The following is a 57,671-nucleotide window of genomic DNA, read 5'->3' on the forward strand; positions in this document are numbered from 1 at the left end:
GCAAGATGTGGGTGGCTACCCGAGCTATAAGCAAACAAATAAAAAATTTGATATACCAGACGACAAAATTGCCGAATGGTTACTGGGTTACCTGTAATTAAGACTATATTGAATGTATTAGTTGCGTGCAGAGGATAGTAAATACGCCAAAATATACATTGCGAGCCTTTGCCACAACTGCTGGACTTTATCGACCCCTAGGAATATTCTTGCGCCATACTAAATAAAGCAATATGGCGCCATACCGCTTCTCGTCTATGGTTAGTCTGCAAATATTACGACATGAGGAAACTCTGAACGACTCCAAATAATTAACTTGTGACTAGTTGGGCGCGCTCATATTGATTATATGTTGCTAGCGTAAGTGGTTAATGCATGTGGTGGCCGTATGCCGTTAACGTATATTCGCTGGTGATAAGCTTGGCTCGCACAATTTAGCAAGCTCGTATTTGGAGTGGTTAAGGGTTCTAAACATATAAGGGCAATGTTATGTCAAAAATGGCAGTTATCGTCGATTCGGCCTGTAACTTACCGGATTCCGTACTTACTAAATACAATATTACCCGTGTACCGCTTAGCTACACTATTGATGGCGATACGGCAGACGACCCGTGTTCCGATAAAGCCAGCTTGTCGCTGTTTCAATCTGGACGCTTGGCGCGCAAGCATGCGGTATCTACCAGCCCTCCTAGCGTAGAAGATTTTCAGCGCTATATAGTGGCTAAAATCAAAGAGGGTTATACCACTATATTGGTGCAAACGGTAAACCGTGTGCAGGGTGAAACCTACAATAATGCCAATGCTGCAGCGTCGGCGGTAAAGCGTAAGCTCGGTGACAGGCAAGATGTTTCTATACGAGTAATGGATAGCCGCACCGTGTTTGCCGGGCAGGCGTTAATGGTTGCCGAAACCGTACGCCAAACCCTAAGCAAAAAAGATGCGGTGCAAGTAAGGCGCGATTTAGACACGCTTTCTACAAAAATTCACACGTTTATTATTCCCAAATCGCCACTGGTAGCACTGGAGCGCTCCAAAAAGCGCAATGAAAAAGCTGTGGGTTGGGGGCAGGCATTTTTGGCTAATACGCTCGGTATTCACCCTGTTTTGTGCGTTGTTAACGACTCTTCCTACGTGGCGGCTAAAGTGCGTGGCTTTGAAAAAGCCGCTAGCCAGTTGTTTAACCATGTAGCAGAGCGCATAAATGGCGGCCATGTTTTAAGCCCAATAATCACAGTTAACTACGGCGGATCTGTTGATGAATTGAAAGCACTGCCTGGGTATGCGGAGTTAAAAGCCGTTGCAGACAGCAAAAAAATGATGCTTATGCCATCGGTGATGAGTATTGCCGGTGGTATTTACACCAGTGTTGGTTCGCTTTCGTTGGGCATAGCAACCGAGCCCCACGAGTGGAGCTAAGCTGCATTTATAAAATATTGTAGTAATTTGCCGCGCGATACTGTTGTTTAGAATGCTATTGTTTAAGTAGCGCGCGGTGCTCTTCTAAAAACACTTCTTTTGGTATTACACCACCACGGTGACGAATAACAATGTTTGCACAGCGGTTCGCCTCTTGCGCTGCTTTTACTGGGGGTTCCCCTTTTAAGCGGGCAGATAAATAACCTGCGTTAAAGGTGTCGCCGGCGGCAGTTGTATCAATAATGTTTTCTACTTTGGGTACGCTAACTCGCTGCTCGCTGTCACCTTGCACAATAATCACATCGTCTGCGCCACGCTTAAACACAAGTTCACTAATTTCTAAACTTTGGTAGCGCTTTTGAGCATCGGCGAGCAAGTCGTCGCTATCCCCCCAAAGTAAGGCTTCATCATCTAGGGTTAATAGCGCTAAATCGGTTTGCGCCAATGCTGCAATGGTAGCTTGTTGCGCGAGCTCTGGGTTTGCCCATAGGCGAGGGCGGTAGTTGCTGTCGAAAGCAACCTTGCCGCCGTTGGCTCTATAGCTGGCTAAAAAGCCGAACAGTGTAATTCGCGCCTGCTCACTAATAATGGCTAGGGTAATGCCCGAAAAATATAGCCATGGGTGCGCGCTGAGAGAGTCGAGTAGAGCAGGCGTATTGGCCGACGTAAACATTTGTTTGGCTGGGGCTTGGCCGCGCCAATAGAAAAACTCGCGTTCGCCATCTGGGGTGTTTTGAATCATATACAGCCCCGGCACCTCTCCTTTTGCTCGCTCTATGGTGTTGGTTGCCACATTCTCGTCAGAAAGGTTGGCAATAATGTTATCGCTAAAGCGATCGTCGCCTAGGCGGCTTACATATGAGGCGTCTATGCCTAAGCGCGCCAGAGTTACAACGGTATTGTAGGTGTCGCCAGCAAAGGAAAGGGTATTCATGGCTTTGCCGCTGGTGGCATCTGTTCCTGCGGGGGCTAGTTCTATCATTACTTCGCCAATGGCTGCTATTTGAGGCATAACACTATCTCGAATTGTTTGATTTGTTGTTATTGGGCTTGAGGTGCATTTTATGATTGGTCAGACCGGTTTTCAAGCGCGCAACATAAAATAACGTAAACGGTTGAAAGACTGCATAATGGCGGCTTTCAAAAGCCAAGCGGTGCAGATTGAGGGATGTTTTGCCTCTCTAGTCACAAATAGATTGACATATTTACAGGCTTTTGCAACCATAAATTGGCCTTACCTAACTGGCGTAATATATGCGTCTTGGTCAGACTGGTTTAAATGCATCTAGCTTTGTTAAAAACTGGCGTACACCTTAGGTATATACCAATATGTGTAAACAGCACATGTTGGCTAATAAATTTGTTTGCCACACTGATTGGCGGCATGCTGAAAATTACACATTTGAACGTAGTAGATTGATTATGAGCGAACTGATTTTGCACCCCGACCGCCTCTTTCCTGCCGAGGAATCTGTACGTGGCATTGCCCGCAGGTTGTACGCAGAGGTTAAAGATCTTCCTATTGTTAGCCCGCACGGTCATACCGACCCAAGTTGGTTTGCAGATAACCAGCCCTTCGATAGCGCAGCGGATTTGCTAATTAAGCCAGATCACTATGTATTCCGCATGCTGTATAGCTTGGGTGTTCCTTTGGAATCCTTAGGTGTGCCCACCGTTGATGGCACTGAAGTTGAAACCGATGGCCGCAAAATTTGGCAAACCTTTGCCAAGCATTACACCGCCTTCCGCGGCACGCCTTCGCGCATGTGGCTAGATCACGTATTTAAAGATGTGTTCGGTTTTGAAAAAGCGTTAAGCGCAGCAACGGCAGATGATTATTACGACGGCATTAACGCTGCGCTGCAAACACCAGAGTTCTTGCCGCGCGCGTTGTTTGATCGGTTTAAAATTGAATGGTTGGCCACCACCGAGTCGCCACTTAACGACTTGCGCCACCACCAAAAAATCCGTGAAAGCGGCTGGAAGGGCAACGTTATTACCGCTTACCGCCCAGACCCAGTGGTAGACCCCGACTTCGAAGGCTTTGCTTCTAACGTGGCTTACTTAGGTAAGATTACTGGCGAAGACACGTCCAACTGGGAAGGCTACCTAGCGGCTTTGCGCAACCGTCGCGAGTACTTTAAGGCGCACGGTGCAACATCCACCGACCACGGCCACCCAACAGCTGTAACCGCAGATTTGTCGCGCCCAGAAATAGAAACCTTATTCGCGAAAGCGTTAGCAGGTAAATGCAGCGCAGCGGAAGCTGAATTGTTCCGCGGTCAAATACTTACCGAAATGGCTGGCATGAGTTTAGAAGACGGCTTGGTGATGCAGATTCACCCCGGCTCATTCCGCAACCATAACCCTAAATTGTTCGCGCGCTACGGCCGTGATAAAGGGGCAGATATCCCATCTCAAACTGAGTATGTGAACGCGCTTAAGCCGTTGCTAGACAAATACGGCAACGAGCCTAACCTTACTATTATTCTGTTCACTCTGGATGAGACGGTATACAGCCGCGAGTTGGCGCCTCTTGCGGGTCATTACCCTGCATTAAAGTTGGGGCCATCTTGGTGGTTCCACGATAGCCCAGAAGGTATGCGCCGCTTCCGTGAACAGGTAACCGAAACAGCGGGTTTCTATAACACTGTAGGCTTTAACGACGATACACGCGCATTCCTGTCTATTCCAGCACGCCATGATGTGGCGCGTCGAATGGATTGCGGCTTCTTGGCCAAGCTTGTTAGCGAGCACCGTTTGCAGGAAGACGAAGCACGCGAAGTGGCTATCGACTTAACTTATAACTTGGTTAAGCAGGCCTATAAATTAGATTAATGTAAGTACTTACTATTGTTTTTTCTCTTTAAAACGGCCCTCTCTGCCCGAGCATGGGCCGTTTTTACATAGGTTAATAATTATGAAAAGAATCAATAATGACTTGCTGGCAAGTGTAGATAGCTCTGCAATTCAATTGCCGCAATACGATCGCGCAGGGGTAAAGCCTGGCATTGTTCATTTGGGTATCGGGGCTTTCCACAGAGCTCATCAGGCGTTTTACACCGAAGCTGTGTTAAACCAGTTTGGTGGCGACTGGGGCATTATTGGCTGCAGTCTTCGCTCTGCATCGGTAAAAACCCAGCTGGCAGAGCAGGATGGCTTGTACACCCTGGTAGAGCGTGGCCCAGAAGGTGAAAAGTTTCAAATAATGGGTGCAGTACAGCAGGTGGTTGTAGGGCCAGAAGACCCAGCAGCGTTAGTGGCTATTATGGCTAACCCGCAAACTCAAATTGTGTCGTTAACCGTTACTGAAAAAGGCTATTGTCACGACCCTGCTACCGGTAATTTAAACCTTAGCCACCCCGATATTCAGCACGACCTAGGCAACCTTAATGCGCCTAAATCGGCCATCGGCTACATTGTTGCTGCATTGCTTGCACGTAAAGAATCGGGCCAGTCCAGCTTTACCGTATTAAGTTGCGACAATTTACCAAACAATGGTGAGGTGTTAGAAAAAGTTGTTTTACAGTTCGCCAAGCAGGTTAGTGCGGAGCTTTGCGAGTGGGTGAGTGCTCACACTAAGTTCCCTTCTACTATGATCGACCGCATAGTGCCGGCCACTACAGATAGTGATCGCGCAGACCTCGAGGCGAAAGTGGGCTACCGCGATGAAGGCATGGTGGTGGCAGAGCCGTTTACCCAGTGGGTAATTGAAGATAAATTCTGCTCGGCGCGCCCGCAGTGGGAGCAAGTGGGTGCATTGCTGGTAGAAGATGTTACAGCGTTCGAAAAAATGAAGTTGCGTTTGCTAAACGGCAGCCACTCTATGTTGGCTTATGCCGGCTATTTGGCGGGCTTTGAAACCATTAGCGATGTAATGACAGAGCCTGCTTTTGTCGCGCTATGTAAAAAGTTTATGGATACCGAAGCTGGTCCTACAGTAAAAACGCCAGACGGTTTTGATATTGAAGATTACAAAAAGCAACTGCGCGACCGCTTTGCCAACCCTGGTTTGAAGCATCGCACTTGGCAGATTGCGATGGATGGCTCGCAGAAGATTCCTCAGCGCCTATTGGAAACCTTGCGTGAGCAGTTGGCCAGTGGCGGTAGCATAGAGGTGATAAGCCTAGCGATTGCCGCGTGGTTTAAATACGTTTCGGCTGTAGATGATGCCGGCAATGCCATAGATGTGCAGGACCCGCTGGCAGCGCGTTTAAAATCGCTGTGTGACAGTCACCCCAATACCTCCGAGCGAGTAGCAGCATTGCTGGGCGTAAAAGAAGTGTTTGGTGAAGACTTGGTAGGCTGCTCGGCTTTTGCTGCCGCTATTAGCGCATGGTTAGATGCATTTGCTAAACAGGGTGTGCTGGCAACCATCAAGCAATCCTTCTCTGCATAGTTTTTATCCTTTTGTGCACGGCTCTATGGGCCGTGCCCCCCTTCTGTTTGTGCTTCGTTGCGTTGATAAATCTCTCATTTTCTCTGTTTTAACTCCCTCAATCCCTTTTTTTCGGCGATCTGTGACATTCACGGCATAGTGACGTGGTTGGCTTATGTCTAACCATTATTAAAAATCGGCTTTACAAAATTTGTTTTCGCAAATAGACTGGTAATACCAAATTGGTAGGGCCAGAATGGTTTGTTGGTAGTACCATGTGGTGTTGGTCATTCCGTATTAACTACTGCGGTATAACTCTGGTTTAGGTTCTGGGTTAAATAAGCATAAAAAGCGGCCCAGAGTTAAAAGTACGTAAAGCAGGTAATGCACAGGCTTCGTTGTATGCGCATTCACTTGGTTCAAGTCTTAAGGCGATAAATTAAATCGGTCGGTGCGCTAACTCCTCACCACGTTGTGGCTGATTCACAGTAGCTGGAATATTCAGGCACTTGATGAATCCGTTTAGATTCCTTAGCCAATAAAACATGTTTGCGAAGCCTCCATGCGCGCTATAGCGCAGGCGGATAACAATTCGAATATTTCGGTTCTGAAAAATCAATAACAAAAGGATATTCAGAATGAGAAACACTAAACACCTACTCAATAGCGGTGCCGTATTGCTAGCTAGCAGTATTGCAACAGCTGCGATGGCGGGGCCTGTGGGCTTTGCATCGCTTAATGGTGGCACAACGGGCGGTCAAGGCGGTCAAGTTGTATACGCCAACACCGGTACACAAATTAACGAAGCCATGTGTAACCGCCCATCTCACGATACGCCGTTAATTATTTATGTATCCGGTACCATTAACCACGGCAACACCGAAAAGGTGTCGGGTAATTGCGATACAACCGGCGACGAGATTCAGTTTAAAAAAGTTAAAAACCTATCGTTAATTGGTACTGGTAACGGTGCGGTGTTTGATCAAATAGGTATTCATTTACGCGAAACCTCCAATATTATTCTGCAAAACCTTCATATTAAAAATGTTAAAAAATCGGGTTCTCCAACCTCCAATGGCGGCGATGCAATTGGAATGGAGTCTGGCGTATACAATGTGTGGGTGGATCACTGTGAGCTAGAAGCATCCGGTGGTGAAAAAGATGGTTACGATTCATTGCTAGATATGAAAGCAACCACGCAGTATGTAACCGTTTCTTACACCTATTACCACGATTCAGGCCGCGGTGGTTTAATGGGGTCGAGCGATAGTGACGATACCAACACCTACGTGACTTTCCACCACAATTACTACAAAAATATGGATTCACGCTTACCGCTTTTACGCCACGGTACTGCGCATGCCTTTAACAACTATTACGATGGCATTACCAAATCTGGTATGAACCCCCGTATAGGCGGTCAAATAAAAGCAGAAAATAACTATTTCGAAAACGCACACAACCCAATAGGTACGTTTTACACAAACGATATGGGTTACTGGGACTTAAGCGGCAATATATTTGGCAACAACGTAACGTGGGCGTCTGCGGATGATGAAACCCCTGCAGGGCCGAATCCACAATCCACAACGTCCATTCATATTTCTTACCCCTACAGCTTGGATGACGCAACGTGCGTGCCGAAGATTGTAAAAGCTACTGCGGGTGTGGGTAACGGTTTGGCTGTGTCTACCGGTGGTAGCAATTGCGGTACTTCTAGCTCTTCGTCTAGCAGCTCTTCGTCCAGCTCTACCTCGTCTACCAGTTCTACATCTAGCAGTTCTTCATCATCCAATAGTTCTTCTGGTGGCTCAGGTGTAAACCTTTCAATTGGCGCAGGTTCTGATGGTAGCAGTAAAGGTGCGGGCTCTTATGGCGATGTGCGCGATGGCAATATGAGCACCTACTGGGCACCGAGTGGCAGCACTGGTCGCGTATCTATTAAGTGGAGTTCGGCAACGACGGTAAGTAGCATTGTTATTAAAGAAGCGGCTGGCTTTGAAGGTAACATTACTGGCTGGCAAGTTGTAAACAACGAGAATGGCGCAGTATTAAAAAGCGGCTCTAACGCTGGCGTAATTTCTTTTTCTCCGGTTTCTACTACGAAGTTAAATTTCGAAATTACCTCTTCGAACGGCATGCCCACGGTTGCAGAATTTGAAACCTATAGCGGCACGGTTGGTGGTACTTCGTCATCCAGTTCTTCAAGTAGTTCGTCAAGCAGTTCTTCAAGCAGCTCAAGTTCAACGAGCAGCTCTGGTGGTTCCGCGAATCTAGGTACCTCGGTAAGTGGCGATCAGGTTTCACTTAATTGGTCTACCTCAAACATTGATGTGGGTTCGCAGCAAGTTTATCGCGATACCGATTCAAACCCATCTGGTCGTGTGCGTATCTCTGCAGGCGTTTCTGGTAATTCGTATACCGATTACGGCTTAGCTAGCGGTACTTATTACTACTGGATAAAAATTACCGATCAAAACGGTGTTGTTTACAACACAAATGCCGCAGAAGCGGTTGTAGGCAGCCAAGCGCCAACGACGTTTACTGCGCAAGAGTCTGCGGGTTTCTGCTCTGTTAACGGTTCTGTTGATTCCAATAACGCTGGCTACACTGGCGATGGTTTTGTAAATACCGATAACGCCAGTGGCAATGCAGCAGTTTATGCCTTCAATGCACCTAGTGCGGGTATGTATAGCTTGCAGGTTCGCTACGCAAACGGTTCTAGTGCACGCCCAGGTGATGTGCTGGTCAACGCTGGCAATATTGGAACATTTGATTTTTCCAGTACCGGTTCTTGGACATCTTGGGCAAACAGTAATGAGTTAAGTGCGTACTTCTCTGCGGGTAACAATACTGTTCGTATTCAAGCTACTAACTCTGGCGGCTTACCTAACTTAGATAGTGTTTCTGTAACGGGTAATGCACCAGCGGCAGGCAACTGTAATTAAGTGAATTGTAAAAATATGCACAAATAAAACATTGTTTGTAGCAGTAAAAATCCAAGGATGGGTGGAGATAAATTAGGCTCCGCCCATTTTTTTGAGTATCGCATTCATCGGGTTATGTATTACTGGAGGGTGTGAGTTGTTAGAAAGTGGAATTGTTTACCCATGATTAACCTATACACGGCGCCTATTTAAAGTAAGCAGTAATGGCGTTAGGAGATGGGATTTAAACTGCAGTCATTCCAACAATAAACTATAAAAACGGGAAGCTAATAATGAGAAATAAATTAGGCTCAATGTTAAAAATGAGCGCAGCCATTGGCGGTTTAGTTGCAGCGGGTTCCGCTGTTGCAGGCCCAGTTGGTTTCGCAAGTTTAAACGGCGGCACTACCGGCGGCGCGGGCGGGCAAGTTGTATATGCTAGCACCGGTGCTGAAATTAACCAGGCTATGTGTAATCGCGCAAGCGACGATACACCGCTAATTATTTATGTGACGGGTACCATTAACCACGGTAACACCGCCAAGTATTCTGGTAGCTGCGATACCACTGCAGATGAAATTCAGTTTAAAGGTGTAAAAAATATATCGTTGATAGGAACGGGCAGCGGTGCTGTGTTCGATCAAATCGGTATTCACCTACGCGATACCTCGAATATTATTTTGCAAAATTTGCATATTAAAAACGTTAAGAAGTCTGGTTCGCCTACTTCGAATGGCGGTGACGCTATTGGTATGGAATCTGGCGTATACAATGTGTGGGTAGACCACTGTGAGCTAGAAGCTTCAGGCGGTGAAAGTGATGGATATGATTCATTGCTAGATATGAAAGCCACCACGCAGTATGTAACGGTTTCTTACACTTACTATCACGATTCTGGTCGCGGTGGTTTAATGGGGTCTAGTGATAGCGACGATACCAATACCTTCGTCACCTTCCACCACAACTACTACGAAAATATGGATTCGCGCTTGCCGTTACTGCGTCACGGTACAGCTCATGCATTTAACAACTACTATAATGGTATTGCTAAATCTGGCATGAACCCACGTATAGGTGGGCAAATAAAAGCGGAAAACAATTACTTCGAAAATGCGCACAACCCAATTGGTACTTTTTATACAGACGATATGGGTTACTGGGACTTACGCGGCAATATATTTGGCAGTAACGTAACGTGGGCGTCTGCGGATGATGAAACCCCTGCAGGCCCGAACCCAACATCCACTACGTCTATTCATATTTCTTACCCCTATGATCTAGATGACGCTGCTTGTGTGCCTGATATTGTAAAATCCACAGCAGGTGTGGGTACTGGCCTAGCGGTTTCAGACGGAAGCTGCACCATAACAACGCCACCTTCAACGAGTTCGTCTAGCTCCAGTTCTAGCTCAACCTCGTCGACTGGTTCGAGTTCGTCTTCAAGCTCTTCCTCTTCAAGCAGCTCTAGCTCCAATGGCGGCAGCTTAGTATTAGGTAACAACCTTTCAATTGGTGCTGGCTCTGATGGTAGTAGCAAGGGAGCAGGTTCGTACGGCAATGTGCGCGATGGCGATGTAAGTAGCTATTGGGCGCCGAGTGGCAGTACTGGTCGTGTTTCAATTAAATGGAGCGGCAGCCAAACTGTTAACGCTATTGTTATTAAAGAAGCGGCAGGCTATGAAGGTAATATTAGTGGTTGGCAAGTAACTGATAACGATACCGGTGCAGTATTGGCTGCTGGCTCAAGCGTAGGCACAATTACGTTTGATGCGGTAACGACTAGCAAGATCAATTTCGAAATTACTTCTTCTAACGGTACACCAACGGTAGCGGAATTCGAAACATATAATGCTACAGGTTCTAGCTCTTCAAGCAGCTCGAGTTCTTCTAGCTCTTCATCAAGTAGCTCGTCTAGTTCTTCATCGAGCAGTTCGTCTAGTAGTTCTACAGGCGGCACCGCTACTTTAAGTACAACGGTTTCTGGCGATCAAGTAACGTTGAATTGGAGCGTAAATAATGCAACCGTAACTGGTCAGCAAATTTATCGCGATGTGGATTCAGACCCAGCTGGCCGTGTGCGCATTGCATCCGGTGTAACTGGAAATACTTACACAGATACCGGTTTGGCTAACGGAACTTATTACTACTGGGTAAAAGTAACCGATTCAAACTCAGCTACAATTAATTCCAACTACTCAGAAGCGCAAGTGAATGTTTATACAACATCTACTACAACGTTTGAAGAGGATGCGGGTTATTGCTCGGTAGACGGTTCAGTAGATAGCAATAACAGTGGCTTTGCTGGCAGTGGTTTTGCTAATACCGATAATGCTTCGGGTAATGGCGTAAACTACGCGGTAAGCGTACCCGTTGCTGGTGTGTACACGCTGCAAGTGCGTTTTGCTAATGGCTCAAGTGCACGTCCTGCTGATGTGTTAGTGAACTATGGTAACGCCGGTGTATTTGATCTGCCTAGCACAGGTTCTTGGACCAGCTGGAGCAACTCAAACGAAATTAGCGTTAACTTAGTTGCTGGCAATAATATTATTCGTTTAGAGGCTACCACGTCTGGCGGCTTGGCGAATATTGATAGCCTATCTGTAACGGGTGTAGAGCCTTCTGCAGGTGACTGTAACGGTAGTGTTGGTTCTAGCAGTTCTAGTTCTTCCAGCTCTTCTACTTCTAGCACCAGTTCATCTAGCACTAGCTCTGGTGGCAGCTCTACTAGCTCAAGCTCAACGTCTAGCTCATCTACAAGCTCTACATCTAGTAGTTCAACCAGCTCTAGCAGCACGTCTTCTACCTCAAGCTCTTCGGGCGGTGGTACGGCAAGTTGTGAGCAGTTGATTAACGATCCAAGTGTTAACTGGGATGAGTCTGCACTGGCTTCAGAGCAAGAAATTGTAGCCTGTTTGGCTCAGTCTCTAGGTAGCCCTGTTGGCTTTGGGGAAGGTACTACCGGTGGTTACGATCCAAGTGGCGGCAGCAACCTTGTTGTTATTAAAAAGAACATAGGTATTTCTGTTGAGCAACAAATTTTGGATGCTATAAGCACCGAAAACCACAACTGGATTGTGTTCGACAAAGATGATTTTGCTGCGCGCACTGCGGTAGCGATGTATCGCTTAGATTGTGACAATGCCGATGTGCGTTCAGCATTGGGTGGCGCAAGTGCTGCACAATGTCGCGATCATATAGCTTGGTGTTCTGCTAATGGTATTTCTGACGAGCATGACTGTGAAAATGAATTCTTTAACAACCGTTTAAATGATTCAGATTTGCCAATCCGCAATCAAATGATTCAGTCAAACACTACCATTGATGGTCGTGGTGCAAACGCATACTTCTTCTTTAATGGTTTCTCCATTGGTAAAGATAGCAGTGGTGCAAGCTTGTACGCAGCGCAAAATGTGATTGTAACGAATAACGAGTTTATTGGTGCCGGTCACACTGAAGATCACGATCTAGACCCAGATATGATTCGATCTACTGGCGAATCGAACAAAATTTGGATTCACCAAAACACGTTCGACCATACTGGTGATTCTGCGTTTGACGTAAAGGTGGGTGCTTACGATATAACAATATCATTCAATAAGTTGGTGAACGTGAAGCGTGCTGCGCTACATGGTTCAAGTGATAGCCGAGCAATTAACTCGCAAATCACAACCACTATGCACAACAACCTGTTCTATACTTCAGATGATCAATACGCGCTAAGTACCTACGACACTTTGCGTCGTGTACCGCTAATGCGTCGCGGTCAATCACACATGTTTAACAACGTTTTCTACGGTTACCGTAAAGATATTCTAAGCGTGCGTGTTGGCGGTCGTATCGCCTTTGAAGATAACATTATTTTGAATAAAGAAAGCAGCTCTACCCCAGGTGATGGCCTGAAGAAAGGCGACGACATGGAATACTATGTTGAAACCTTGTTGCGCGACTTCCGTGAGGGTGGGTTAGAAATTAGCGGTAGCTATGTATCGTTTGCAGATAGCGCTTGTAATTCCTATGGCGCATCGGGTGACTTAACCGCATCGCATGGTGCTACGCCAGATATGTTTGATGATTACAGCTCTGCATCTAAAAATACTATATCAGCCAATCGCTTTGTTGCTGGCGATGACTTAACTGACTATGTATTTGCTACTGCAGGTAAGGGCGGTAAAGCGCCTTATGTTTCCACCTTTACTGCTGGGCAAAATAGCCTTATTTCACAGGCTAACCCAGTTTGTCAGTAGTGGTAGTTACTAGTAGCGCGCTCTCTATAGAGGGCGTTCAATTGAAGGTTGCTCTTAGGGTTTTAATCTAAGGGTGATTAAATGAAGGGGCTGAAGTTTTCTTTAGCCCCTTTTTTCGTTTATAACATTGTGTATAAAAAGTAGGTGGGTATGGGTACAAAAATTAATTTTTTGCTATTAGGTTTTATTTTGTCTGCATGTTCATTAAGTGGCTGCGCCGACAAAATAAAGCGCAATACGCCTTTAACCGAAACGGCATTGCCGAGTAAAAAAATACTCTATGTACAAACCGAAGTATGTGACCCGCCTTCGCAATTAACGGGTAGTTGCTACAACAGCTTGCAGCGAGCTATTGACGTGGCGCACACAGTGCCGTCTGCTACCCATGTAACCATTGAAATGGCTGCGGGGCATTACCACGAACGCATTGTGCTTAGCCGTGGCAATATCGATATTGTTGGTGCAGGTAAAAATAAAACCTATGTTCAATACAACCTGAATGCCGAGCAGGGTAAAGCTTATCACCGCGACGGTTGGGGTACTCCTGGCTCAGCTACATTTACCATTAATGCCAGTGAAGTAAATGTTAGCGATTTAACTATCGAAAATACTTTCGACTTTTTAAGAAATGATTCAAAAGATAAAACCGACCCTTCAAAAGTGAGGGCATCGCAAGGCGTTGCATTATTATTGGATGAACACAGCGATAAGGTTGCGCTGTATCGAGTAGGCCTATACGGATACCAAGACACCCTATTTGCAAATGGAAAGCGTGCATTTATCTACCAATCAGATATTGCAGGCAATGTTGATTTTATTTTTGGCGCTGGCCAAGTGGTTATAGAAAATAGTCGTGTTATTTCTAGGCCGCGCGGCAAAGCCATTGCTTCCAATGAAATTGCCGGCTATATCACAGCGCCATCCACCAATATTACGGACGCCTTTGGTCTGGTTTTTATTAATAGTCGATTAGAACGTGAGCAAGGCGTGGCAGATGCGTCGGTCACCTTGGGTCGCCCTTGGCACCCTACAACCAATTTCAGCGATGGCCGATATGCCGACCCAAACGCGATTGGCCATGCGCTATTTTTTAACTGCTTTATGGATGCGCATATTCACCCCGCGAGATGGTCTAGCATGAAAGGCACCGCTAAAGACGGCAGTAAAACGCTAGTGTTTACGCCCGAGCAATCGCGTTTTTTTGAAGTTCAGTCCTTTGGCCCCAGCGGCAACGATGAAGTAACCACCTCGTATCATTCGTTAAGCGCCGACTCATTACGCGAACAAGCGCTCGGCGATTGGAATGTATCAATTAACTAACATGAAATACGTAATTAGCATTAGCGCAGTATGGAGTTCTAATGATTAAAATTTCGAAGGTAATGATATTTGCATTGGGTTGCTTGCTATCTGCGGTGCCTGTTTTTTCAGATGTGATTCGCGTGCCCGGTGATGAAAACGCAGATGAGCTGCCCGTGCAGCTACTTAAAGAAGTCGTAAGGCGTGAGCCTTCTTTGTCGTTAGCGTTCCCTTACGATGGAGCAAAGGAACGTATCGCAAAATCTCGTTTAATGGCAGATATTGAAAATAATCAATTAGATGTGTTTTGGAGTTCTACCAATATAGAGTTCGAAGACAAATATTTACCAGTACGAATTCCCATTTATCGGGGATTATTGGGCTACCGAATAGCCATTGTTAGTGCGCAAAATGAAAATATATTTGCCGGTGTAAAAAGTTTAGGTGACCTTAAAAAGTTTAAGGCCGGTCAAGGTTTGCATTGGGCCGATACTAAAATTTTGCGTCACAACGGTATAGAAGTAGTGACATCTAATAAAAGTGTTAATTTGTTTGCAATGCTGGATGGCGGGCGTTTTGACTATTTTCCGCGAGGTATTCACCAGCCTTGGCGTGAGATAAGAGCAAATAGTCAATACGATTTAGTTGTAGAGCCTCATGTGTTAATTCGTTATCCAGTGCCCAATTATCTGTTTGTAAACAAAAATAACAAAGATTTATGGCGGTTATTAACCGACGAGCTAAATAAGATGTATCAGGATGGAACCTACGTAGCGCTTTTTAAAAACAATCAAGCAATGAAAGATGCCGTCGCTATGGCAAATATTAGCCGACGGTTAGTATTGGAAATTGATAACCCCACTCTACCGCCGAATACGCCCCTGCACGTTAAACATTATTGGTTTGATCCGCTAGTAGACACGTTTTAGCCTACACAACCCCTAAAAATATTAATTGTATAAAAGAAATATAAAGACAAAGTTAGAGAGTCCCGAAATGTACACATATGTATCCGCCATAGCACTATTTATATTTTCAATTGCCTCGTCGTGTTGTGTTGCCCAAAACCCGCTCGACTTTGGCAGTAATATTAAAACCGCAGATCCGTCTGGCCATATATGGGCTGATGGCAGAATGTACCTTTACACCTCGCACGACCAAGAATGCCAAGAAGATTTTTATATGAAGGATTGGCATACCTTTTCGTCCAGCGACTTAATAAATTGGACTGCCCACGGCCCAAGTTTATCTGTAGCGGATATTACGTGGGCAGATAACTACGCATGGGCGCCCGACGCGGCCTATAAAAATGGGAAGTACTATTTGTTCTTTCCGGCGGGAACCGGTGTTAAAGATAGAGTAAACCCCGAAAAAAGCACTAAGTGGATGGGCATTGGTGTTGCAGTAAGCGATAGCCCTACAGGCCCCTTTAAAGATGCGATTGGCGCCCCCTTGTGGACCGACCCCTATGCCAACGACCCAAGTATTTTTATAGATGATGACGGCAAGGGCTACTTATATTTTCACGGTAAAGGTGCAGACTACCTAGTAGCCGAAATGGCAGACGATTTACTGAGTGTAAAAGGTGAGTTTCACAAAATGGATATGGGCGGTTACGAGCCAAAAATGGAGGGCCCTTGGGTTTTTAAGCGCGAGGGAATGTATTACTTTACCATGCCAGAAAACAATCGTTCACTTGCTTACTATATGGCGAAATCTCCCTTTGGGCCGTGGGAATACAAGGGCATTTTTATGCAAGAAGAAGGCGGTAACAACCACCATTCTATTGTGCAATTTAAAGGCAAGTGGATATTGTTTTATCACCGCTGGTTAATGGGCGAAGGCGAGTGTAAAAAGAAGCAACGCCACACCGCAGCGGAATACCTTCACTTTAATGCCGACGGCACAATTAAAGAAGTAAAAAGAACGCGCGAGGGGTTAACTAAGTAGCAAGGACTATTTAAGAAGGACTATTTAAGAAGGACTATTTAATAAGGACTATGTAGGAAGGGGAATAACCGCTCGGGAGAGCCCCGAGCGGAACATTTTATTTGGCTAATTTGCGGAACAGGCCCAAAGCAATAAAGCCAATAGCAAACAACAGTACGCTGCCAGGCTCTGGCACGTTAGCTACAGACGCTAGGTTTGCAGCGTATTTAAAGTTGTCTAGCATAATTACGTCGGCTGTTGTGGCGGTAAACACGGCCGAAGTAATGCGGTATTCACTCTCTGAAACACCAAAAAAGTCGGTATATACTCGGCGCACATGGTTAGCATTAACACTACCCAGTGAATTGTTGTTTTCGCCAAATAATTCTACAACCCATTGTGTATCTCTTGCGGCCCAAGTAAAGCCGAAGGTATCGATCGCAACATTAAAATCTACCCTAAAACTTGTTGTAGTGCTTGGGCTATTTAAGTATTCGCTTTGCAAATTAAAAGCAAAACCAGAGGCAGAGAATTGATCGTTAATGCTTAAGGACGTGCCGGTTAAAACACTAAACGTAATATCGCCATTATTGAACGAGCGCGAGCTGAATGAGCCTTTGCTTTCGCCGTCAAAGCTTAAGGTGGTGGCGCCGTTAAATAGTGAGCTGTTTGCATCTAATACAGTAGTGGGAATTGCCAAAGCTTGGCTGGCTACTGCAAGTAGCAAACAAGTGGTAAGTGCTTTAGTAAATCGAGTAAACATGCTGTTTCCTTTAATCACAGGGTAATTCCATGTACAAAAGTGTTGTATCCGATGAATTAATAGCGAATAGCGTGCCAAAGTTTAAAAAAGCAATAAAAACAATGGGTTAGATTTATAGTGTGGCGCTTAAAGCTGCTTGTTTGTAAGCTTTTTCGACAAGAGGGATGTCAAAGCTTTGGCGGGAAAGAGCGGTTGGCTCGTGTAGGGTGTTGTCAGCCAGCAAAGTGGTAATTAGCTGGCTGACAGGGCACAGAGAGGGCAGGGTAGAATGTTTAGGGCCGATTAAAATTGCCCAAGGCTGTTTAAGTACACTTCGATGTTTGTGTAGTTAGGGTCTAACTCGTGCCCGACTGGGTTTGATATTTTTTGTGCGTTTTCCCATGCGTCAGGCATACCGTCTAAGTCTTTATCCGCGAGAGTATTCGCTTGCGCCGCAGCGAATTCTGCACTGTAGGCATCCCAGCTTTCAATAATTTCAAGCTCGTTATTAATTATGCCTTTATTGCCAAATTTGGCGGTGCGGTTTTCTATGTCGTTTAGTATGCCTGTATCTACGCTGTCCAGCGCGCTAGCGTTTGGTTGGCTGGCGGCTCGGTTGGCGCCTACTTCTCGTTTTTCTATTAATAGTTTGTAGCTGTCTTCGGCTGTGTGAATGTTTGCGTAAGCGCTGTTTGCTGCAAAGAAGTGTGCTTGATCTGCACCAACGGGCGCAGCCAAATAAATTGCGTCAGTAAGGTTTTTAGGCGCTTTCTTGTAGCCCTTTATTTCGGTTCGTGGTGCGATGTTTTTACCATTACTGTCAATGAGTTGGTTGGCGGTAAAGTAACCTTGGCCAAACTGTTCATCGTTACTGTTTTTATAAAATTGAAAAATGCGTTTAGCACTTGTTGCTGGGCCTGCAATGTAATAATTGGCAATAAAATTAAAACGCCCATCTTCACTGCCGTAGGCGCTGTTATCGCCCCAGTTGTATACCACGTTATTAATTATGTCGGTAAGTTCAAAGTGGCGCGCATAGGGTGCTTTAAGCCGGTGGCCTGCAATACGTGGGTTGCGGCTAGTATTATGTGCAATAACATTGTGGTGAAACGAAGCCCCAGCGCCGCCCCAAATGCCACCATAACCGTGGTTGCCCTTTACATGGCTCGCTTGGTTAAGGCTTTGCGCAATAATGGAGTATTGCAGGGTAAAATTAATGTTGTTGTAAAAGCTTGCTACTTCGTCGATGGACCAACTAAACGAACAGTGATCAAAAATAATATCGCGCTCTTTTTTACCGGTGGCTGCATCTTCGTTTTTTTCGGTAGCGCCTAATCTAAAGCGCATATAACGCACAATAACTTGTGAGGCTTGCACAATAAAAGGTTCGCCTCGCAAGGCAATACCTTTTGGCGATGTTTGCCCTGCGATGGTTATAAAATCATTACGCACTACGAGTTTATCTTGTAGGTGGATTACGCCAGAAACTGCGAAAGTAATAATACGCGGGCCTTCTTGCTCTACGGCATAGCGCAGAGTACCCGGCTGCGGTTTGTTTACATTGTCTTCTAGCGACGTAACTACATACACTTGGCCTCCGCGCCCACCAACGGTGTACTTACCGTAACCATCGGCTTCAGGGAAAGCCAAAACCGCGCCGGCATAGGTGGAACTTGTGCCGCACGCGACAGCCAATAAAAGACAATATACAAACAAACGCAGCATGGTTTTACTCTTCGTTAGAGGGTTTGCCAATGGTGGCGAGAATACCGCCATCTACATACACGATTTGGCCGGTAACAAAATTACTGGCGTTAGATGCTAAAAACACTGTTGTGCCTTGTAAGTCATCGGGGTCGCCCCAGCGGCCAGCGGGTGTACGGTTAACAATAAACTCGTTAAATGGGTTGCCATCCACGCGAATTGGGGCGGTTTGGCTTGTTGCAAAATAACCTGGCCCAATACCGTTTACCTGCACATTGTGCTTCGCCCATTCGGTAGCCATATTACGCGTAAGCATTTTTAACCCGCCTTTGGCTGCGGCGTATGCGCCTACCGAGTTACGGCCTAGCTCACTCATCATGGAACACACGTTAATAATTTTACCCTGACGACGTTTAACCATGCGTTGGGCGACGGGCTTAGTCATAATGAACACGCCGGTTAAGTCGGTTCTAATAACGTTTTCCCATTCGTCTAGAGGCATTTCTAGCAAGGGGATGCGGCGAATAATACCGGCATTATTTACCAGAATATCGATGGGGCCCACTTCGCTTTCTATTTTTTCTACGGCGGCTTCCGCTTCGTTTTCGCTGGTTACATCAAAGCGGTAACCGTATGCGTTAATGCCTTGTTCTTTATAAAGCTCTACCGCTTTATCAATTTTTTCTTGGCTGGAATGGCCATTAATAACCAGCGTGGCGCCGGCTTTACCTAAGCCAACAGCCATAGACATGCCCAACCCGTGGGTTGCACCAGTTACAAGGGCAACCTTGCCGGTTAAATCGAATAGTTGAGTACTCATAGTTTTACCTTCTCAATTATTTCAGTTGGTTGGGTTTATGGAAGTCCATATCGTTATAGTCGAGGTTTTCCCCGGCCATACCCCAAATAAAGGTGTAATTTGCTGTACCCACACCAGAATGCAGTGACCACGGTGGCGATACCACCGCTTGCTCGTTGTGCATCCAAATATGGCGAGTTTCATGGGCTGGGCCCATAAAGTGACAGACTGCTTGATCTGTAGGTACATTAAAATAGAAGTAAGCTTCCATACGGCGACTGTGCGTATGGCAGGGCATGGTGTTCCAAATGCTACCTGGTTTTAGTTCTGTCATGCCCATTTGCAGCTGACAGGTTTGTACGACGCTACTAATAAGCAGTTGATTAATTTGGCGTTCGTTACAGGTTTCTGATGCGCCCATTTGCAATACATTAGCTTCGCTCATGCCTACTTTTTTAGTGGGGTAAGCGTGATGTGCCGGGGTTGAGTTAATGTAAAACTTGGCAGGGTTGGCGGCATCTGCACTTTTAAAGCTTACAGTTTTGGTTGTAGCACCAATGTAAATAGCTTCTTTGTTACCTATGCTGTAGGTTTCGCCATCGACAATCACTTGGCCTGCGCCACCAATATTTATTGCGCCTAGTTCGCGTCTATCTAAAAAGTGTTCGGCTTTTAGCAGGTCTACGGGTTCTAGTGTTACTTCTTGGTTAACGGGCATTACGCCGCCCACCATTAAGCGGTCGTAGTGGGTGTAGGTAAGTTGCACAGTGTCCGCTTCAAAAATATTTTCTATTAGAAAATGTTTACGCAGTTTTTCTGTGTCGTAGTGTTTGTAGTCGTCGCTGTGTACAGCAAAGCGTTCGCTAATATGTGTTGTCATAGTGTTATCGCTAGTGTATTTACTTGTTAGAGAGTAAGCGGTGCATTTCTAAGCCCGCCAATATAAAAGAGAAGCTGCTTTTAGGGTCGTTCTCTGCAACGCGCTCACTCATGTAATAGTTGTAGCTGCCATCGCGGCCAAAGCCTAAGCCGGCAACGTAGCATTGGTTGGTGACTGATATTTTTCCGTCTTTATGCACTACTACGAATTCGTTAATCAAACCGTCGTAGGCTTTTTGCGCGGTGGCTAAGTAATCTTTGGGTAAGTAACCTTTGCGAATTGCTTTAGCATAAAAATAGGTAAACATTGCCGAGGCAGAGGCTTCCCTGTAGTTGCCGGGCGCATTGGGTTTATCCATTACTTGCCACCAAGTGCCTGTTGCTGGGTCTTGCACATTTTGCAGGTCTACAGCGACTTCTTTAATGATGTCCAGAATAGGTTGGCGTAATTCCGGTTGATCTTCTGGAATAAAATCTAATACATCTAAAGTGGCCATGGCGAACCAGCCCATGCCGCGACCCCAAAATTCTGGTGATAAACCGGTTTCTGGGTTTGCCCAAACTTGTTGTTTTTTCTCGTCCCAGCCGTGGTAATAGAGGCCTGTTTTCTCGTCGCGTAGGTATTTGCGCGAGAGTTCAAATTCTTTAACCACTTCTTCTAGCGCTTCGCCGTGCTCAAACTTGGTTGTGTACTCGGCTAAAAAAGGCATTCCCATAAAAACGCCATCTAGCCACAGCTGTGAGTCGTATTTCTTTTTGTGCCAAAAAGCGCCTTCGCTGGTGCGAGGTTGGGTGGCGAGTTGGCTACGCAATAAATCTGCTGCTAGCTTAAACTTTTCTTCTTTGGTGTCGTCATATAAATACAACACGCTTACGCCTGGCGACACGGCATCTATGTTGTAGTTGCTAAGCTTGTAGCGCTTTATCGATCCGTCATCATTTATGTAAGTTGCCGTTACCTTGTGGGGCACAGTTCGATGGCGCTCTTCACCGGTAACTTCACTTAGCTGTGCATACGCCATAGGCAGAATACCTACAATATCGTATTCAAATTTAGGGGGGCGCTGACGGTTTACATCCCAGCCATCGTGTTCGTAACCAAGCGTTTTACGCTCCAGTTCAGAATCGGCAAATTGTACTGCCCATGCCAGAGCGGCATCTGCTGTGTTAGTTGCTGGCTTGTGTTTTTGTGAGTAGGCTGTATCTAGGTTTACGCGTGTTTTTTGCGTAAGCATTTCTGCTTCTTGCTCTAGGTACTCAATAAAAGCTTCTTTAGTTTTAATGCCCGCGCCGTGCTCGCCTTCCCATGCTGCAGCAAAGTAGTAATCTAGGTCGCCGCGAATGGGTTCTAGCACTGCAATATACGAGCTTTTATCTTGCGTGGTTTTGTTTAGGTCTTTGTTGCGGAAGAATACCGCCATGCCCAAGTGATCGCCGTTAAGGCTTTGTTTGCCCCAGCTGGCAATATAAGAATAGGCGTCGCCGGGTATATCGATGTTGCCTAGAATTAATTCTGTTTCTTTATGTTTTACTACGCCCACAGCAATGTTGGGTAAGTTTTCACTAAGGGTTAATTCTGTTTTAACTAAACGACTGCCAGCATTCATAGAAAATAGCGCGTGCAAATCGGTTTGCGTGTTATTAATTTTCCAATTTTTGTAATCGATACTAAGTGCGGAACGCAGTGGTCCATTTTCGATTATTTTCGCCGTGCGGCTATCTGCTTTGGCAACTAGCTCTACGCTTTCGCCATTCCAAAAGCCATAACCACCTGCACCTAATGAGCTGCCAACTTTGAGTATATCCATACCCCAGTCAGCTAAATGATGGTAAGACTCGTATCCGTCTTGCCCCACATTTTGTAGAACCGGTGTGCTTACTGATTTACCGAAAATATCAAATCCATTACGCCAATCTAAATAAATACGGTAACCGACTTTATCGGATTCTATGCCTGGGCCTTCGTAGCGAATCCAGTTAGAGTGATCGGTGTAATAGTCGGGAGGGGTTAGCTCGGTTACGTTTACAAAGGTTCCACCTTCGTAGGCTTTGGCGCCTTCAACTTTTGGGTGCGGTACCCACTCGCCACCTTGTTTGTGGGATATTTCTGCTTGAGTGAGTGCAGGCCATTGTTTTTCACTTTTAGTATTTGAAAGCACGAGTGTGCCGCGTTGTGCAGGAGCAAGCTCTACCGCTACTTGAACGCTATCTTTGCTGCCGTCGCCATCGGTGTCGACGTGCTGGGTGGCTACCTCTGCACCTTCGAATGTGGCGCTAACAGGCGTATTTGCTTCTATTGCTAAATCGTAATAGCTAAATACAAGCGCATTGTTAATTCGTGGAAACTGCGAAGGATTGGCAAGTTCTGCCGTTGCGATTGTGCTGTTTACAACAGGGGTTGCAGATTGCACTGAAGGTTTTGCTTCGTCATTTTTGCTACAACCGGCACCAATGAGAGAGGTTAAAAGTATGCCGGAAAGGCCAAGAGTAAACGTTCGCTTCATTACGACCACCTGATTTTCAATTTATAATTTTCACACGTTAAATAGAATTTGTATGAATTAGTATGGCTTCAATACAAAAATGGCGCCAGAACAAGCTGGCGCCACTCGAAGAGTTAATACAAAGTCTTAATTAGAATTTGTATTGCGCGCCTAATGAGACCTGAGTGCCAGTCTCGTGGTAGTAAGACAAACGCAAATCTTCACGGTCAACCCATTGGTCATCACCTTGGTTGGTTAAATTGCTAATGTCGAAATTGAACTTCAGGTTGTCGTTAAATTGGTACGACGAAGAGAAGTCAACATTGCTGGTACCATAGGTGCCGTGTTGATTGTTTGAGTCTCGGCCACGCGGGTCAGTGAGGTAATCGCTGCGATCTACTAGGGCGATACGTGCACTAAATACATCGTTTTCGTAGTAAAGAGTGGCGGATTTAGTCACTTCTGATAGGTTTTGCAGGTTGGCAACTACGTCTACTGCACCAAATTCATTTAAGTAGGCTAGTTCGGTTTTTACGTAGGTGTAGTTGGCAATATAACCAACATTGGCCCATGCATCGCCGAATGCGCCGAAGTCACCTTGCAGCTGCCATTCGAAGCCGTGTAGATCACCGCCTGGGCCATTCAATGGAACTGAGCGGTCGAATACTGCGTTCACGTTGCAAGACTCTGGGTTTTGAGCAGCGTTCTCACATTGTGCAGCTACTTCGCTAGCGGGAATGCCCAGCTCAGCTGGGGTTTTCTGGTCGCGTAGACGTTGTATATGGCTACCAATTTCCTTCTTAAACACGGTCATAGACATTGCTGAAGTATCGGTTATATACAATTCGATACCGGCATCGTAGCTTGTCGCTTTAGTTGGCTCTAGGAACGGGTTGCCACCGGTGATGGTGTAAGAGCTACCATTTACGCTCACACCTTGGTCTGCACGTAGTGAGCTTAAGCCACCGCGAGTTATACCTTCAGAAACGCTAAAGCGGAATACTACATCTTCCATCGGCTCCAAGCGTAGGTTCAAGGCTGGCAAGATATCATCGTACGAATGCTCAACCCACTCTTGGACGTCGTTGCCTTCGCTATTCTCAAACCAACCGGTGGAGGCTTGGTCGGTGCTGAAAAAACGGAAGCCAAAGTTGCCTGAAAGTGGCATTTCGCCTAATTGAGTATTGAAGTCCACTTGAGTAAACAGAGAGGTGGTGTCTTCTTCGACAGCATAGATATCATTGGTGCGTGGACTCAAAGCAAAATCACCCGAGTTGGACAAAATGCCCGCATCGATAAATTTGTCTAAGTCTGGCACTAGCCAAGCTCGGCCATCGCCTAAACCTGAATCGTATTCGTACATGTTGCCAGCAATAGTTAGGCCTTTCGCGCCTTCGTTAGTTGCGTAACGCGATTGATAAGTGTCGAATTTGAACGACTTCGAGGTAACACCTGCTTTCAGCGTTACGGAATCGTTAAAGTCAAACTCTAGATCTGCCGTCAGGTTAGTGAATTCGTTGTTAGTACCCTGTGGGCGCTGACGAATACCGGATAAGGTGTAGCTTGATTCATCATAAGCGTCTTCACCCCAAGTTAGTAGGGTATCAGCGCTATCACCGCGGTAATCCCAAGTCATACCTACACCATTGGCGCGGGCAATAATGGTGGTTTGGACCGGGTTGCTGAACTCGGATGAAGAGTTACCTAACAAAACGTTCATGCGTAAACGGTCGGTAAACTCGTGAGTAGCCGACAAGGTGACTTGTTGGAACTCGGTGGTTAATTCGTCGAAGCGGTTTTCAACTTGAGCATTAGCGTTAGAAATTGCTGCGTATACGATTGTTTGACCGTCTATTTCGTAATCAGTGAAATTGTAATCGTCGTAATCGGCTGTTGAGTTACCGATACCTTGCATGAAGATCTCATTGCGCGTGGCGTCGTGCTTAGAGTACAGCACATCCAAGACTATATCGGTTGCATCTGTAGGTAGCCATTGGAAAGTGGCAGCGACACCGGTGCGCGTAATTTCGTGTGTGTATGAATCGTAGCGAGGAATACGTGGATGGAACAAGCGACGGTCTTCTTCAGTTTCTTCTAATCTTGCAAGTTCAGGAGAAAGAGTTGGGTCGGTGATTCCGCGATATGAGCCTACGTCTGGGTAGGTAGCCCAGCGAACGGTAGAGTTGCCTTCATCGGTAATGTTGCGGTCAGCGTAAGATACAGACAGCAAAGCACCAAAAGTATCACTAAACTGTTTGCTTACCATTACAGCAATTTTCGGGTCTACTTTTTCCGACTTGTCATTGTAGTTTAGATTGCCACCTACAGACAGAACGAAATCGTCAAGCTCCATTGGGCGAGCAGTTTTAAGGTCTACTGTCGCACCTAGTGAACCTTCTTCAATTTCAGCAGAGTTGGTTTTGCTTACAATCAAGTTGCTAAAAAGGTCAGAAGAGAATGTGTTGAAGTCGAAACCACGGCCGCGGTTATTACCACCAATGGCATCTGTACCGCCAGTAGATGACATAGACTCCATGCCGTTAATACGAATGCGAGTATAGTCAGGACCAAGACCGCGAACTGTAATTTGTTGACCTTCACCGCCAGCGCGAGATATGGCAACACCAGGGATACGCTGTAAAGATTCTGCTAAGTTGTTATCTGGAAAGTCCGCAATATCTTCAGCGTATATTGCATCAACTACGCCAACAGAATCGCGCTTAGTATTTAAAGAGCTTTGCAAACTGCCTCTAAAGCCAGTAACAACCACTTCTTCTAATGTGTTTTCAGCACTTGCTTCCTGAGCATAGCCTTGGCCTGCTGCAGTTAACGCAATTGCTGCTACTAAAGGTTTTATGTAGAACTTCTTCATTATTATTCCCCACGTTCTTGTTCAAAGACAGAGTTCATTTTTATAAGTGAACCAATTTAATTTATTGGTGTAACGGCATACTCGCACATTATGGTAGGCCAATCAATAGAATTGGAATACCAAATTAGTCTATCCAATACGGTTTTTTGGCAGACTGGTTTGGTTTGGTAGTAATTGTCTGATTTATAGGTGCAGCGCTGTATAAAACCCGTGTGCGGGTTTTATGTAGGCTCTTGGAAATATTAGACGGTATTTCATGGCGCGCCAGTTGATGGCGCGCCATGATGCATTTAGGCGTGATCGAATTGCTGAGTGTTACACTGTAAGCAAGCGCTTACTGCTTTAGCTAGATGTTAAACGCTTTGCCGTTGACTTGGACGTTGTCGATAACTAACCCTGTGGTATGTTCAATTACGCCTGGGTTGTCACCACGCACAAAGGTGCTGTCGATTATCCTAAAGTTTTGAATGGGGGCGCGCTCAAAACCGCGGATGTTAAACACTTGTAAGGCGTGCTGGCAGACCAAATTGCGTATTTCTACATTGCGCACGGTGGGGTCAAATTTACCCGCATCGCCTTCTTCGTATTGGAAGTTAATAACAATGGCTTGTTGTACTTCGCCTATGGTGCAGTTGCGCACATAGATGTTCTCTAGCAGTCCGCCGCGCACAGAGTTGGTTTTAATGCGAATGCCTTTCTCTAAATCGGGGCTGCTCATTACGTTATTTTCGGCAAACACATTGCGCACGCCGCCAGAAATTTCTGAGCCTATAACTACGCCACCGTGACCCGCTTCCATTTTACAGTTGCGAATAATCACGTTCTCGGTAGGTGTGGCAAGCCTGCGGCCATCGTTGTTGCGGCCAGATTTAATAGCGATACAGTCGTCACCGGTATTAAAAAAGCAGTTTTCGATAACTACATTCTTACAGCTTTCAGGATCGCAGCCATCCGAGTTGGGGCCTAGGCTTTCTAGGTGAACACCGCGTACAGTGACGTTTTGTGAAAGGGTGGGGTGTAGCAACCAGAAGGGAGCGTTGATAATAGTTATGTCTTCTATCAGCACGTTTTCGCACTTGTAGGGTTGCACAAACGAGGGGCGCAGGTAGTGGCCGTCTGCATACACGCGCTCTCTAACGGGGTCGCCAGCTTCTGCTTGGGCAAATAGTTGGTTGCGGCTTTCCTTTTGGCTTGGGTAGCCCTCTACGCCCCATTCTTTGTTGCCTTTCCATGCCCACCAGTGCGTTGGGTCGGCTTGACCGTCGAGGGTGCCTTTACCGGTAATGGCTATGTTGGTTTTGCCGTAGGCGTATATAAGGGGTGAGTAGCCCATGCACTCCATGCCTTCCCAGCGAGTGAAAACCGCAGGCAGGTAATATTTGGGGTCGGTAAAAAAGGCGATGGTAGCGCCTTCGCTAATATGAAGGTTAACGTTCGACTCTAAGTGGATGGCGCCTGTCTCAAATCGTCCTGCGGGTACTACCACCTTGCCGCCACCTGCTTTGCTGCATGCTGCAATCGCTTTTTTGAAGGCGAGGGTGTTGTCGCTCCCTTCTTTGCCGCCGAATTCGAGTAAATTAAATTCTTTGTTTGGGAATGTGGGGATGGTGGTGTTGTCCGCTATGTTTTGTGCAAAAGCCCATGGGTCTTGCTCTAGTGTGGGTAGGCTGGTGGTGCAGCCGGCTAGGCAAGTTAGGCCTAAGCCTTTGAGTGTTGTGCGGCGTGAAATTTTATACATGTTATTACCTCAAGCTAGATCGTCTTATTTTATCTATAGCTTAGGGTAGTTTATTTTTACTCGCTTGGTAAGACCAAATATTAATATTGGTCATTCATTTTGGTTTGTTTGAATACGTTTTTTAGGCGAAAAAAAGCCGGCATGCGAGATGTCGGCCTTTTAATGTAGTGTTTTTTTACTTAGAAATACCAAAACGTTCGCGATTAAATGCGATTTTTCTACGGGCTTCTTCCACTGCTTCTGCTTCGGTGGCGTCTAATAATTGCTGGATAACGCGAGAAAGGTGTTCGCGCATAGCGTCACGGGCGCCCTCTGGGTCGCGTCTTTCAAGTGCATCTAGTATAAGAAGGTGTTCTTCAATGCGTGGTCTAGAGCCAGACTGGCGCACTTTTTCTAAGATGCGGGCAGACACTGGTGAGCTGTTGCGCAGTGCCCAAAGGTGGGCGCAGGCCGATGCGACTGCTTCGTTTTTGGTGGCACGGGCAATAAGCATATGAAAGTTCTGGTCGGCTTTTTCGCAGATGGGTTCCTGCTCGTTTTCTTGCACCATAGCTTCGAGTGCTGCGCGCACTTCGACAAGTTCTTCGTCGGTAATGCGCTTGGCTGCAAGCTCCGCCGCCTCTCCTTCTACGAGGATTCGGGCTTCGAGAATATCGAATGGGCCAACAGCAAATTCAGCAGATGAGAGGTTGTTATTGCTTTCGGCAGATACGTATACACCAGAGCCGCCGCGTACTTCTACACAGCCGGCCAGCTCTAGTGCGATAATGGCTTCGCGCACGGTAGGGCGGCTTACGTCAAAGCGTTCTGCTAGTTTTCGTTCAGCCGGTAGGCGCGAGCCAGGAGGGTATTCTCCTTCCGCAATTACTGCCGCGAGTTGCTCTGCGACGCGCTGGTAAAGCCGTCCGCCTGATAGGTTCTTAGGTTCAATGGCTACGTTCATTTAAGTTGCCTGCAATATATATTTTTGTAGTTGTATGACCAATGCGGCAGTTTAGCAAGAAACGTGGCTATCCCTCAAGGAGTTAGCGGAACAGTGTTTTGTATGAGGGTCTTACCAAAAATGTTATTGCGGTCAGGCCAATAAGCTGTTACATTTTTGTTATTGAAGAATTTATGGTTTTACAGATTGGTGGGTGGTGCGGTGATTTCGGCTTACGCTCTGGTCTGGCGGAACATTCTGCTCAGCTTAGTATTTGGGGAAAGATGTGGCCAAGTTAATACATTTGCACGAATTAGATAACGTAGCGATTACATTAGAGGCGTTGGAGCCTCAGCAAGAGGTGCTGGTAGGTGGTGTGTCCATAGTGGCTGCTACGGCTATAGATGCTATGCACAAAGTAGCTACCGCGGCCATCCCCAAGGGTGAGCGCATATTAAAGTACGGTCAGTTTATTGGTTATGCGGCTGAAGATATTCAGCCGGGTGAGCATGTTCATACGCACAATTGTGTGGTGGGCGACTTTGAAAAAGATTACGGCTTTTGTCGCAACGTAACTCCTACCGCTTTTGTAAGCGAAGAAAATCGCGCAACTTTTAATGGTTTTCGTAGAGTTAACGGCAAGGTGGGTACGCGCAACTATATAGGTATTCTCACTACGGTTAATTGCTCGGCAACCGTTGCAAAACAGATTGCTGCTACGTTTAGTTACCCTGGTGCATTGGCGGATTTCCCCAATGTGGATGGCGTTGTTGCGCTTACTCACGAGTCTGGTTGCGGTATGCGCTCAGAAGGTGAGGGGTATGATGTATTGCGTCGTACTTTCGAAGGGTATGTTACTCACCCAAATTTTGGGGGTGTTTTGCTGGTTGGTTTGGGTTGCGAAACGATGCAGGTGCAAAAAGTATTGGACGACTCTGGTTTGTCTGAGTCTGAAAGCTTTAGTACTTATACCATTCAAAAGGTAGGTGGTACGCGTTTGGCTATTGAGGAAGGGGTAGAGCGTGTTCGCAAGCTGCTGCCTATTGTTAATAGCTATAATCGCGAACCATGCTCGGCGGCTGAGTTGGTTTTGGCGGTGCAGTGCGGCGGTTCTGATGCTATGTCGGGCGTAACGGCTAACCCTGCTTTGGGCGCTGCGGCAGATATTCTTGTTCGCCACGGCGGAACGGTTATTTATTCTGAAACCCCAGAAATTTTCGGTGCAGAGCATTTACTTACCCGTAGAGCGGAAACGCCTGAGTTGGCCGAAGGCCTATTAGAGCGTATTCGCTGGTGGGAAGACTACACCCAGAAGCATGGTTTTGAGTTAAATAACAATCCATCCCCAGGCAACAAGGCGGGCGGTTTGACGACTATTCTAGAAAAATCCCTCGGTGCGCAGGCGAAGGCCGGTACGACTAATATGCGTGGCGTTTACCTCTATGCCGAAAAGGTCGATACAAACGGGTTGGTCTTTATGGATAGTCCCGGTTTTGACCCTGTGTCTGTAACCGGGCAGGTTGCATCCGGCGCGAATGTGGTGTGCTTTACCACCGGTCGCGGTTCTGCCTTTGGCTTTAAACCTGTTCCAAGTGTGAAGTTGGCAAGTAACACTGCTATATATAAGCATATGGAAGAGGATATCGATATTAACTGTGGTGCTATTACCGATGGTGAGCACACCGTTCATAGCTTGGGCGAAGAAATCTTCAAAACCATCCTTGCTATTGCGTCCGGCGAACCAAGTAAAAGTGAGTCTCTTGGTTACGGTGACGCTGAATTCAACCCATGGAAGATTGGTGCTGTGGTGTAATACCTGTTCGCGTGAGTGGTCAGGTTTGGCTGCTCAGTCTTCGCGTAACAGCTTCGGTTGATCTGCCCTATTAGGGCTTTTCTGCTCAAGGTGTTGAGCAATCTCCTTCAAACTTAAAATAACAATCACCCACCTGGGAGGGTAAGACTATGAAAATAGCCATACCAAGGGAGCGTCGCGCCTGCGAGAAGCGAGTTGCGGCTACCCCTGAAACCGTAAAGAAATATGTAGGTATGGGGTTTGAAGTGCTAGTGGAAAAAGACGCTGGTACTGCAAGCCGCTATATGGATGACCAATACGTTGCTGCTGGTGCAAGCATTATTGGCTCGATGCAAGAGTTGTACTCGCAGGCGGATATTGTGCTTAAGGTGCAGCGCCCACTGTTGGCGAGCGAAGGTGGTGAAGATGAGTTGGGGTGCATGAAGTCGGGTGCGTTACTTCTCGCTGTGCTATCACCTTACTCTGCACCGGAGGCGCTTGATGCGTATGCCAAACAAGGCGTGATAGCAATCGCGTTAGAGTTTGTGCCGCGTATTACGCGCGCGCAAAGTATGGATGTGCTCAGTTCGCAAAGTAACTTGGCGGGCTATCGCGCAGTGTTAGATGCCGCTTACGAATATGGTCGTGGCTTCCCTATGATGATGACTGCTGCAGGTACCATCGCGCCGGCACGTGTAATGGTGCTGGGGGCAGGTGTTGCAGGCTTGCAGGCTATTGCTACGGCTAAGCGATTGGGGGCTATTGTGTCGGCAACCGATGTTCGCCCTGTAGCGAAAGAGCAGGTGGAAAGCTTGGGTGGCAAGTTCGTGATGGTGGAGTCGGATGAGCTTAAAGATGCTGAAACGGCCGGCGGTTATGCCAAAGAAATGAGCGATGACTTCAAGCGCAAGCAGGCTGCCCTAGTGGCTGAAACGCTCGCTAAGCAAGATATTGCGATTTGTACCGCGCTTATTCCCGGTCGCAAGGCGCCAACGCTAATTACTGATGAGATGGTTCACAGTATGAAACCGGGCTCGATCATTGTGGATTTGGCGGTTGAGCAGGGCGGTAACTGTACCCTGTCCAAGCCTGGCGAGGTGGTGGAGGTTAACGGGGTGAAGATTGTTGGTCACTTTAACGTGCCTTCGCGGGTAGCGACTGATGCCAGTGCGTTGTTTGCAAAAAACTTGCTCAACTATTTGACGCCCCATGTTAAAGCTGGCGAAGGCTCGGTCGAGCTTGCGCTGGATTGGGCTGATGAAATTGTTGCTGCCAGTGTGCTTACGCGTGCAGGGGATATCGTTCATCCAAATTTCGCGGCACCTGCTGCTGCGGCTAACCAATAGGGGGTGCGAAATGCACGGTGATTTTATTTCCCAGTTATCCATATTCGTTATGGCTGTGTTTGTTGGCTACTACGTTGTTTGGAGTGTGACGCCCGCGTTGCACACACCGTTAATGGCGGTTACCAACGCAATATCGAGCGTAATTATCGTAGGTGCGATTATTGCGGCGGGCCCAGCTGAAGTTGGTTTGGCCAAAGTGTTGGGTTTTGTTGCCATTGTGTTGGCGGCTGTAAATATCTTTGGTGGCTTCGCGGTTACTCAAAGAATGTTATCCATGTATAAAAAGAAGAAATAGGGCGGGGTGATCTAAATGGAATCTCAAGCCATATCAATGGTGGCTAACTTAACGTCGTTAGCTTATCTGGTGTCTGCAGTATTGTTTATTTTGGCTCTGCGCGGCTTATCGTCGCCAGAGACGTCTCGGGCGGGTAATTTTATGGGTATGTTGGGCATGGCTATCGCCATTGCAACAACAATTCTAAGTCCGGAAATAACTTCCTATGGGTGGATATTCTCTGCCTTATTAATAGGTGGTGTTATTGGGGTGGGAATAGCCTCGCGAATTGCAATGACCGCCATGCCTCAGTTAGTGGCGGCTTTTCACAGTTTGGTTGGCTTGGCGGCGGTGCTTGTTGCGGGTGCCGCGTATACCAATCCAGGCGCTTTTGGTCTGCTAGATACTGATGGTCAGATCTTTGTGGTAAGCCGAATAGAAATGGGGCTTGGTGTGGTAGTAGGGGCCATTACGTTTTCGGGCTCTATTATTGCGTTTACTAAGTTGCAGGGCTTGGTGTCTGGTTCGCCAATTGTATTTCGTGGTCAGCACGCCCTAAATGCCGCGCTAGGCATAGCCATAGTATGTTTGGTGGCTTATTTCTGTGCGGACCAGTCGCCGATGGTGTTCTGGGGGATGACGGCATTAGCTTTTATTATTGGCTTTCTTATTATTATCCCTATTGGGGGTGCTGACATGCCGGTTGTGGTGTCGATGCTTAACTCCTACTCGGGATGGGCGGCGGCCGGTATTGGTTTTACTCTGCATAACAACGCTTTGATTGTGACCGGTGCACTGGTGGGTTCCTCGGGGGCTATTCTCTCGTACATTATGTGTAAAGGTATGAATCGCTCGTTCTTTAATGTGATTCTTGGTGGGTTTGGTGCCGATGCGGAGTCTTCTGCTCCTGCAGGTGGCGGTGCAGATCGGCCGGTGAAACAGGGTAGCGCAGAGGACGCAGGCTTTATTATGAAGAATGCAGGCTCGGTAATTATTGTGCCTGGCTACGGTATGGCTGTGGCTCAGGCTCAGCATGCGCTGCGCGAGATGGGCGATGAGCTTAAGAAGGCGGGTGTTAAGGTCAGCTACGCTATTCACCCTGTGGCGGGGCGAATGCCTGGGCATATGAACGTGCTGCTGGCGGAGGCAAATGTCCCCTACGACGAAGTGTTCGAGTTGGAGGATATCAACAATGAATTCCAGCAGGCGGATGTAGCCTTTGTGATAGGTGCTAACGACGTAACGAACCCTGCTGCCAAGACTGATCCTCAGAGCCCTATCTTTGGTATGCCTATCTTAGAGGTGTCCAGAGCGCGTACCGTGCTGTTTGTGAAGCGAGGGATGGCCGCAGGTTACGCTGGGGTGCAGAACGAACTTTTCTTCAATGACAACACAATGATGTTATTTGGGGATGCAAAAAAGATGGTAGAGGGTATACTGCGCAACCTCGATTAGGTGGCGTTGTGTAATTTCGCTGCGAAAACACCGGTTTTTGGGCTTATTAAAGCTTGAAATCGGTGTTTTTTTATAATTGAGACCAACCAAATATCGCCTGTTTGCTAAATGGTTAAATTGTTTAAAAAATAGCTGAATATTGTGTTGACAGGTAAGGGGGTAGTCATTAGAATTGCGCCCTCATTTCGACCAGCCCTAAACATCGGGTGGGTGTCGAAGGTTCTTTAAAATACTGGGAGTTTTGGTTCATATGCAGAATCAACGTATTCGAATTCGCCTGAAAGCTTTTGATCACAAGTTGATTGATGCTTCTACTCAGGAAATTGTTGAGACCGCTAAGCGTACTGGTGCGCAGGTTCGAGGTCCTATTCCTCTTCCTACTCGCAAAGAGCGTTATACGGTTTTGGTTTCGCCGCACGTAAACAAAGATGCACGAGATCAATACGAGATTCGTACTTACAAGCGCTTGCTAGACATCGTTGAGCCAACCGAAAAAACGGTTGATGCTTTGATGAAGTTAGATTTGGCAGCGGGTGTTGAAGTACAAATTAGTTTGGGCTAGAACTCCTAAGATTTGCCGGCGATTTTGCCGGTCTTTTGTGTAACGCTCTGAAATGGGCGGCCGTAGCGGGTAAAAGCCCCGTACACTGAGAGGTTAATGAAAATGACGATTGGTATAGTCGGCCGCAAGAGCGGTATGACGCGCATTTTTACAGACGATGGTTTATCCGTTCCTGTTACTGTGGTTGAGGTTGATCCTAACCGCATCACCCAGGTGAAAAGCGTAGAAACCGACGGTTATGCAGCAGTGCAAGTAACCGTAGGGTCTCGTCGAGCCTCCCGTGTTAGCAAGCCTGAAGCGGGTCATTTTGCTAAAGCAGAAGTTGAAGCGGGTCGCACCGTACTTGAATTGCGCAACGAAAGTGGCGAGCAATTCGAAGTTGGTGGGCTGCTAACTGTTGAAGCTTTCGAAGCTGGTCAAAAAGTTGATGTGACTGGTGCATCTAAAGGTAAGGGTTTTGCTGGCGTGATTAAGCGCTACAACTTCCGTATGCAAGATGCAACACATGGTAACTCTTTGTCTCACCGTGCTCCTGGTTCTATTGGTCAATGTCAAACTCCTGGCCGAGTATTTAAAGGCAAGAAGATGGCAGGTCATATGGGTGCTGCACGTGTAACCACCCAGAACTTAGAAGTTGTTCGGGTCGACGTTGAGCGTAATTTACTGTTGATCAAGGGTGCTGTTCCTGGTGCTCCTGGTGGTGACGTAATTATTCGTCCCGCAGTTAAATCGCGTAACAACGGTTAAGTGTCCTAGGGGAGTCGACCATGGAATTAAGTATTGCTACACCACAAGGCGCGAAGGGCACAGTTAGTGTTTCTGAAGCGGCTTTTGGCCGAGAATTTAATCAAGATCTTGTTCATCAAGCTGTTGTTGCCTTTATGGCTGGTGCTCGTCAGGGTACTAAAGCTCAAAAGAACCGCGCTGCGGTTTCTGGCGGCGGCAAAAAGCCTTGGCGTCAAAAGGGAACTGGCCGTGCGCGTGCCGGTACTATCCGAAGCCCATTGTGGCGTTCAGGTGGTGTTACTTTTGCTGCTGAGCCTCGCGATCATTCGCAAAAGCTGAACAAAAAAATGTACCGTGCAGCGATTCGTTGCATATTGTCTGAGTTGGCTCGTCAAGAGCGCTTAGTTGTAGTTGAAGAGTTTGACTTGGATGCTCCAAAAACTAAGGATCTAGTTCAGAAGCTAGCTCAGTTCGATTTGGCGGACGTTTTAATTATTGGTGAAGACGTAAGTGAAAACTTATATCTAGCCGCACGTAATCTTCACAAGGTAGATGTTCGTGATGTTAACGGTTTAGATCCTGTTAGCTTGATCCGCTTTGATAAGGTTGTTGTGACCGTTGCAGCCCTTAAAAAACTTGAGGAGGTGCTGGTATGAACTTAGAGCGCCTATATAAAGTTCTTCTTGGTCCTGTTATTTCTGAAAAGTCAGCTGTAGTTGCTGATAAAGGTAATCAGGTTGTTTTTAAAGTAGTTAAAACAGCCACTAAGCCAGAAATTAAAGCAGCCGTAGAAAAACTGTTTAATGTAAATGTTCGAGACGTTCGCGTATTAAATGTTAAAGGCAAAACTAAGCGTACTCGCTTTGGTTTGGGCCAGCGCAGCGACTGGAAAAAAGCCTACGTACGACTAGAGCAAGGTCAAGAAATTGATTTTGCCATAGCGGAATAAGGAGCGTATTAGAATGCCTATTGTAAAACGTAAGCCTACTTCAGCTGGTCGTCGCTTTGTAGTTAACGTAGTTAACGCTGATCTACATAAAGGTGCACCGCATGCTCCTTTGTTAGAAAAGAAAAGTAAAAGCGGTGGGCGAAACAATAACGGTCGCATCACTACTCGTCACATTGGTGGTGGACACAAGCAGCACTATCGCGTTATCGACTTTCGTCGTAACAAAGATGGAATCCCTGCTAAAGTTGAGCGTTTGGAATACGATCCAAACCGCACTGCCTACATCGCGCTAGTATGTTATGCCGATGGTGAGCGTCGCTACATTATCGCTCCAAAAGGTGTTAAAGCTGGTGATGTGATTCAGTCTGGTGATGCTGCTCCAATCAAGCCTGGTAATGCCCTGCCTTTGCGCAACATTCCAGTTGGTAGCGTTGTTCACTGTATTGAAATGAAACCAGGCAAAGGTGCTCAAATTGCACGCTCTGCAGGTACATCGGTTCAGTTAGTTGCTCGTGAAGGTCAATACTGCACCTTGCGTTTACGCAGCGGTGAGATGCGCAAAATTCTTTCAGAATGTCGCGCAACTCTAGGTGAAGTGTCTAACAGTGAACACAATTTACGTTCACTTGGTAAGGCTGGTGCTTCACGCTGGCGTGGTGTTCGTCCAACCGTTCGCGGTGTAGCGATGAACCCAGTTGATCACCCGCACGGTGGTGGTGAAGGCCGTACTTCTGGTGGTCGTCATCCTGTATCACCTTGGGGTACGCCTACTAAGGGTTATAAGACTCGTAGTAACAAACGAACTGACAAGATGATTGTTCGTCGTCGCAATAAGAAGTAAGTGACGACTAAATAGCAACAAGAGGAAAATACAGTGCCACGTTCACTGAAGAAAGGTCCCTTTATCGATCATCACCTGCTAAGCAAGGTGGAAGCGGCTGCAGAAAAGAATGACCGTCGCCCAATTAAAACTTGGTCACGTCGTTCAATGATCCTGCCAAATATGGTTGGTTTAACTTTGGCAGTTCACAACGGTCGTCAACACGTGCCTGTGTTGGTTAACGAAGAGATGGTTGGTCACAAGCTGGGTGAGTTCGCTGTAACTCGTCTGTACCGTGGCCACGTAGCAGATAAGAAAGCTAAGCGCTAAGCGCTGAAGCTAGGCGAGGTAGAATTATGGAAGTAGCAGCTAAATTACGCGGCGCTGGCATGTCAGCGCAGAAAGCGCGCTTGGTTGCAGACCAAATTCGTGGTAAATCGGTAGAAGAAGCCTTAGATTTGCTGACTTTCAGCACTAAAAAAGGTGCCGCCCTTATCAAGAAGGTCTTGGAGTCAGCCGTAGCAAACGCAGAGCACAACGAAGGTGCAGATGTGGATGAGCTGAAAGTGTCTACGATTTTCGTAGATGAAGGTTTAACCATGAAACGTATCAGGCCGCGTGCAAAAGGTCGTGCAGACCGAATTTTGAAACGCACTTGTCACATTACCGTTAAAGTAGCGGATCAATAAGAGAGTCGACTTATGGGTCAGAAAGTACATCCAACAGGTATTCGACTTGGTATTGTCAAAAAGCATACATCTACATGGTATGCCGGCAAAGCTGAGTATGCAGACAAGTTGAATCAAGATTTGCAGGTACGCAAATATATTCAAAACGCTTTGGCGCACGCATCTGTGAGCCGTATCGATATCGAGCGTCCTGCGAACACTGCACGTGTGACTATTCACACTGCTCGTCCAGGTATCGTAATTGGTAAAAAAGGCGAAGATGTTGAAAAACTACGCACTGAGCTAACTAAGCAAATGGGCGTTCCTGTTCATATCAACATCGAAGAAATTCGTAAACCAGACTTAGATGCTGCCTTGGCTGCTCAAAGTGTGGCTCAGCAGTTAGAGCGTCGTGTTATGTTCCGTCGCGCTATGAAGCGCACAGTTCAAAATGCAATGCGTCAAGGTGCTGAGGGCGTTAAAGTTCAGGTTGGTGGTCGTTTGGGCGGTGCTGAAATCGCACGTTCCGAATGGTACCGCGAAGGTCGTGTACCTTTGCACACTCTCCGTGCTGATATTGACTACGCAACTGCAGAAGCTTCAACCACTTACGGCATCATTGGCGTAAAAGTTTGGATCTTCAAAGGCGAGATCATTGGCGGTATCGAAGAAGTTGAAGCCAATCAGAAAAAGAAAGGCTCTAAGTAAGAGCGCAAACTCATACCAGTTAGTTAAGGGTTAGGCAAATGCTGCAACCGAAGCGTACAAAATTTCGCAAGCAACAAAAAGGGCGAAACCGTGGACTGGCGCATCGTGGCTCAAAGGTTAGCTTTGGTGAGTTCGCGCTCAAGGCTACCGGGCGTGGACGAATTACTGCTCGTCAAATCGAAGCAGCCCGTCGTGCGATGACTCGTCATGTTAAACGTGGTGGAAAAATTTGGATTCGAGTTTTTCCAGACAAACCTATTACTGAGAAGCCTCTTGAGGTTCGTCAAGGTAAGGGTAAAGGTAATGTTGAGTACTGGGTGTGTCAAATCCAGCCAGGAAAAGTACTTTACGAAATGGAAGGTGTTTCTGAAGAATTAGCTCGTGAAGCTTTCACGCTAGCTGCTGCGAAACTACCTGTGACTACAACTTTTGTTAAACGATCGGTGATGTAATGAAAGCTGAAGATCTCAACAAAAAATCTGTTGAAGAGTTGAAAGCAGAGCTGCTATCCCAATTGGAGGGACAGTTTAAGTTCCGTATGCAGAAATCAACTGGTCAGTTAACTCAAACGCATTTGTTGAAGCAGACTCGACGCGACATCGCTCGTATCGAAACTGTTCTTCGTCAAAAAGCGGGCAACAAAGCGTAGGTGATCGGGCATGACTGAAGCAAAAAAATTGGTACGTACGCTAACAGGTAAAGTTGTTAGCGACAAAATGGAAAAGTCTATCGTTGTTCTGATCGAGCGTCGAGTGAAGCACCCCGTTTACGGCAAGTACGTGAGTAAATCTACTAAGATGAAAGCGCACGACGAAGCGAACGATTGCAAAATTGGCGATACCGTAACCATCGCTGAGTCTCGTCCTCTATCGAAAACAAAGTCTTGGACTTTGGTTAAAATCGAAGAGCGAGCTACCCAGATATAATCTGGCTGCGACTAGATAGAGATTTCGGAGAAAAACGATGATTCAAACGCAAAGCTATTTGGATGTGGCCGACAACAGTGGTGCCCGTCGAGTGATGTGTATCAAGGTATTGGGCGGTTCACACCGTCGTTATGCCGGTGTAGGCGACATCATTAAAGTTACCGTAAAAGAAGCAATTCCTCGCGGTAAAGTTAAAAAAGGCCAGGTAATGAATGCTGTTGTTGTACGCACCAAAAAAGGTGTACGCCGCGCAGATGGGTCTTTGATTCGCTTCGACGATAATGCTGCAGTGATACTGAATGCTCAGAATGCACCTGTAGGGACCCGTATTTTTGGGCCAGTAACTCGTGAGCTTCGCGGTGAGAAGTTCATGAAGATTATCTCTTTGGCACCAGAAGTACTTTAAGTACTTCCAGGCCGAGTGTGAGAGGTTAATGTTATGCGTAAAATTAAACGTAATGACGAAGTGATAGTTATCACGGGTAAAGACAAAGGGAAACGCGGTAAAGTTAATCGTGTATTGTCTGATGATCGCTTGATTGTTTCTGGTGTTCAAATCATCAAGAAGCACCAAAAACCAAATCCGCAAATGGGTATAGCGGGTGGAATCATCGAAAAAGAAGCGCCAATACAAGCTTCAAACGTAGCCATTTTTAACCCAGCCACCAACAAAGCAGATCGCGTTGGTTTCAAGCTGCAGGAAGACGGCAACAAGATTAGAGTTTTCAAGTCCAATGGCGAAGCTATTGACGCATAATCGCGCTACCAGCTGATTGAGTGGAAAAAACATGGCTAGGCTTAAAGAAATATACAAGAAAGAAATCGCTCCGAAACTTCTTAAAGATTTGGAGCTTAAGAATCCGATGGAGATTCCTCGCATTACTAAAATCACCCTAAACATGGGTGTTGGTGAGGCTCTTGCGGATAAAAAAGTTTTAGAGAACGCAGTAAGCGACCTAGAGAAAATCGCAGGTCAAAAAGCTGTTGTTACTCGTGCAAGAAAATCTATCGCGGGCTTTAAAGTTCGTGAAGGTTGGCCGATTGGTTGTAAAGTAACTTTGCGCAGCGACAGAATGTATGAGTTTCTTGATCGTTTGATCAGTATCTCCATTCCTCGTATTCGTGACTTCCGTGGTATTAGTCCGAAGCAGTTCGACGGACGCGGTAACTTTTCAATGGGCGTGAGTGAGCAAATCATATTCCCAGAGATCGATTACGATAAAATCGATAAGCTGCGTGGTTTGGACATTTGTATTTCAACAACAGCTCGCAACAATGACGAAGGTCGTGCATTGTTAAAAGCGTTTAACTTCCCGTTTAAAGGGTAGGGGTTGATCGGAAATGGCTAAGAAGTCAATGATAGCTCGCGAAACAAAGCGTGCAAAAACAGTTGAAAAGTACGCTGCAAAGCGCGCTGAACTAAAAGCAATCATCAATAATCACGAGTCTTCCGACGATCAGATCTGGGAAGCACAATTGAAGTTGCAAAAGTTACCTCGCGATGCGAGTCCCAGTCGTCAGCAACGTCGCTGTCGTATTACAGGTCGTCCGCACGCCGTTTATCGCAAGTTCGGCTTATGCCGTAACAAATTGCGTGAAGCTGCCATGCGTGGTGATGTGCCAGGTCTAGTTAAGGCTAGCTGGTAGAGCTTGGGTTAGTTAGGAGCAGATTGCTATGAGTATGCAAGACCCTATAGCCGATATGTTGACTCGCATTCGTAATGCGCAGCAAGTAGGCAAAACATCAGTAACCATGCCGTCTTCTAAGTTAAAAAAGAGCATCGCTGGTGTTCTTAAAGAAGAAGGTTATGTTGGAGAGTTCTCTGTAAACGACGCTGCTAAAGCTGAGTTAACAGTAGAGCTTAAGTATTTTGAAGGTAAGCCAGTTATTGCTGAGTTAGATCGTGTTAGCCGTCCAGGTTTACGCTCTTACGTTGGCAAAGACGAACTACCTTCAGTTCGTGGCGGGTTGGGCATTGCTATTGTTTCAACCAGTAAGGGTGTTATGACCGACCGTGCTGCTCGCGCTGCAGGAGTTGGTGGTGAGATTCTCTGTACTGTCTTCTAATTAGACAGTCTAACGAAAAGAATTAACGGGTATTCGTCATGTCACGTGTTGCAAATAATCCAGTACAGTTGCCTTCTGGAGTACAGGTCGACCTTAAAGGTAGTGACCTGTCTGTTAAAGGCAGTAAAGGCGCTATGTCTTTATCAGTTCACAGTAGCGTTGCCGTCGTACAAGAAGACAACGTACTTACTTTTGCTGCTAAAGATGGGGCCAAGAGCTCTAAGGCAATGGCTGGTACTGTACGCTCATTGGTAAATAACATGGTTACCGGTGTAAGCGTTGGTTTTGAGAAAAAATTACAGTTGGTCGGTGTTGGTTACCGGACAAAAGTAACGGGCAATGTTTTAAACCTAACTTTAGGTTTCTCTCACCCAGTAGATTATGTATTGCCTGAAGGTGTAACAGCTGAAACACCAACTCAGACTGAAATCGTTCTGAAATGTTCTGATAAACAGTTGTTGGGTCAAGTTGCTGCAGAAATCAGAGCTTTCCGTCCACCAGAGCCATACAAAGGCAAGGGTGTTCGCTATGCTGACGAGAACGTTCGTCGTAAAGAAGCGAAGAAAAAGTAACAGCAAGTAAAACTGGCAGTCGGGCCTAATCGGCCCGCAATGCGCTCCTTGAAGTCAGGATTTTGGATTATGAACGCTAAGAAACAGTCAAGAATACGTCGCGCGCGACGAGCTCGAGCAAAAATGAAAGAGCTCGGTGTGAGCCGTCTTTGCGTTAATAGAACTCCGCGTCACATATACGCACAGGTTATCTCCGCTGAGGGTGATCGTGTAGTGGCGAGTGCTTCTACGTTAGACAAAGATCTACGTAGTGGTTCTACGGGTAATAGAGACGCTGCTTCTGCAGTTGGTAAATTGATAGCAGAGCGAGCAAAGGCTGCTGGTGTTAGTACCGTTGCATTTGATCGCAGTGGTTTCAAATACCATGGTCGAGTAAAAGCGCTTGCAGATGCTGCACGTGAAGGCGGATTGGAATTCTAAAGGTTAAATTATGTCGCAACAAAACAAACGAGAAGACAGCAACGCCGAAGGTTTGCAAGAGAAGCTTGTTCAGGTTAACCGTGTTGCTAAAACCGTTAAAGGTGGTCGCATCTTTGGTTTCACCGCTCTTACAGTTGTTGGTGATGGTAACGGTAAAGTAGGTTTTGGTCGTGGTAAGGCTCGTGAAGTACCAATTGCTATTCAAAAAGCAATGGAAGCTGCACGCCGTAACATGATCCAAGTTGAGTTAGATGGTGATACCATCCAATACCCAACTAAAGGCCGTCACGGAGCTTCTAAAGTTTATATGCAGCCTGCTTCTGCTGGTACTGGTGTAATTGCCGGTGGCGCAATGCGAGCTGTTTTGGAAATCGCTGGCGTACAGAACGTTTTGGCTAAGTGCTACGGGTCTACCAACCCAGTAAACGTTGTACGAGCTACATTTGAAGCTTTGCGCGCTATGTCATCACCCGAGCGTGTTGCAGCTAAGCGTGGCAAATCAGTTGAAGAAATCATAGGTTAATCACGCAGCTTTTTTGCGTTATTTAATAGACGGGCATAGCCATGGCTAAGAAAACTGTAAAAGTTACTCAGGTTAAGAGTTCATCAGGTCGCTTAAAAGCACACAGAGCCTGTATCTCTGGTTTGGGATTACGTCGTATTGGGCACACCGTGGAAGTAGAAGATACTCCTTCTGTGCGCGGTATGATCAATAAAGTTTATTATATGGTTCAGGTGGAAGGAGAGTAAAATGCGTTTAAATACTTTAAGTCCAGCACCTGGCCGCGTTTCTGCTAAGAAGCGTGTAGGTCGCGGTATCGGTAGTGGTTTAGGTAAGACTGCAGGCCGTGGTCACAAAGGTTTAAAATCACGTTCTGGTGGTTCTGTTAAGCCTGGTTTCGAAGGCGGTCAGATGCCTTTGCAGAAGCGTCTACCTAAGTTTGGTTTTACTAGCCGTATTTCTCGCGTAACTGCAGAAGTTCGTTTAGCTGAGCTAAACAAAGTGGAAGCTGATATTATTGATATCGAAGCCTTAAGAGCTGCAGACTTGATTGATAACAATATCAAACGAGCCAAAGTATTTCTTTCTGGCGAGTTAACCAAAGCTGTTACAATAAAAGGCTTGATGGTTACTAAAGGTGCTAAAGCAGCAATCGAAGCTGCTGGCGGAAAGATTGAAGAATAATCGATCAACCGAACAGTAAGGTAATTTGAATGGCCACGCCAGGTAACATGCAGGTTGGTAATCAAAAAGGTTTGGGCGAGCTTTGGGCTCGCCTAAAATTTTTGCTGTTAGCGATTTTTATTTATCGCTTAGGTACTCATATACCAGTTCCTGGTATTGATCCCGAACAAATCGCTCAAATGTTTAACCGCAACCAAGGTACATTCTTGGGTATGTTAAACATGTTCTCTGGCGGTGCTTGGGAGCGTATGAGTATTTTGGCTCTTGGTATTATGCCGTACATTTCTGCTTCTATTATTATGCAGATGATGGCAGCAGTTACCCCGTCTTTAGAAGCATTAAAGAAAGAGGGTGAGTCAGGCAGAAGAAAGATCAGTCAGTACACTCGCTACTTGACCGTTGCGTTGGCTTTAATTCAAGCATTTGTAATGGTTGCAGGTTTAGCTGGTCAAGGCATGGCTTATGCCGGCTTGGCGCCACTTAGCTTTTATGTCATTGCGGTTACTTCATTGGTAACTGGTGCTGTATTCATGATGTGGTTGGGTGAGCAAGTAACTGAAAGAGGTATCGGCAACGGTATTTCTATGCTGATTTTCGCAGGTATTGTTGCTGGTTTGCCGGGCGCCGTAGGTCAGGCGTTCGAAAGTGCGCGTCAAGGCGACTTACACCCTATAGCGTTATTAGCGATAGGTTTGGCTGCTGTAGCAATTGTTTGGTTTGTTGTGAGAATGGAGCGCGGCCAGCGTCGCATAACTATTCAGTACGCTCGTCGCCAGTCTGGTCGTCAAGCTTACTCTGCACAAACAAGTCATTTGCCGCTAAAAATCAACATGGCTGGTGTTATACCGGTTATTTTTGCGAGCAGTATTTTATTGTTCCCTGCTTCAATCGCGCAGTGGTTCGGTAATGCATCAGAGGGTAAAACCGCTGTAATCTTACAGGAGATTGCGTTGGCTTTAGGGCCCGGCCAATGGTTGAACTTTGTGGTGTTCGGTGCGTTAATCATCTTGTTCTGTTTTGTTTACACGGCAATGATGTATAACCCGAAAGAAGTTGCAGATAATTTAAAGCGTGGTGGTGCGTATATTCCAGGTATTCGACCTGGTGACCAGTCCGCTAAATATATTGATGGAGTATTGACTCGCTTAACAGTGGTTGGTTCTCTTTATATTGCTGCAGTCGCTTTATTGCCTCAGTTTTTGATGGTTGCGGCTGATGTACCTTTCTACTTAGGTGGTACTTCATTACTTATCGTTGTGGTAGTGGTGATGGACTTTATGTCCCAAGTGCAATCGCATTTGATGTCACATCAATACGATTCAGTCATGAAAAAAGCAAATTTGCAGAGTTACGGTAAAGGCGCAACTCGTTAAATAAACTCGAGGTTTTGAAAAATGAAAGTTCGTGCTTCAATTAAAAAAATGTGTCGCAATTGCAAATTAGTTCGTCGTAAGGGCGTATTAAGAGTTATTTGCTCCGCAGAGCCACGTCATAAGCAGCGTCAAGGCTAAGACTGGTAGATTTCACCTTGTTGCAACAAGGCTAAAAATGCAAAACAAGGTGTTGAGTCTAAAATAGACCAAAGCCTATCAAAGATTCAGTCTTTGATGAATTGGAGGCGTTAACTGTCGCTCGATGGGAAACCATCGGGCTATTGCTTTTTTGTGGCATAACCGCTATCCTTCCGCGCCTTTGCGCAGTGGGATGGCTTATGTCACTGTTAGCGCTGAATATCTTATCTTTTTGGAGTAATCTGAATGGCTCGAATAGCTGGTGTCAACATACCAGATCATAAACATGCCGTCATCTCCCTGACCTACGTCTATGGGATTGGTCGCACTAAGGCAAAGCAAATATGCTCCGCCGCAGGCGTTGCTGAGTCAACCAAAATTGGTGACTTAAGCGAAGAGCAGGTTGATACGATTCGTAATGAAGTTGCAAAGTTCACTGTAGAAGGTGATTTGCGTCGTGAAGTATCAATGAACATTAAGCGTTTGATGGATTTGGGCTGCTACCGCGGTCTTCGTCATCGTCGTAATTTGCCAGTGCGTGGGCAACGTTCTAAAACGAACGCCCGTACACGTAAGGGACCACGTAAGCCTATCAAACGATAGAGTCTACTGGTTAAACTAAAACTGAAAGGTTTGGGAAGAGACATCTATGGCTAAGCCAAGTGGTAAGTCAACGACCAAGAAAAAGGTCAAAAAGACCGTTGTTGACGGAATCGCGCATATTCATGCTTCGTTTAATAACACTATCGTGACGATTACTGATCGTCAGGGTAATACTTTATCTTGGGCAACTGCGGGCGGTTCTGGTTTCCGCGGTTCTCGTAAAAGTACTCCTTTTGCTGCACAGGTTGCGGCAGAGCGTGCAGGCCAAGCTGCACAAGACTACGGTCTTAAAAATTTGGATGTAGAAGTTAAGGGTCCTGGTCCGGGTCGTGAGTCAGCTGTACGTGCTTTGAACAATATTGGTTACAAAGTTAACAACATTACAGATGTGACACCGATTCCGCACAACGGCTGTCGTCCACCCAAAAAGCGTCGCGTATAAGGAGGAGTAAGAATGGCTCGTTATATTGGACCAACTTGTAAATTATCTCGTCGTGAAGGCACAGATCTGTTCTTAAAGAGCGGTGTGCGTCCACTAGAGTCTAAATGTAAAGCTGAAGCAGCTCCTGGCCAACATGGTCAACGTCGCGGTCGTTTGTCTGACTACGGTGTTCAGTTGCGTGAAAAGCAAAAAGTTCGTCGTATTTACGGTGTGTTAGAAAAGCAATTCCGTAACTACTACAAAGACGCTGCTCGTATCAAAGGCGCTACCGGTGAGAACTTGTTGAAGTTGCTCGAAGGTCGTTTGGATAACGTTGTTTACCGTATGGGCTTCGGCTCTACCCGTGCAGAATCAAGACAGCTTGTTTCACACAAAGCAATCTTGGTTAACGGTAAAACTGTAAACATCCCTTCATTCCAAGTGAACGTAGGTGACGTGATCTCTGTTCGTGAGAAGTCTAAGAACCAATTGCGAATTCAAAACTCGTTAGGTATAGCTGGTCAACGCGCTGATGTAGAGTGGGTTGATGTTAATACTGAGAAGAAGGAAGGCGTGTTTAAGCGTTGTCCAGATCGTGCTGATTTACCAGCCGAGATCAACGAGAACCTCATCGTCGAGCTTTACTCTAAGTAAGCTTGAAATATTAAGGAACTACCACTAACGGGTGTGTCTATGCAGAGTGCTGTGAATGAATTTTTGACTCCACGTCACATTGATGTAACCGAATTGGGTCCAACTCGCGCTAAGGTGGTTTTAGAACCGCTTGAGCGTGGCTTCGGTCACACCTTGGGTAACGCATTGCGTCGTATTCTCCTGTCTTCAATGCCAGGTTGTGCTGTTACCGAAGTTGAAATTGACGGGGTGCAACACGAATACAGTGCCATTGAAGGTGTACAGGAAGATGTGATCGAAATTCTTCTGAACCTTAAAAATGTCGCTGTTGTAATGCACGGTAAGGATCAAGCAGTTCTTAGCCTTAGTAAGCAAGGCCCTGGTGCTGTTACCGCCGGCGATATTCAAGTTGATCACGATATTGAAATTAAAAATCCTGAGTTAGTAATAGCTAACATCACTTCAGATACGTCGTTAAGCATGCGTTTAACCGTATCTCGTGGTCGCGGCTATCAGCCAGTTGACGCTCGCGCAACTGACGAAGATGAAACTCGTGCTATTGGTCGTTTGCAATTAGACGCATCTTTCAGCCCAGTACGCCGCTTGGCCTACTCTGTTGAAAGTGCTCGCGTAGAGCAGCGTACCGACTTGGATAAGTTAGTTTTAGATTTGGAAACAAACGGAACTATCGATCCAGAAGAGGCGATTCGTCGTGCAGCAACTATCTTGCAACAGCAGTTAGCGGTATTCGTTGACTTAGAAGGCGAGAAAGAAGCTGAGCCTGAGCAGAAAGAAGATCAGATTGATCCTGTCTTACTGCGCCCAGTAGACGATTTAGAGCTAACAGTACGTTCTGCGAACTGTTTAAAAGCTGAAAATATCTACTACATAGGTGACTTGATCCAGCGCACAGAAGTTGAGCTGCTTAAGACTCCTAACTTAGGTAAAAAGTCACTTACTGAAATCAAAGATATCCTTGCTTCGCGCGGTCTATCTTTGGGTATGCGTTTGGAGAACTGGCCACCGGCTAGCTTGAAAAACAACGATTAATCATTTCGTTACGAGCTGAGCTGTGAGCTCGGCTCGAAACAAAGATTTGAAAGGTATTGAGTCATGCGTCATCGTCATAGTGGACGTCAATTAAATAGAAATAGCTCTCACCGTAAAGCTATGTTTAAAAACATGGTAACGTCGTTGGTTGAACATGAATTAATCAAAACGACTTTGCCTAAAGCAAAAGAGCTTCGCCGTTACGCAGAGCCACTTATCACTTTATCTAAAAGTGATTCAGTAGCTAACCGTCGTTTAGCGTTTGCTCGTTTGGGTAATAAAGCTACCGTAGGTAAGCTCTTTAACGAGTTAGGCCCACGTTACGAAGGTCGCCCTGGCGGTTACTTGCGTATTATGAAGTGCGGCTTCCGCGCCGGCGACAAAGCTCCAATGGCTTATGTTGAACTAGTGGACCGTCCAGCTCCTGTAGCTGCTGAGCCAGTAGAAAGCTCAGAAGATTAAAATAGAAACCGGGCTTAGCCCGGTTTTTTTTCGCCTATATTTGTCTACGTTATATCCCGCCTTTTATTTCCTTCTTTTTGTTCTTTGACCATTCAGTCTTTGTAATCCTCTGCTAATATCAACTGCGAAAACGTTATATATGTGTTTAGATGTGCAGAAGGATAACGTGCTAACGAATTAAGTGTTAATTCTCTACCAGTTGTTGCGGTAATGCTCGTTGGTTTCGCGCTTTTTTCGGCTGTGAGGTCATGTTGGCAATAAGCTTGCATCAGGATGCATAGCTATCTTAAGGAGATTGAGCTTTTATGAGTGATTTGGATCGCTTGTTCTACTGGCACGGTATTGCTCCAGATTTTATAAATTATAAAGGGGAGCATATTCAGGTTTCCCTAGAAAACCGCAAAAATCTGCTCTCCACTATGGGTGTGGACGTAACCTCTGATGCGTTGGTTAGTCGCGCGGCGTATGACCTTGATGTCGCCCCTTGGGAATCCTGGGTGCCCCCTTTGTCGATTACACCTGCCGGCAGCGGCGCCGGTTTGGGTATAAATTGCCACCCAGCTATAGTCGATAAAGAGCTAAAGTGGGTATTAACAGAAGAAGCGAGTGGCGAGTTAGTTGCAGAAGGATTATTTAAGCCGATTACAGGGGAGGAGGTCGGCGATTATATTTACGGTGATACACGTTATACAAGACGGGTACTCCCTCTTCCCGATTTACCTCCCAATTATTACTCTTTACAGCTAGAGCTGAAAGATAGGATTGAATCGACTGTTGTTGCGATGTTCCCCGTGCGGGGAATGATGCCTGATTGGCTGCAAGATCAGGCCGGCTATCACGGTATTATTATCCAGCTTTACACTTTGCGATCCGCTACAAACTGGGGGGTTGGCGACTTTAATGATTTAAAACAATTAATACGATTTTGCGCCGATCAGGGCGTTGATACTATCGGTTTAAACCCCCTCCACGCGCTCTTGCCAGAGATAGAAGCGCATTGCAGCCCATATAGCCCCTCTGACAGGCGGCATATAAACCCTCTTTATATTTCGCTACAGGATGTACCAGAGTTCGCCAGTGTAATGGCGGCTATGTCAGATGCCGAGAAAGCCAAGCTTCAGGCCAGCATCGAAGAATTAAGAGAGCGGCCATTGGTTGACTATGCAGCTGTGCGAGCACTGAAGTTGGATATGCTTGAGCGAATGTTCATGACTTTTGATGCTGCTCGTGGCTCGGAGAACGCATCTAGACGGCAAGAGTTTGAACAATTTGTGGCTCTTCATGGTGCGGTGCTAGAGCGCTTTGCGCTTTTTGAAGTCATGAAAGCGGATGCCTGTACCTTTGAGCAAATAGTGGAAGTGATGGATAGTGCGCCCAATAGCGCTCTGTTAGGCGAAGCTTTACAGCAATATGCAATCAAAATTCGCAGTATCTACTACCAGCAGTGGTTAGCTCATGTTCAGTTTTCGGCGTGCCAAGCTTTGGCTGAACAGTTGCAAATGCCTATAGGGATAATACGTGACTTAGCCGTTGGGGCAGACCGTGGCGGTGCTGAGGTGTTGAGCAACCAACATTTGTTTTGTGCTAAAGCTGCGGCAGGAGCGCCACCAGACGCCTTCTCTGCCATTGGGCAGAACTGGGGCTTGCCACCGATGGACCCCGCAGGCTTAAGGAAAAGTGGCTTTGCGCACTTTCGCGAATTATTGCGCAGTAATATGGCTAGCTGTGGAGCGTTGCGTATAGACCATGCAATGGGGTTGATGCGCCTGTGGTGGTGCCCTCCGGGCAAAACCGCAGATTATGGCGCTTACGTTTACTACCCCTTTGAAGAGTTAATAGCTTTGTTAAAGCTCGAAAGCCATTTAAACAACTGTGTTGTTATTGGTGAAGACCTAGGGATTGTTCCTCATAACTTTAGAGAAACAATGTCTGCAGCTGGTGTGGTGTCGAATAAAGTCTTTTATTTTGAGCGCACTGGGCCTACTTCCTTTAAGCCGCCCAGTCACTACGATTCGTTTGCCCTAGCAATGATAAACAATCATGACGTGCCGACGCTCGCAAGCTGGTGGAACGGGCAGGATATTCTATTGAGGCGAGATTTAGATACCCTAGGCGAAGGGGCGAATCTCGATGCGCTGCTGGATGAGCGTCGACAAGAAAAAGAAGATCTATTTGCTCAGCTCAATCGAGATGGCTTTTTGCCAAATAGTTGGCACGATAAAAGCGTGCATGAAACAGCAGACCAAAATTTGGTCTTTTCTATTATGAAGTGGATGGCGCAAGTTAACTCTAAGTTATATGTGATTCAGCTGGAGGACTTAATGTTAATGACCGATCCAGTAAACGTGCCTGGTACATACCAAGAGTACCCAAACTGGCAGCGCAAACTCAAATTGTCCGTTGAAGATCTAGAAAAAAATACTGCCGTTACCGATTTGTTAAAGAGCATTAGCAATACACGAAAAAATAAGGGAAATTAAAAGGATTATGCTAAGCATTACTCCAGAAATAATAAAAGAAATTGTTCAAGGCGAATATCACGATGTTTTTGCTGTTCTCGGTCCTCACGCTCAAAAAAATGGGTATGTAATACGTGCATTTTTCCCTGCAGCTAAAACGTTGCAGGTAAAGAGTAAGTTAGACGGCTCGGTACTTGCTGAGGCTGTAATGCGCAATGAAGAGGGCTTTTTCGAGGCAAATTGTAATTGTAGTGAAAAGCCAAGCTATTATTTTACGGTTGGTTATGGCGACAAAGAATTTGATGTAGAAGATATGTATCGCTTCGGCAGTACGATACCTGAGGGAGACCTATATCTTTTTGGGGAGGGGACTTACGAACAGGCATACCGCCTTTTTGGTGCGCACCCAACAGAGGTTGACGGTGTGCCTGGTTGCAGGTTCACTGTGTGGGCGCCAAATGCGAAAACCGTCGCCGTGGTAGGTGATTTTAACTTTTGGCAAGGCCGTGCACATGTCATGCGCAAACATATACCTTCGGGTATTTGGGAATTGTTTATTCCTTACCTTGGCGAGGGTGCGCTATACAAGTACGAAATTAGAAATCATAGTGGCGATTGCTTGCCTCACAAGGCCGACCCTTACGGTTTCGCAGCGCAAAAGCCACCAGAGCAGGCATCGGTTGTATCGGTGTTAGATAGATACGAATGGAACGATGCTGAATGGTTTGCAAAAGCAAATAACTGGACGCAACGCGATCGTCCCATTTCTATTTACGAAGTGCATTTGGGCTCGTGGAAGCGCGTAGTTGAAGAAGACAATCGTTACCTTAGCTATAAAGAATTAGCCGCAGATTTAATTCCCTATGTGAAATCAATGGGGTTCACTCATATACAGCTAATGCCAATAAGCGAATTTCCATTTGATGGTTCATGGGGTTATCAGCCTGTTGGACTTTATGCGCCGACTAGCCGCTTTGGCTCGCCAGAAGATTTTAAGTACTTCGTAGATTGCTGCCACCAAAATGATTTAGCCGTTTTAATAGATTGGGTGCCTGGGCACTTCCCTACGGATAGCCACGGTTTGGGCTTGTTTGATGGCACACCACTGTATGAGCATGCTGACAGTCGACAAGGGTTTCACCCAGACTGGAACACCTACATATATAACTATGGGCGCCATGAAGTTAAATCGTTTTTGATGGCGAACGCTTTGTTCTGGTTGGAGCAGTATCATATCGATGGTCTTCGTGTTGATGCTGTCGCCTCTATGCTCTACTTAGACTACAGTAGGAAGGACGGCGAGTGGCTACCAAATTCCTACGGTGGCAGAGAAAACTTAGAAGCAATAGATTTTTTGCGGCTGGTTAACGAAAGGGTCTATAAACGTTTTCCTCACGCAATGATGGTGGCAGAAGAATCCACGGCTTGGCCGGGCGTTTCTAGCCCAACCTCTTGTGGTGGTCTAGGCTTTGGTTACAAATGGAATATGGGCTGGATGAACGACAGTTTGCAGTACATTAGCAAAGAGCCGATCCACAGGCAGTACCACCATCACGACATGACATTTAGTTTGCACTATGCCTTTAGTGAAAACTTTGTTTTACCGCTAAGCCACGATGAAGTGGTGCACGGTAAGCGTTCGCTGCTGGGGCGCATGCCCGGGGATGCTTGGCAGCAATTTGCAAATTTGCGCGCCTATTACGCGTTTATGTGGACGCACCCCGGCAAAAAACTGCTGTTTATGGGGGGCGAGTTTGCTCAGGGTATGGAATGGAACCACGACACAAGCTTGAGTTGGCACCAGCTAGAAATAGATTATCACAGTGGAATCCAAACTCTTGTTAAATCGTTAAATCGACTCTATACAGATGTGCCTGCGCTCTACAAAGAAGATTGTATGTCGAGCGGATTTGAATGGGTTGAAGCGGACGATAGACATAACTCCATCTTTGCTTTTTTAAGGAAGGCAAAAGACGAAAAGCCAGTGTTGGTGGTGGCCAACTTTACACCTGTAGCGAGAGAAGGCTATCGGGTAGGCGTGAATCAACCGGGTTATTACCGTGAATTATTAAACACAGATAGTGAGTTGTTTGGCGGAAGTAATTTAGGTAATGAAGGTGGGGTACACAGCGAAGAGATTGCATGGCACCAGCGGCCGCAATCTGTTTCTATTAATATTCCTGCATTAGCAGCGGTGGTTTTTCAGCTGGACTCATAACTGACAATATTTATTGTCTAAGGTAGTGGGCACAATGAGTGAAGGTTATAGCGTTTCCGAAGGCCGTTCTTTTCCTATGGGCGCTACGGTAAGTGCGCAAGGCACCAATTTCGCAATATTTTCCGAGCACGCAGAAAAAGTAGAGCTGTGTTTATTCGATGAGATGGGGCAGACGGAAACTGCGCGCATTATGTTGCCGGGTAATACTGACCATGTGTGGCATGGGTTTGTTGAGGGGGTTCACGCTGGCGCATTATACGGTTACCGAGTGTACGGCCCCTACGAGCCGCAGCGCGGCCATAGGTTTAACCCCAATAAACTACTTTTAGACCCCTATGCCAAGCGAATTGACGGCGCTTTTCATTGGTCGAGCATAATGTACGGCTATGATGCAGATAATCCTCGGCAAGACTTGGTGAAAGATAAGCGCGATAACAGCAGGGATATGCCGAAATGTGTTGTTGTTGCGCCACTAAGCTTGAGTGATAAAGAACGAATTAGTGAAGCTCGACCTCAAGTGCCGTGGCACAAAACAATTATTTACGAAACGCACGTAAAAGGTTTTACCCAGTTGAATCTGGCTATCCCTTCAAGCGCAAGGGGCACGTTCGCAGGGTTAGCTCACCCAGAAAATCTAGCTTATATAAAAGAGTTAGGCGTAACGGCAATTGAATTACTTCCTGTACACGGTTTTATCGATGAGTCCTTTCTTACGGCCCAGGGTTTGTCTAACTATTGGGGCTATAATTCACTGCACTTTTTTGCCCCTCACTCTGGTTACTTGAATGATGGTGACCCAGCTGAATTTCGACATTTTACCCAAGCCGCACACGAAGCCGGGCTAGAGGTTATTTTAGATGTGGTTTATAACCACACTTCAGAAGGTAACCATTTGGGACCAACGCTTTCGTTTCGCGGTATAGATAACGCAAGCTACTATTGTTTACAGGCGCAGGATTCGCGTTTTTATGTGAACGATACCGGTTGCGGCAACACGTTAAACTTAAAGCACCCGCGCGTTTTACAAATGGTTATGGACAGCCTGCGGTATTGGGTAACGGAAATGGGAGTAGACGGCTTCCGTTTCGATTTGGCAACCGTACTTGGTAGAGAGTCGCACGGTTTTGATCCTGGTAGCGGCTTTTTCGATGCTATCAAGCAAGACCCAGTGTTAGCTTCTGTGAAAATGATTGCAGAACCTTGGGATATTGGCCCTGGCGGCTACCAGCTTGGTAATTACCCTACGGGTTGGTCTGAATGGAATGACCGCTACCGCGATACCTGTCGGCGTTTCTGGCGAGGTGACCCCGGTATGCTGCCAGAGTTTGCGCGACGCATTCACGGCTCCAGTGATTTGTTTGAGCACTCCGGTAGAAAGCCCTCTAGCAGTGTGAACTTTATAACTAGTCACGATGGTTTTACTTTGGCCGATTTAGTGAGCTATAAAAATCGCCACAATGAAGCCAATAACGAACAAAATAGCGACGGTCATCACTCGAATTTTAGCGAAAATTATGGCGTTGAAGGCGAAACAGATGATGATGCTATTTTGTATGTACGTGAACGACAAAAGCGCAATTTTCTCGCCACACTGTTTTTATCGCAAGGCACGCCCATGTTGTTGGCTGGCGATGAGCTGAGCCGTTCGCAAAAAGGCAACAACAATGCCTACTGCCAAGATAACGAAATAAACTGGTTGGATTGGCAAGCCTTAACCAAAAAGGAAATTGCCCTAAGCAAATTTGTATCGCATTTAATTAAAGTGCGAAGCAGCTCACCACTATTAACTTCGCAACGTTATATTCATAAGCCCGACGAGCCAGACGGAAAAATAAGCTGGTGTGTAAACTGGATAAACAGTTACGGCGAGCCCATGAAAGATGCTCAATGGGCGGAGCAGCACGCGCATTGTCTCGGCTGGGTGTTAGAAAAAATTCCTGTGGCGGAAGATTCAGATAAAAAATCAGAGCGCCTATTAGTTCTATTTAATTCAGGTAATGACGACGTGTTGTTTCGCTTGCCTGAAGATGAAAATGTAATTGGTTGGAAATGCTTGGTCGATACACGGTTTATTGATGGCCAAGGGGTTCCCTCATGTTACGAGCCAAGAGGAGAGGTGCCACTAATGCATAAATCTCTTTGCTTGCTTAAAGCGTTGTTCGATGGTCAGGATGAGCGTGACTAGCCACAAGCTAGGCGCTACGCATAAAAGTTATCAGTTCTATTTGCACTAAGGTAAATGCTATGAACTCCAAATTGCCACTTCCCAAATTAAGTAATGATGAAAAACAAGTTAGTCAAGATCTGCATCGCCATTACAATTTCACCCTAGGTCGTTTCGATAGCGACGCCGATAAGGGCTATTTATTAGAAGCGCTTGCCTACACGGTTAGAGATCGTCTAATGGAGCGCTGGCGATTGACGGTAGAAAAAGAAAACTTAGCTAAATCTAAAAAAGTATTTTATTTGTCGTTGGAGTTTTTATTGGGGCGCAGCTTATCCAATGCCATGCTTAACTTAGATATGGAAGAGTCGGTCAAAAAATCCCTAATGGAGTTCGGTGCAGATTTAGAGGAGTTAGAAGGCGAAGAAAAAGACGCGGGCTTAGGTAATGGTGGCTTGGGCCGCTTAGCAGCCTGTTTTATGGATAGCTGCGCGAGTTTGCAACTGCCCGTAATGGGCTACGGTATTCGTTACGAATACGGCATGTTTCACCAAAGTTTGCGCGAAGGGCGACAAGTTGAACAGCCAGATCATTGGTTGCGAGATGGCAACCCGTGGGAAATAGAACGCCCGGACCATGTGCGACATATCAAGTTTTATGGCCACACAGAGTTTTACAAAAACGATAATGGCAAAGAATGTGCGCGCTGGGTAAATACACGGGATGTACTCGCTGTACCTTTTGATATGCCTATCCCTGGTTACCAAAATGACACGGTAAACACTTTGCGACTTTGGAAGGCCGAAGCGACCGATGAGTTTAACTTGCAAGAGTTTAACGAAGGGGATTACGCCGATGCGGTTGCAGAAAAAAATAAGGCCGAGCAAATTACCATGGTGCTCTACCCGAATGATTCAAGCGAAAACGGCAAAGAGCTGCGCTTGCGTCAACAGTACTTTTTAGCCTCTGCGAGCTTGCAGGATGTTATCGCCGACTGGGTGAAGGAAAACGGCGAAGATTTTACCAATTTTGCAAAGCAACGCTGTTTCCAATTAAATGATACACACCCAACACTCGCCGTTGCAGAGCTAATGCGCATCCTTATGGATGACTATTGGTTAGAGTGGGATGAAGCGTGGGCGATAACAACGCAAACCATGGCGTACACCAATCACACTTTATTACCTGAAGCACTAGAGAAATGGTCGGTAAGACTTGTAGGTGAGCTATTGCCTCGCTTGCTAGATATTATTTACGAAATTAACGCTCGCTTTATGGCCGAGGTTGCTCATCGCTGGCCTGGCGATACCGCGCGTCAACGTCGCATGTCTATTATTGAAGACGGCCACGAAAGCTATGTAAGAATGGCTTACTTAGCCATTGTAGGTAGCTTCTCTGTAAACGGCGTAGCTGCGCTTCACTCGCAATTATTGGTTGACGGTTTATTTAATGACTTTTATCAACTGTGGCCGCACAAATTTAATAACAAAACTAATGGTGTTACGCCTAGAAGGTGGTTGGCGCACTGTAATAAAGATTTGGCTACGCTTATATCGGGTTCAATTGGTGATAAGTGGGTAACCGACCTTTCCGATATTGTAAAGCTTGAGAAATTTGCCGAAGATAAATTGTTTCGCGATAAGTGGCACGCAGTAAAACAAGCCAATAAAGTTAAATTGGCTTCTTTAGTGAAACAAAAATGTGATGTAGATTTTAACCCTGAATGGTTGTTTGATGTGCAGGTGAAACGCATTCACGAGTACAAGCGTCAATTATTAAATATTCTTCACGTTATTCATTTGTACGATAAAATTACTCGCGGTGATGGCGATGATGTTGACCCGCGTTGTGTGTTAATAGGCGGTAAGGCAGCCCCAGGTTATGTGTTGGCCAAGCTAATTATTAAACTTACTAATAATGTGGCAAAAGTTGTAAATGCAGACGAACGCGTAGCTAAAAAATTAAAGCTGGCATTTATTCCAAACTATCGCGTAAGCTCTATGGAAATAATTTGTCCTGCCACAGATCTTTCCGAGCAAATATCCACTGCCGGTAAAGAAGCCTCCGGTACGGGCAATATGAAATTTATGATGAATGGCGCGCTAACTATCGGTACTTACGATGGCGCCAACATTGAAATAATGGATGCAGTAGGGCCGGAGCATTTCTTTTTGTTTGGCTTGCGAGTGGAAGATATTCCTCAATACCGGTTACATCACTCACCTTGTTCGATAATAGAGCAAGATGAAGATTTAGCGCGGGTAATTAAATTGATTGAGTGCGGACATTTTAGTATGTTTGAACCCAATATATTCGACCCTATTCTACATAGTATTCGTAACGCAAATGACCCTTGGATGGTTGCGGCCGACTTTAGAAGCTATATAGATGCCCAAGCTGCAGCTGCACGCGCATACCAAGATCGTGATAGTTGGGTTACATCCAGTATTATGAACACCGCAAGAAGCGGGCGCTTTTCCAGTGACAGAACCATTAGTGAGTACGCCAAAGAAATTTGGAAGGTAAAGTAAAGCAAGAAACATTAATAACTAAAATATTATTTGCTCAGATACACCGGCAATAAGGAGATAATAAATGCTTGACCCGAATTCACGCTATGTTAGTCGTTTAACCCGCGATACAGTAGCATTAGTGTTAGCGGGTGGCCGCGGGAGCCGCCTACACGAACTAACAGATTGGAGGGCAAAGCCAGCACTGCATTTTGGCGGAAAGTTTAGAATTATTGATTTTCCACTATCCAATTGCGTCAATTCGGGCATCCGTCGTATAGGTATCCTAACTCAATATAAAGCGCACTCGCTTATTCGCCATGTAATTCGCGGTTGGAGCTCGTTTAAAAAAGAGTTTGGTGAATATGTAGAAATATTACCTGCCTCGCAGCGTTATTCTCCTAACTGGTATCAGGGCACAGCCGATGCGATTTATCAAAACTTAGATATTCTACAAGCCGAAGCGCCAAAATATATTTTGGTGCTGTCTGGCGATCACGTATATCAAATGGACTACGGTGCAATTATTGCGCACCATGTTGAAACAGGCGCAGATTTAACTGTGTCTTGTATCGAAGTACCCATTGAAGAAGCGGCCGGCTCGTTTGGTGTAATGACCGTAGACGATGACAACCGCATTATTCGTTTTGATGAAAAGCCTCAGCGCCCAACCGAGTTGGCAAATAAACCCGGTTACACCTTGGCTTCTATGGGTAACTATGTGTTTAACACCGAGTTCCTATTTGACCAATTGCGTAAAGATGCCGCCGACCCAGATTCTGAACACGACTTTGGCAAAAATATTATTCCAAACATTATTGCCGAAAAATTAGTTT

55 protein-coding genes (2 of these 55 running past the window's edge) are annotated in these 57,671 nt (G+C 46.2%); 46 read left to right on the forward strand and 9 right to left on the reverse strand.

Annotated elements, in window-relative coordinates; all coding sequences use genetic code 11:
- Positions 1-97 carry the final stretch of a 50S ribosomal protein L24 gene (locus tag SDE_RS04950; RefSeq protein ID WP_011467419.1) on the forward strand. It extends 1,187 nt beyond the left edge of the window, so the window shows 97 of its 1,284 coding nt (coding positions 1,188-1,284); the start codon falls outside the window, past its left edge; the stop codon is at positions 95-97.
- Between the two features lie 392 nt (positions 98-489).
- Positions 490-1,416 (forward strand): DegV family protein, encoded by a 927-nt coding sequence (locus tag SDE_RS04955; RefSeq protein WP_011467420.1) that lies wholly within the window; start codon positions 490-492, stop codon positions 1,414-1,416.
- 55 nt (positions 1,417-1,471) lie between these two features.
- Here the strand turns inward: SDE_RS04955 and SDE_RS04960 are convergent, their stop codons facing one another.
- Complete coding sequence (locus tag SDE_RS04960) at positions 1,472-2,428, reverse strand: sugar kinase (protein WP_011467421.1); 957 nt, start codon at positions 2,426-2,428, stop codon at positions 1,472-1,474.
- Positions 2,429-2,838: 410 nt separating this feature from the next.
- On the opposite strand from SDE_RS04960, the gene uxaC reads away from it, so the two are divergent.
- The 7 genes from uxaC to SDE_RS04995 all read left to right on the forward strand — a co-directional run bounded on the left by uxaC (position 2,839) and on the right by SDE_RS04995 (position 16,214).
- Complete coding sequence (uxaC, locus tag SDE_RS04965; protein WP_011467422.1) at positions 2,839-4,254, forward strand: glucuronate isomerase; 1,416 nt, start codon at positions 2,839-2,841, stop codon at positions 4,252-4,254.
- Between the two features lie 82 nt (positions 4,255-4,336).
- A complete protein-coding gene (locus SDE_RS04970; protein ID WP_011467423.1) occupies positions 4,337-5,815 on the forward strand; it encodes a mannitol dehydrogenase family protein in 1,479 nt (492 codons plus the stop codon).
- Positions 5,816-6,432: 617 nt separating this feature from the next.
- Positions 6,433-8,742 carry a CBM35 domain-containing protein gene (locus SDE_RS04975; RefSeq protein ID WP_011467424.1) on the forward strand — a complete coding sequence of 770 codons (2,310 nt, stop codon included), beginning with the start codon at positions 6,433-6,435 and terminating at the stop codon, positions 8,740-8,742.
- Positions 8,743-9,014: 272 nt separating this feature from the next.
- Complete coding sequence (locus SDE_RS21165) at positions 9,015-12,965, forward strand: CBM35 domain-containing protein (protein WP_011467425.1); 3,951 nt, start codon at positions 9,015-9,017, stop codon at positions 12,963-12,965.
- Between the two features lie 150 nt (positions 12,966-13,115).
- Positions 13,116-14,285, forward strand: a complete 1,170-nt coding sequence (locus tag SDE_RS04985; RefSeq protein WP_011467426.1) for a pectinesterase family protein — start codon at positions 13,116-13,118, stop codon at positions 14,283-14,285.
- Between the two features lie 41 nt (positions 14,286-14,326).
- A complete protein-coding gene (locus SDE_RS04990) occupies positions 14,327-15,193 on the forward strand; it encodes an ABC transporter substrate-binding protein (RefSeq protein WP_011467427.1) in 867 nt (288 codons plus the stop codon).
- 67 nt (positions 15,194-15,260) lie between these two features.
- A complete protein-coding gene (locus tag SDE_RS04995; RefSeq protein ID WP_011467428.1) occupies positions 15,261-16,214 on the forward strand; it encodes a family 43 glycosylhydrolase in 954 nt (317 codons plus the stop codon).
- A 97-nt stretch (positions 16,215-16,311) separates the two neighbouring features.
- Here the strand turns inward: SDE_RS04995 and SDE_RS05000 are convergent, their stop codons facing one another.
- The 8 genes from SDE_RS05000 to SDE_RS05035 form a co-directional block, all read right to left on the reverse strand.
- Positions 16,312-16,956, reverse strand: coding sequence for a PEP-CTERM sorting domain-containing protein (locus SDE_RS05000; RefSeq protein ID WP_011467429.1), 645 nt, complete (start codon positions 16,954-16,956; stop codon positions 16,312-16,314).
- 282 nt (positions 16,957-17,238) lie between these two features.
- Positions 17,239-18,660 (reverse strand): pectate lyase family protein, encoded by a 1,422-nt coding sequence (locus SDE_RS05005; RefSeq protein ID WP_011467430.1) that lies wholly within the window; start codon positions 18,658-18,660, stop codon positions 17,239-17,241.
- Positions 18,661-18,664: 4 nt separating this feature from the next.
- A complete protein-coding gene (locus SDE_RS05010; protein WP_011467431.1) occupies positions 18,665-19,459 on the reverse strand; it encodes a gluconate 5-dehydrogenase in 795 nt (264 codons plus the stop codon).
- Between the two features lie 16 nt (positions 19,460-19,475).
- The gene (gene kduI / locus SDE_RS05015; protein ID WP_011467432.1) at positions 19,476-20,318 is read right to left on the reverse strand and encodes a 5-dehydro-4-deoxy-D-glucuronate isomerase; all 843 of its coding nucleotides are present in this window, start codon (positions 20,316-20,318) and stop codon (positions 19,476-19,478) included.
- Positions 20,319-20,337: 19 nt separating this feature from the next.
- Entirely contained in the window at positions 20,338-22,821 is a 2,484-nt protein-coding gene (locus SDE_RS05020; protein WP_011467433.1) for a glycoside hydrolase family 88 protein, read from the reverse strand.
- 130 nt (positions 22,822-22,951) lie between these two features.
- Entirely contained in the window at positions 22,952-25,672 is a 2,721-nt protein-coding gene (locus SDE_RS05025; RefSeq protein WP_011467434.1) for a TonB-dependent receptor, read from the reverse strand.
- Between the two features lie 346 nt (positions 25,673-26,018).
- A complete protein-coding gene (locus SDE_RS05030) occupies positions 26,019-27,410 on the reverse strand; it encodes a glycoside hydrolase family 28 protein (RefSeq protein WP_011467435.1) in 1,392 nt (463 codons plus the stop codon).
- A 175-nt stretch (positions 27,411-27,585) separates the two neighbouring features.
- The gene (locus SDE_RS05035; RefSeq protein WP_011467436.1) at positions 27,586-28,353 is read right to left on the reverse strand and encodes a FadR/GntR family transcriptional regulator; all 768 of its coding nucleotides are present in this window, start codon (positions 28,351-28,353) and stop codon (positions 27,586-27,588) included.
- A 265-nt stretch (positions 28,354-28,618) separates the two neighbouring features.
- Between SDE_RS05035 and SDE_RS05040 the strand changes: the two genes are divergently transcribed.
- The 37 genes from SDE_RS05040 to glgC form a co-directional block, all read left to right on the forward strand.
- Positions 28,619-30,145 carry a UxaA family hydrolase gene (locus tag SDE_RS05040; protein ID WP_011467437.1) on the forward strand — a complete coding sequence of 509 codons (1,527 nt, stop codon included), beginning with the start codon at positions 28,619-28,621 and terminating at the stop codon, positions 30,143-30,145.
- 149 nt (positions 30,146-30,294) lie between these two features.
- Positions 30,295-31,470: a Re/Si-specific NAD(P)(+) transhydrogenase subunit alpha gene (locus tag SDE_RS05045; protein WP_011467438.1), complete on the forward strand. Its 1,176-nt coding sequence runs from the start codon at positions 30,295-30,297 to the stop codon at positions 31,468-31,470.
- A 10-nt stretch (positions 31,471-31,480) separates the two neighbouring features.
- Complete coding sequence (locus tag SDE_RS05050; protein ID WP_011467439.1) at positions 31,481-31,765, forward strand: NAD(P) transhydrogenase subunit alpha; 285 nt, start codon at positions 31,481-31,483, stop codon at positions 31,763-31,765.
- Between the two features lie 15 nt (positions 31,766-31,780).
- The gene (locus tag SDE_RS05055; protein ID WP_011467440.1) at positions 31,781-33,199 is read left to right on the forward strand and encodes an NAD(P)(+) transhydrogenase (Re/Si-specific) subunit beta; all 1,419 of its coding nucleotides are present in this window, start codon (positions 31,781-31,783) and stop codon (positions 33,197-33,199) included.
- A gap of 250 nt (positions 33,200-33,449) precedes the next feature.
- On the forward strand, positions 33,450-33,761 hold the full coding sequence (rpsJ, locus tag SDE_RS05060; protein WP_011467441.1) for a 30S ribosomal protein S10: 312 nt from the start codon (positions 33,450-33,452) through the stop codon (positions 33,759-33,761).
- A gap of 102 nt (positions 33,762-33,863) precedes the next feature.
- Positions 33,864-34,508, forward strand: coding sequence for a 50S ribosomal protein L3 (rplC, locus tag SDE_RS05065; protein ID WP_011467442.1), 645 nt, complete (start codon positions 33,864-33,866; stop codon positions 34,506-34,508).
- Positions 34,509-34,528: 20 nt separating this feature from the next.
- On the forward strand, positions 34,529-35,143 hold the full coding sequence (gene rplD / locus SDE_RS05070; protein ID WP_011467443.1) for a 50S ribosomal protein L4: 615 nt from the start codon (positions 34,529-34,531) through the stop codon (positions 35,141-35,143).
- Positions 35,140-35,436 carry a 50S ribosomal protein L23 gene (gene rplW / locus SDE_RS05075; RefSeq protein ID WP_011467444.1) on the forward strand — a complete coding sequence of 99 codons (297 nt, stop codon included), beginning with the start codon at positions 35,140-35,142 and terminating at the stop codon, positions 35,434-35,436. Before rplD ends, rplW begins: the two co-directional genes overlap by 4 nt.
- A 13-nt stretch (positions 35,437-35,449) precedes the next feature.
- Positions 35,450-36,277, forward strand: coding sequence for a 50S ribosomal protein L2 (rplB, locus tag SDE_RS05080; protein WP_011467445.1), 828 nt, complete (start codon positions 35,450-35,452; stop codon positions 36,275-36,277).
- Between the two features lie 33 nt (positions 36,278-36,310).
- Positions 36,311-36,586, forward strand: coding sequence for a 30S ribosomal protein S19 (rpsS, locus tag SDE_RS05085; RefSeq protein WP_011467446.1), 276 nt, complete (start codon positions 36,311-36,313; stop codon positions 36,584-36,586).
- Positions 36,587-36,612: 26 nt separating this feature from the next.
- Complete coding sequence (gene rplV, locus SDE_RS05090) at positions 36,613-36,945, forward strand: 50S ribosomal protein L22 (protein WP_011467447.1); 333 nt, start codon at positions 36,613-36,615, stop codon at positions 36,943-36,945.
- 12 nt (positions 36,946-36,957) lie between these two features.
- The gene (gene rpsC / locus SDE_RS05095) at positions 36,958-37,632 is read left to right on the forward strand and encodes a 30S ribosomal protein S3 (RefSeq protein WP_011467448.1); all 675 of its coding nucleotides are present in this window, start codon (positions 36,958-36,960) and stop codon (positions 37,630-37,632) included.
- Between the two features lie 38 nt (positions 37,633-37,670).
- Entirely contained in the window at positions 37,671-38,084 is a 414-nt protein-coding gene (gene rplP / locus SDE_RS05100) for a 50S ribosomal protein L16 (RefSeq protein WP_011467449.1), read from the forward strand.
- A complete protein-coding gene (gene rpmC / locus SDE_RS05105; protein ID WP_041324266.1) occupies positions 38,084-38,281 on the forward strand; it encodes a 50S ribosomal protein L29 in 198 nt (65 codons plus the stop codon). Before rplP ends, rpmC begins: the two co-directional genes overlap by 1 nt.
- A gap of 10 nt (positions 38,282-38,291) precedes the next feature.
- On the forward strand, positions 38,292-38,558 hold the full coding sequence (gene rpsQ / locus SDE_RS05110) for a 30S ribosomal protein S17 (RefSeq protein WP_011467450.1): 267 nt from the start codon (positions 38,292-38,294) through the stop codon (positions 38,556-38,558).
- 37 nt (positions 38,559-38,595) lie between these two features.
- Complete coding sequence (gene rplN, locus SDE_RS05115) at positions 38,596-38,964, forward strand: 50S ribosomal protein L14 (RefSeq protein ID WP_011467451.1); 369 nt, start codon at positions 38,596-38,598, stop codon at positions 38,962-38,964.
- Positions 38,965-38,997: 33 nt separating this feature from the next.
- A complete protein-coding gene (gene rplX / locus SDE_RS05120; RefSeq protein WP_011467452.1) occupies positions 38,998-39,315 on the forward strand; it encodes a 50S ribosomal protein L24 in 318 nt (105 codons plus the stop codon).
- 31 nt (positions 39,316-39,346) lie between these two features.
- A complete protein-coding gene (rplE, locus tag SDE_RS05125) occupies positions 39,347-39,886 on the forward strand; it encodes a 50S ribosomal protein L5 (protein ID WP_041324270.1) in 540 nt (179 codons plus the stop codon).
- Between the two features lie 13 nt (positions 39,887-39,899).
- Positions 39,900-40,205, forward strand: coding sequence for a 30S ribosomal protein S14 (gene rpsN / locus SDE_RS05130; RefSeq protein WP_011467454.1), 306 nt, complete (start codon positions 39,900-39,902; stop codon positions 40,203-40,205).
- Positions 40,206-40,233: 28 nt separating this feature from the next.
- On the forward strand, positions 40,234-40,626 hold the full coding sequence (rpsH, locus tag SDE_RS05135) for a 30S ribosomal protein S8 (protein ID WP_011467455.1): 393 nt from the start codon (positions 40,234-40,236) through the stop codon (positions 40,624-40,626).
- Between the two features lie 38 nt (positions 40,627-40,664).
- Positions 40,665-41,198, forward strand: a complete 534-nt coding sequence (rplF, locus tag SDE_RS05140; protein WP_011467456.1) for a 50S ribosomal protein L6 — start codon at positions 40,665-40,667, stop codon at positions 41,196-41,198.
- Positions 41,199-41,267: 69 nt separating this feature from the next.
- Complete coding sequence (gene rplR, locus SDE_RS05145; RefSeq protein WP_011467457.1) at positions 41,268-41,618, forward strand: 50S ribosomal protein L18; 351 nt, start codon at positions 41,268-41,270, stop codon at positions 41,616-41,618.
- A gap of 10 nt (positions 41,619-41,628) precedes the next feature.
- Positions 41,629-42,141 (forward strand): 30S ribosomal protein S5, encoded by a 513-nt coding sequence (gene rpsE / locus SDE_RS05150; protein ID WP_011467458.1) that lies wholly within the window; start codon positions 41,629-41,631, stop codon positions 42,139-42,141.
- A gap of 41 nt (positions 42,142-42,182) precedes the next feature.
- A complete protein-coding gene (gene rpmD, locus SDE_RS21770) occupies positions 42,183-42,368 on the forward strand; it encodes a 50S ribosomal protein L30 (protein ID WP_011467459.1) in 186 nt (61 codons plus the stop codon).
- Between the two features lies 1 nt (position 42,369).
- Entirely contained in the window at positions 42,370-42,804 is a 435-nt protein-coding gene (rplO, locus tag SDE_RS05155) for a 50S ribosomal protein L15 (RefSeq protein WP_011467460.1), read from the forward strand.
- A 29-nt stretch (positions 42,805-42,833) separates the two neighbouring features.
- On the forward strand, positions 42,834-44,177 hold the full coding sequence (gene secY / locus SDE_RS05160; RefSeq protein ID WP_011467461.1) for a preprotein translocase subunit SecY: 1,344 nt from the start codon (positions 42,834-42,836) through the stop codon (positions 44,175-44,177).
- Positions 44,178-44,198: 21 nt separating this feature from the next.
- Entirely contained in the window at positions 44,199-44,315 is a 117-nt protein-coding gene (rpmJ, locus tag SDE_RS21775) for a 50S ribosomal protein L36 (RefSeq protein WP_011467462.1), read from the forward strand.
- A 246-nt stretch (positions 44,316-44,561) separates the two neighbouring features.
- Positions 44,562-44,918 (forward strand): 30S ribosomal protein S13, encoded by a 357-nt coding sequence (rpsM, locus tag SDE_RS05165; RefSeq protein WP_011467463.1) that lies wholly within the window; start codon positions 44,562-44,564, stop codon positions 44,916-44,918.
- Positions 44,919-44,964: 46 nt separating this feature from the next.
- Positions 44,965-45,360 (forward strand): 30S ribosomal protein S11, encoded by a 396-nt coding sequence (gene rpsK / locus SDE_RS05170; RefSeq protein WP_011467464.1) that lies wholly within the window; start codon positions 44,965-44,967, stop codon positions 45,358-45,360.
- Positions 45,361-45,372: 12 nt separating this feature from the next.
- Positions 45,373-45,993: a 30S ribosomal protein S4 gene (rpsD, locus tag SDE_RS05175; RefSeq protein ID WP_011467465.1), complete on the forward strand. Its 621-nt coding sequence runs from the start codon at positions 45,373-45,375 to the stop codon at positions 45,991-45,993.
- Positions 45,994-46,032: 39 nt separating this feature from the next.
- Positions 46,033-47,022, forward strand: coding sequence for a DNA-directed RNA polymerase subunit alpha (locus SDE_RS05180; RefSeq protein ID WP_011467466.1), 990 nt, complete (start codon positions 46,033-46,035; stop codon positions 47,020-47,022).
- A 63-nt stretch (positions 47,023-47,085) separates the two neighbouring features.
- Complete coding sequence (gene rplQ, locus SDE_RS05185) at positions 47,086-47,484, forward strand: 50S ribosomal protein L17 (RefSeq protein ID WP_011467467.1); 399 nt, start codon at positions 47,086-47,088, stop codon at positions 47,482-47,484.
- Positions 47,485-47,789: 305 nt separating this feature from the next.
- Positions 47,790-49,964, forward strand: coding sequence for a 4-alpha-glucanotransferase (gene malQ / locus SDE_RS05190; protein ID WP_011467468.1), 2,175 nt, complete (start codon positions 47,790-47,792; stop codon positions 49,962-49,964).
- A 7-nt stretch (positions 49,965-49,971) separates the two neighbouring features.
- Complete coding sequence (glgB, locus tag SDE_RS05195; RefSeq protein ID WP_011467469.1) at positions 49,972-52,161, forward strand: 1,4-alpha-glucan branching protein GlgB; 2,190 nt, start codon at positions 49,972-49,974, stop codon at positions 52,159-52,161.
- Between the two features lie 34 nt (positions 52,162-52,195).
- Positions 52,196-54,346 carry a glycogen debranching protein GlgX gene (glgX, locus tag SDE_RS05200; RefSeq protein WP_011467470.1) on the forward strand — a complete coding sequence of 717 codons (2,151 nt, stop codon included), beginning with the start codon at positions 52,196-52,198 and terminating at the stop codon, positions 54,344-54,346.
- Positions 54,347-54,405: 59 nt separating this feature from the next.
- The gene (locus tag SDE_RS05205) at positions 54,406-56,856 is read left to right on the forward strand and encodes a glycogen/starch/alpha-glucan phosphorylase (RefSeq protein ID WP_011467471.1); all 2,451 of its coding nucleotides are present in this window, start codon (positions 54,406-54,408) and stop codon (positions 56,854-56,856) included.
- A gap of 64 nt (positions 56,857-56,920) precedes the next feature.
- Positions 56,921-57,671: the 5' portion of a glucose-1-phosphate adenylyltransferase gene (gene glgC, locus SDE_RS05210; RefSeq protein ID WP_011467472.1), read on the forward strand. It continues 527 nt past the right edge of the window; 751 of the gene's 1,278 nt are visible here — the first part of the coding sequence; it begins with the start codon at positions 56,921-56,923; its stop codon lies beyond the right edge, outside the window.

Source organism: Saccharophagus degradans 2-40, assembly GCF_000013665.1.
Lineage (GTDB): Bacteria > Pseudomonadota > Gammaproteobacteria > Pseudomonadales > Cellvibrionaceae > Saccharophagus > Saccharophagus degradans.

What these genes read in the sequence shown, in the direction of transcription:
- SDE_RS04955 (WP_011467420.1), top strand. Translation starts at nt 490, where the DNA reads ATGTCAAAAATGGCAGTTATCGTCGATTCGGCCTGTAACTTACCGGAT.
- SDE_RS04960 (WP_011467421.1), bottom strand. Translation starts at nt 2,428, where the DNA reads ATGCCTCAAATAGCAGCCATTGGCGAAGTAATGATAGAACTAGCCCCC.
- uxaC (WP_011467422.1), top strand. Translation starts at nt 2,839, where the DNA reads ATGAGCGAACTGATTTTGCACCCCGACCGCCTCTTTCCTGCCGAGGAA.
- SDE_RS04970 (WP_011467423.1), top strand. Translation starts at nt 4,337, where the DNA reads ATGAAAAGAATCAATAATGACTTGCTGGCAAGTGTAGATAGCTCTGCA.
- SDE_RS04975 (WP_011467424.1), top strand. Translation starts at nt 6,433, where the DNA reads ATGAGAAACACTAAACACCTACTCAATAGCGGTGCCGTATTGCTAGCT.
- SDE_RS21165 (WP_011467425.1), top strand. Translation starts at nt 9,015, where the DNA reads ATGAGAAATAAATTAGGCTCAATGTTAAAAATGAGCGCAGCCATTGGC.
- SDE_RS04985 (WP_011467426.1), top strand. Translation starts at nt 13,116, where the DNA reads ATGGGTACAAAAATTAATTTTTTGCTATTAGGTTTTATTTTGTCTGCA.
- SDE_RS04990 (WP_011467427.1), top strand. Translation starts at nt 14,327, where the DNA reads ATGATTAAAATTTCGAAGGTAATGATATTTGCATTGGGTTGCTTGCTA.
- SDE_RS04995 (WP_011467428.1), top strand. Translation starts at nt 15,261, where the DNA reads ATGTACACATATGTATCCGCCATAGCACTATTTATATTTTCAATTGCC.
- SDE_RS05000 (WP_011467429.1), bottom strand. Translation starts at nt 16,956, where the DNA reads ATGTTTACTCGATTTACTAAAGCACTTACCACTTGTTTGCTACTTGCA.
- SDE_RS05005 (WP_011467430.1), bottom strand. Translation starts at nt 18,660, where the DNA reads ATGCTGCGTTTGTTTGTATATTGTCTTTTATTGGCTGTCGCGTGCGGC.
- SDE_RS05010 (WP_011467431.1), bottom strand. Translation starts at nt 19,459, where the DNA reads ATGAGTACTCAACTATTCGATTTAACCGGCAAGGTTGCCCTTGTAACT.
- kduI (WP_011467432.1), bottom strand. Translation starts at nt 20,318, where the DNA reads ATGACAACACATATTAGCGAACGCTTTGCTGTACACAGCGACGACTAC.
- SDE_RS05020 (WP_011467433.1), bottom strand. Translation starts at nt 22,821, where the DNA reads ATGAAGCGAACGTTTACTCTTGGCCTTTCCGGCATACTTTTAACCTCT.
- SDE_RS05025 (WP_011467434.1), bottom strand. Translation starts at nt 25,672, where the DNA reads ATGAAGAAGTTCTACATAAAACCTTTAGTAGCAGCAATTGCGTTAACT.
- SDE_RS05030 (WP_011467435.1), bottom strand. Translation starts at nt 27,410, where the DNA reads ATGTATAAAATTTCACGCCGCACAACACTCAAAGGCTTAGGCCTAACT.
- SDE_RS05035 (WP_011467436.1), bottom strand. Translation starts at nt 28,353, where the DNA reads ATGAACGTAGCCATTGAACCTAAGAACCTATCAGGCGGACGGCTTTAC.
- SDE_RS05045 (WP_011467438.1), top strand. Translation starts at nt 30,295, where the DNA reads ATGAAAATAGCCATACCAAGGGAGCGTCGCGCCTGCGAGAAGCGAGTT.
- SDE_RS05050 (WP_011467439.1), top strand. Translation starts at nt 31,481, where the DNA reads ATGCACGGTGATTTTATTTCCCAGTTATCCATATTCGTTATGGCTGTG.
- SDE_RS05055 (WP_011467440.1), top strand. Translation starts at nt 31,781, where the DNA reads ATGGAATCTCAAGCCATATCAATGGTGGCTAACTTAACGTCGTTAGCT.
- rpsJ (WP_011467441.1), top strand. Translation starts at nt 33,450, where the DNA reads ATGCAGAATCAACGTATTCGAATTCGCCTGAAAGCTTTTGATCACAAG.
- rplC (WP_011467442.1), top strand. Translation starts at nt 33,864, where the DNA reads ATGACGATTGGTATAGTCGGCCGCAAGAGCGGTATGACGCGCATTTTT.
- rplD (WP_011467443.1), top strand. Translation starts at nt 34,529, where the DNA reads ATGGAATTAAGTATTGCTACACCACAAGGCGCGAAGGGCACAGTTAGT.
- rplW (WP_011467444.1), top strand. Translation starts at nt 35,140, where the DNA reads ATGAACTTAGAGCGCCTATATAAAGTTCTTCTTGGTCCTGTTATTTCT.
- rplB (WP_011467445.1), top strand. Translation starts at nt 35,450, where the DNA reads ATGCCTATTGTAAAACGTAAGCCTACTTCAGCTGGTCGTCGCTTTGTA.
- rplV (WP_011467447.1), top strand. Translation starts at nt 36,613, where the DNA reads ATGGAAGTAGCAGCTAAATTACGCGGCGCTGGCATGTCAGCGCAGAAA.
- rpsC (WP_011467448.1), top strand. Translation starts at nt 36,958, where the DNA reads ATGGGTCAGAAAGTACATCCAACAGGTATTCGACTTGGTATTGTCAAA.
- rplP (WP_011467449.1), top strand. Translation starts at nt 37,671, where the DNA reads ATGCTGCAACCGAAGCGTACAAAATTTCGCAAGCAACAAAAAGGGCGA.
- rpmC (WP_041324266.1), top strand. Translation starts at nt 38,084, where the DNA reads ATGAAAGCTGAAGATCTCAACAAAAAATCTGTTGAAGAGTTGAAAGCA.
- rpsQ (WP_011467450.1), top strand. Translation starts at nt 38,292, where the DNA reads ATGACTGAAGCAAAAAAATTGGTACGTACGCTAACAGGTAAAGTTGTT.
- rplN (WP_011467451.1), top strand. Translation starts at nt 38,596, where the DNA reads ATGATTCAAACGCAAAGCTATTTGGATGTGGCCGACAACAGTGGTGCC.
- rplX (WP_011467452.1), top strand. Translation starts at nt 38,998, where the DNA reads ATGCGTAAAATTAAACGTAATGACGAAGTGATAGTTATCACGGGTAAA.
- rplE (WP_041324270.1), top strand. Translation starts at nt 39,347, where the DNA reads ATGGCTAGGCTTAAAGAAATATACAAGAAAGAAATCGCTCCGAAACTT.
- rpsN (WP_011467454.1), top strand. Translation starts at nt 39,900, where the DNA reads ATGGCTAAGAAGTCAATGATAGCTCGCGAAACAAAGCGTGCAAAAACA.
- rpsH (WP_011467455.1), top strand. Translation starts at nt 40,234, where the DNA reads ATGAGTATGCAAGACCCTATAGCCGATATGTTGACTCGCATTCGTAAT.
- rplF (WP_011467456.1), top strand. Translation starts at nt 40,665, where the DNA reads ATGTCACGTGTTGCAAATAATCCAGTACAGTTGCCTTCTGGAGTACAG.
- rplR (WP_011467457.1), top strand. Translation starts at nt 41,268, where the DNA reads ATGAACGCTAAGAAACAGTCAAGAATACGTCGCGCGCGACGAGCTCGA.
- rpsE (WP_011467458.1), top strand. Translation starts at nt 41,629, where the DNA reads ATGTCGCAACAAAACAAACGAGAAGACAGCAACGCCGAAGGTTTGCAA.
- rpmD (WP_011467459.1), top strand. Translation starts at nt 42,183, where the DNA reads ATGGCTAAGAAAACTGTAAAAGTTACTCAGGTTAAGAGTTCATCAGGT.
- rplO (WP_011467460.1), top strand. Translation starts at nt 42,370, where the DNA reads ATGCGTTTAAATACTTTAAGTCCAGCACCTGGCCGCGTTTCTGCTAAG.
- secY (WP_011467461.1), top strand. Translation starts at nt 42,834, where the DNA reads ATGGCCACGCCAGGTAACATGCAGGTTGGTAATCAAAAAGGTTTGGGC.
- rpmJ (WP_011467462.1), top strand. Translation starts at nt 44,199, where the DNA reads ATGAAAGTTCGTGCTTCAATTAAAAAAATGTGTCGCAATTGCAAATTA.
- rpsM (WP_011467463.1), top strand. Translation starts at nt 44,562, where the DNA reads ATGGCTCGAATAGCTGGTGTCAACATACCAGATCATAAACATGCCGTC.
- rpsK (WP_011467464.1), top strand. Translation starts at nt 44,965, where the DNA reads ATGGCTAAGCCAAGTGGTAAGTCAACGACCAAGAAAAAGGTCAAAAAG.
- rpsD (WP_011467465.1), top strand. Translation starts at nt 45,373, where the DNA reads ATGGCTCGTTATATTGGACCAACTTGTAAATTATCTCGTCGTGAAGGC.
- SDE_RS05180 (WP_011467466.1), top strand. Translation starts at nt 46,033, where the DNA reads ATGCAGAGTGCTGTGAATGAATTTTTGACTCCACGTCACATTGATGTA.
- rplQ (WP_011467467.1), top strand. Translation starts at nt 47,086, where the DNA reads ATGCGTCATCGTCATAGTGGACGTCAATTAAATAGAAATAGCTCTCAC.
- malQ (WP_011467468.1), top strand. Translation starts at nt 47,790, where the DNA reads ATGAGTGATTTGGATCGCTTGTTCTACTGGCACGGTATTGCTCCAGAT.
- glgB (WP_011467469.1), top strand. Translation starts at nt 49,972, where the DNA reads ATGCTAAGCATTACTCCAGAAATAATAAAAGAAATTGTTCAAGGCGAA.
- glgX (WP_011467470.1), top strand. Translation starts at nt 52,196, where the DNA reads ATGAGTGAAGGTTATAGCGTTTCCGAAGGCCGTTCTTTTCCTATGGGC.
- SDE_RS05205 (WP_011467471.1), top strand. Translation starts at nt 54,406, where the DNA reads ATGAACTCCAAATTGCCACTTCCCAAATTAAGTAATGATGAAAAACAA.